The sequence below is a fragment of the Loktanella salsilacus genome, assembly GCF_900114485.1.
GTDB lineage: Bacteria > Pseudomonadota > Alphaproteobacteria > Rhodobacterales > Rhodobacteraceae > Loktanella > Loktanella salsilacus.
Genome location: NZ_FOTF01000004.1, coordinates 170,795 through 227,370, shown reverse-complemented (window position 1 = coordinate 227,370; position 56,576 = coordinate 170,795). Strand labels below are relative to the sequence as shown.

Annotated in this window: 53 protein-coding genes, 2 tRNA genes and 1 riboswitch (2 of these 56 running past the window's edge); of the genes, 36 read left to right on the top strand and 19 right to left on the bottom strand. The window is 60.3% G+C overall.

All coding sequences use genetic code 11. From position 1 onward, the window contains the following. Positions 1-132: the 5' end (the start) of a DHA2 family efflux MFS transporter permease subunit gene (locus BM131_RS05205; RefSeq protein ID WP_090186557.1), read on the bottom strand. It extends 1,401 nt beyond the left edge of the window; the window shows 132 of its 1,533 coding nt (coding positions 1-132); the start codon lies at positions 130-132; the stop codon falls past the left edge of the window. Between the two features lie 140 nt (positions 133-272). Between BM131_RS05205 and treZ the strand changes: the two genes are divergently transcribed. The 3 genes from treZ to glgX all read left to right on the top strand — a co-directional run bounded on the left by treZ (position 273) and on the right by glgX (position 6,440). Further along, complete coding sequence (gene treZ / locus BM131_RS05200; RefSeq protein WP_090186554.1) at positions 273-2,003, top strand: malto-oligosyltrehalose trehalohydrolase; 1,731 nt, start codon at positions 273-275, stop codon at positions 2,001-2,003. Further along, positions 2,000-4,228 carry a malto-oligosyltrehalose synthase gene (treY, locus tag BM131_RS05195; protein WP_090186552.1) on the top strand — a complete coding sequence of 743 codons (2,229 nt, stop codon included), beginning with the start codon at positions 2,000-2,002 and terminating at the stop codon, positions 4,226-4,228. The genes treZ and treY overlap by 4 nt, the downstream gene beginning before the upstream one ends. Before the next feature lie 148 nt (positions 4,229-4,376). Then, positions 4,377-6,440: a glycogen debranching protein GlgX gene (glgX, locus tag BM131_RS05190; RefSeq protein ID WP_090186549.1), complete on the top strand. Its 2,064-nt coding sequence runs from the start codon at positions 4,377-4,379 to the stop codon at positions 6,438-6,440. A 15-nt stretch (positions 6,441-6,455) separates the two neighbouring features. Here glgX and BM131_RS05185 read toward each other — a convergent pair whose 3' ends face one another. Together BM131_RS05185 and BM131_RS05180 are read right to left on the bottom strand one after the other, a co-directional pair. Further along, positions 6,456-7,976: an alpha-amylase family glycosyl hydrolase gene (locus BM131_RS05185; RefSeq protein WP_090186546.1), complete on the bottom strand. Its 1,521-nt coding sequence runs from the start codon at positions 7,974-7,976 to the stop codon at positions 6,456-6,458. After that, positions 7,966-8,820, bottom strand: coding sequence for an SDR family oxidoreductase (locus tag BM131_RS05180; protein ID WP_090186543.1), 855 nt, complete (start codon positions 8,818-8,820; stop codon positions 7,966-7,968). The genes BM131_RS05185 and BM131_RS05180 overlap by 11 nt, the downstream gene beginning before the upstream one ends. A 178-nt stretch (positions 8,821-8,998) precedes the next feature. Between BM131_RS05180 and BM131_RS05175 the strand changes: the two genes are divergently transcribed. The 8 genes from BM131_RS05175 (at position 8,999) to BM131_RS05140 (ending at position 16,660) form a co-directional block, all read left to right on the top strand. After that, on the top strand, positions 8,999-9,751 hold the full coding sequence (locus BM131_RS05175; RefSeq protein ID WP_245754138.1) for an SDR family NAD(P)-dependent oxidoreductase: 753 nt from the start codon (positions 8,999-9,001) through the stop codon (positions 9,749-9,751). Beyond that, on the top strand, positions 9,751-10,578 hold the full coding sequence (locus BM131_RS05170; RefSeq protein WP_090186539.1) for an alpha/beta hydrolase fold domain-containing protein: 828 nt from the start codon (positions 9,751-9,753) through the stop codon (positions 10,576-10,578). The genes BM131_RS05175 and BM131_RS05170 overlap by 1 nt, the downstream gene beginning before the upstream one ends. A gap of 94 nt (positions 10,579-10,672) precedes the next feature. Then, positions 10,673-13,528: a monovalent cation/H+ antiporter subunit A gene (locus BM131_RS05165; protein WP_090186536.1), complete on the top strand. Its 2,856-nt coding sequence runs from the start codon at positions 10,673-10,675 to the stop codon at positions 13,526-13,528. Between the two features lie 2 nt (positions 13,529-13,530). Beyond that, positions 13,531-13,908, top strand: a complete 378-nt coding sequence (locus BM131_RS05160) for a Na+/H+ antiporter subunit C (protein WP_090186533.1) — start codon at positions 13,531-13,533, stop codon at positions 13,906-13,908. Continuing rightward, entirely contained in the window at positions 13,905-15,536 is a 1,632-nt protein-coding gene (locus BM131_RS05155) for a monovalent cation/H+ antiporter subunit D (protein WP_090186530.1), read from the top strand. Before BM131_RS05160 ends, BM131_RS05155 begins: the two co-directional genes overlap by 4 nt. A 1-nt stretch (position 15,537) precedes the next feature. Then, positions 15,538-16,041: a Na+/H+ antiporter subunit E gene (locus BM131_RS05150; RefSeq protein WP_090186527.1), complete on the top strand. Its 504-nt coding sequence runs from the start codon at positions 15,538-15,540 to the stop codon at positions 16,039-16,041. After that, positions 16,038-16,307, top strand: a complete 270-nt coding sequence (locus tag BM131_RS05145; RefSeq protein ID WP_090186524.1) for a K+/H+ antiporter subunit F — start codon at positions 16,038-16,040, stop codon at positions 16,305-16,307. Before BM131_RS05150 ends, BM131_RS05145 begins: the two co-directional genes overlap by 4 nt. Further along, the gene (locus tag BM131_RS05140) at positions 16,304-16,660 is read left to right on the top strand and encodes a Na+/H+ antiporter subunit G (RefSeq protein WP_090186521.1); all 357 of its coding nucleotides are present in this window, start codon (positions 16,304-16,306) and stop codon (positions 16,658-16,660) included. Before BM131_RS05145 ends, BM131_RS05140 begins: the two co-directional genes overlap by 4 nt. Positions 16,661-16,677: 17 nt before the next feature. Here the strand turns inward: BM131_RS05140 and BM131_RS05135 are convergent, their stop codons facing one another. Next, positions 16,678-17,016, bottom strand: a complete 339-nt coding sequence (locus BM131_RS05135) for a polyhydroxyalkanoic acid system family protein (protein WP_090186519.1) — start codon at positions 17,014-17,016, stop codon at positions 16,678-16,680. A 282-nt stretch (positions 17,017-17,298) separates the two neighbouring features. Between BM131_RS05135 and BM131_RS05130 the strand changes: the two genes are divergently transcribed. From BM131_RS05130 to BM131_RS05100, 7 genes are all read left to right on the top strand, one after another. After that, positions 17,299-18,336: a LacI family DNA-binding transcriptional regulator gene (locus tag BM131_RS05130; RefSeq protein WP_245754137.1), complete on the top strand. Its 1,038-nt coding sequence runs from the start codon at positions 17,299-17,301 to the stop codon at positions 18,334-18,336. A 112-nt stretch (positions 18,337-18,448) separates the two neighbouring features. Beyond that, positions 18,449-19,762, top strand: coding sequence for an ABC transporter substrate-binding protein (locus BM131_RS05125; protein WP_090186517.1), 1,314 nt, complete (start codon positions 18,449-18,451; stop codon positions 19,760-19,762). 140 nt (positions 19,763-19,902) lie between these two features. After that, a complete protein-coding gene (locus tag BM131_RS05120; protein ID WP_090186515.1) occupies positions 19,903-20,769 on the top strand; it encodes a carbohydrate ABC transporter permease in 867 nt (288 codons plus the stop codon). Positions 20,770-20,782: 13 nt separating this feature from the next. Beyond that, positions 20,783-21,613: a carbohydrate ABC transporter permease gene (locus tag BM131_RS05115; RefSeq protein ID WP_090186512.1), complete on the top strand. Its 831-nt coding sequence runs from the start codon at positions 20,783-20,785 to the stop codon at positions 21,611-21,613. A gap of 12 nt (positions 21,614-21,625) precedes the next feature. Then, positions 21,626-22,630: an ABC transporter ATP-binding protein gene (locus BM131_RS05110; RefSeq protein ID WP_090186509.1), complete on the top strand. Its 1,005-nt coding sequence runs from the start codon at positions 21,626-21,628 to the stop codon at positions 22,628-22,630. Beyond that, the gene (locus tag BM131_RS05105) at positions 22,630-23,400 is read left to right on the top strand and encodes an L-iditol 2-dehydrogenase (RefSeq protein WP_175499187.1); all 771 of its coding nucleotides are present in this window, start codon (positions 22,630-22,632) and stop codon (positions 23,398-23,400) included. The genes BM131_RS05110 and BM131_RS05105 overlap by 1 nt, the downstream gene beginning before the upstream one ends. Positions 23,401-23,442: 42 nt before the next feature. After that, positions 23,443-24,927: a mannitol dehydrogenase family protein gene (locus BM131_RS05100; protein ID WP_090186502.1), complete on the top strand. Its 1,485-nt coding sequence runs from the start codon at positions 23,443-23,445 to the stop codon at positions 24,925-24,927. A 71-nt stretch (positions 24,928-24,998) separates the two neighbouring features. On the opposite strand, the gene uxuA is transcribed toward BM131_RS05100, so the two are convergent. The 5 genes from uxuA to uxaC are packed head-to-tail and all read right to left on the bottom strand — an operon-like array spanning position 24,999 to position 30,584. Then, entirely contained in the window at positions 24,999-26,177 is a 1,179-nt protein-coding gene (gene uxuA, locus BM131_RS05095) for a mannonate dehydratase (protein ID WP_090186499.1), read from the bottom strand. Next, the gene (locus BM131_RS05090; protein ID WP_090186497.1) at positions 26,174-27,607 is read right to left on the bottom strand and encodes a mannitol dehydrogenase family protein; all 1,434 of its coding nucleotides are present in this window, start codon (positions 27,605-27,607) and stop codon (positions 26,174-26,176) included. The genes uxuA and BM131_RS05090 overlap by 4 nt, the downstream gene beginning before the upstream one ends. Next, complete coding sequence (gene kduD / locus BM131_RS05085) at positions 27,585-28,325, bottom strand: 2-dehydro-3-deoxy-D-gluconate 5-dehydrogenase KduD (protein ID WP_090186495.1); 741 nt, start codon at positions 28,323-28,325, stop codon at positions 27,585-27,587. The genes BM131_RS05090 and kduD overlap by 23 nt, the downstream gene beginning before the upstream one ends. Beyond that, positions 28,322-29,146 (bottom strand): 5-dehydro-4-deoxy-D-glucuronate isomerase, encoded by an 825-nt coding sequence (gene kduI, locus BM131_RS05080; RefSeq protein WP_090186492.1) that lies wholly within the window; start codon positions 29,144-29,146, stop codon positions 28,322-28,324. Before kduI ends, kduD begins: the two co-directional genes overlap by 4 nt. 31 nt (positions 29,147-29,177) lie before the next feature. After that, a complete protein-coding gene (uxaC, locus tag BM131_RS05075) occupies positions 29,178-30,584 on the bottom strand; it encodes a glucuronate isomerase (protein ID WP_090186490.1) in 1,407 nt (468 codons plus the stop codon). Between the two features lie 140 nt (positions 30,585-30,724). Between uxaC and BM131_RS05070 the strand changes: the two genes are divergently transcribed. Continuing rightward, complete coding sequence (locus tag BM131_RS05070) at positions 30,725-31,402, top strand: GntR family transcriptional regulator (RefSeq protein ID WP_090186488.1); 678 nt, start codon at positions 30,725-30,727, stop codon at positions 31,400-31,402. A gap of 57 nt (positions 31,403-31,459) precedes the next feature. Here BM131_RS05070 and BM131_RS05065 read toward each other — a convergent pair. After that, positions 31,460-31,549: transfer RNA gene (locus BM131_RS05065), tRNA-Ser, on the bottom strand. 229 nt (positions 31,550-31,778) lie between these two features. On the opposite strand from BM131_RS05065, the gene BM131_RS05060 reads away from it, so the two are divergent. The 5 genes from BM131_RS05060 to recR all read left to right on the top strand — a co-directional run bounded on the left by BM131_RS05060 (position 31,779) and on the right by recR (position 37,332). Continuing rightward, positions 31,779-33,020: a putative DNA modification/repair radical SAM protein gene (locus BM131_RS05060; protein WP_372803723.1), complete on the top strand. Its 1,242-nt coding sequence runs from the start codon at positions 31,779-31,781 to the stop codon at positions 33,018-33,020. Further along, positions 33,021-34,469, top strand: a complete 1,449-nt coding sequence (locus BM131_RS05055; RefSeq protein ID WP_090186486.1) for a UdgX family uracil-DNA binding protein — start codon at positions 33,021-33,023, stop codon at positions 34,467-34,469. It begins immediately after the preceding gene. 31 nt (positions 34,470-34,500) lie between these two features. After that, positions 34,501-36,261, top strand: coding sequence for a DNA polymerase III subunit gamma/tau (locus BM131_RS05050; RefSeq protein WP_090186660.1), 1,761 nt, complete (start codon positions 34,501-34,503; stop codon positions 36,259-36,261). 66 nt (positions 36,262-36,327) lie between these two features. Next, on the top strand, positions 36,328-36,672 hold the full coding sequence (locus BM131_RS05045; protein WP_090186482.1) for a YbaB/EbfC family nucleoid-associated protein: 345 nt from the start codon (positions 36,328-36,330) through the stop codon (positions 36,670-36,672). A gap of 66 nt (positions 36,673-36,738) precedes the next feature. Continuing rightward, positions 36,739-37,332: a recombination mediator RecR gene (recR, locus tag BM131_RS05040; RefSeq protein WP_090186479.1), complete on the top strand. Its 594-nt coding sequence runs from the start codon at positions 36,739-36,741 to the stop codon at positions 37,330-37,332. Positions 37,333-37,441: 109 nt separating this feature from the next. Here the strand turns inward: recR and BM131_RS05035 are convergent. Further along, positions 37,442-37,517 (bottom strand) — tRNA-Lys (locus BM131_RS05035). Between the two features lie 98 nt (positions 37,518-37,615). Here BM131_RS05035 and dapF point away from each other — a divergent pair. The 3 genes from dapF to BM131_RS05020 all read left to right on the top strand — a co-directional run bounded on the left by dapF (position 37,616) and on the right by BM131_RS05020 (position 40,409). Further along, positions 37,616-38,425, top strand: a complete 810-nt coding sequence (gene dapF, locus BM131_RS05030) for a diaminopimelate epimerase (protein WP_245754136.1) — start codon at positions 37,616-37,618, stop codon at positions 38,423-38,425. Beyond that, entirely contained in the window at positions 38,418-39,674 is a 1,257-nt protein-coding gene (gene mtaB / locus BM131_RS05025) for a tRNA (N(6)-L-threonylcarbamoyladenosine(37)-C(2))-methylthiotransferase MtaB (RefSeq protein ID WP_090186477.1), read from the top strand. The genes dapF and mtaB overlap by 8 nt, the downstream gene beginning before the upstream one ends. Before the next feature lie 129 nt (positions 39,675-39,803). Then, on the top strand, positions 39,804-40,409 hold the full coding sequence (locus BM131_RS05020) for a glutathione S-transferase (RefSeq protein ID WP_090186474.1): 606 nt from the start codon (positions 39,804-39,806) through the stop codon (positions 40,407-40,409). 3 nt (positions 40,410-40,412) lie between these two features. Here BM131_RS05020 and BM131_RS05015 read toward each other — a convergent pair whose 3' ends face one another. Next, positions 40,413-41,060 carry an outer membrane protein gene (locus BM131_RS05015; RefSeq protein WP_090186472.1) on the bottom strand — a complete coding sequence of 216 codons (648 nt, stop codon included), beginning with the start codon at positions 41,058-41,060 and terminating at the stop codon, positions 40,413-40,415. Between the two features lie 306 nt (positions 41,061-41,366). Here BM131_RS05015 and petA point away from each other — a divergent pair, with 306 nt between their 5' ends. From petA to BM131_RS05000, 3 genes are read left to right on the top strand one after another with little or no spacing between them, the layout of a single operon-like run. Then, positions 41,367-41,948 (top strand): ubiquinol-cytochrome c reductase iron-sulfur subunit, encoded by a 582-nt coding sequence (gene petA, locus BM131_RS05010; protein ID WP_090186653.1) that lies wholly within the window; start codon positions 41,367-41,369, stop codon positions 41,946-41,948. Positions 41,949-41,960: 12 nt separating this feature from the next. Then, the gene (locus tag BM131_RS05005; protein ID WP_090186470.1) at positions 41,961-43,301 is read left to right on the top strand and encodes a cytochrome b; all 1,341 of its coding nucleotides are present in this window, start codon (positions 41,961-41,963) and stop codon (positions 43,299-43,301) included. A gap of 17 nt (positions 43,302-43,318) precedes the next feature. After that, complete coding sequence (locus BM131_RS05000; protein WP_175499183.1) at positions 43,319-44,182, top strand: cytochrome c1; 864 nt, start codon at positions 43,319-43,321, stop codon at positions 44,180-44,182. Between the two features lie 71 nt (positions 44,183-44,253). Here BM131_RS05000 and BM131_RS04995 read toward each other — a convergent pair whose 3' ends face one another. The 4 genes from BM131_RS04995 to BM131_RS04980 form a co-directional block, all read right to left on the bottom strand. Next, entirely contained in the window at positions 44,254-44,943 is a 690-nt protein-coding gene (locus BM131_RS04995; protein WP_090186465.1) for a thiamine ABC transporter ATP-binding protein, read from the bottom strand. Then, positions 44,927-46,453 carry an ABC transporter permease family protein gene (locus tag BM131_RS04990; RefSeq protein ID WP_090186463.1) on the bottom strand — a complete coding sequence of 509 codons (1,527 nt, stop codon included), beginning with the start codon at positions 46,451-46,453 and terminating at the stop codon, positions 44,927-44,929. Before BM131_RS04990 ends, BM131_RS04995 begins: the two co-directional genes overlap by 17 nt. Further along, on the bottom strand, positions 46,429-47,418 hold the full coding sequence (gene thiB, locus BM131_RS04985; RefSeq protein ID WP_090186461.1) for a thiamine ABC transporter substrate binding subunit: 990 nt from the start codon (positions 47,416-47,418) through the stop codon (positions 46,429-46,431). The genes BM131_RS04990 and thiB overlap by 25 nt, the downstream gene beginning before the upstream one ends. 35 nt (positions 47,419-47,453) lie before the next feature. Continuing rightward, a riboswitch (TPP riboswitch) is annotated at positions 47,454-47,551 on the bottom strand. A gap of 72 nt (positions 47,552-47,623) precedes the next feature. Continuing rightward, a complete protein-coding gene (locus tag BM131_RS04980; protein WP_090186459.1) occupies positions 47,624-48,961 on the bottom strand; it encodes a dicarboxylate/amino acid:cation symporter in 1,338 nt (445 codons plus the stop codon). A gap of 204 nt (positions 48,962-49,165) precedes the next feature. Between BM131_RS04980 and aroC the strand changes: the two genes are divergently transcribed. Then, positions 49,166-50,272 (top strand): chorismate synthase, encoded by a 1,107-nt coding sequence (gene aroC, locus BM131_RS04975; protein WP_090186456.1) that lies wholly within the window; start codon positions 49,166-49,168, stop codon positions 50,270-50,272. A 20-nt stretch (positions 50,273-50,292) separates the two neighbouring features. Here the strand turns inward: aroC and BM131_RS04970 are convergent, their stop codons facing one another. The 3 genes from BM131_RS04970 to BM131_RS04960 all read right to left on the bottom strand — a co-directional run bounded on the left by BM131_RS04970 (position 50,293) and on the right by BM131_RS04960 (position 52,526). Next, positions 50,293-50,640 carry a PRC-barrel domain-containing protein gene (locus tag BM131_RS04970; RefSeq protein WP_090186453.1) on the bottom strand — a complete coding sequence of 116 codons (348 nt, stop codon included), beginning with the start codon at positions 50,638-50,640 and terminating at the stop codon, positions 50,293-50,295. 99 nt (positions 50,641-50,739) lie between these two features. Beyond that, the gene (locus tag BM131_RS04965; protein ID WP_090186451.1) at positions 50,740-51,648 is read right to left on the bottom strand and encodes a DMT family transporter; all 909 of its coding nucleotides are present in this window, start codon (positions 51,646-51,648) and stop codon (positions 50,740-50,742) included. Further along, positions 51,648-52,526 (bottom strand): LysR family transcriptional regulator, encoded by an 879-nt coding sequence (locus BM131_RS04960; RefSeq protein ID WP_090186445.1) that lies wholly within the window; start codon positions 52,524-52,526, stop codon positions 51,648-51,650. The genes BM131_RS04965 and BM131_RS04960 overlap by 1 nt, the downstream gene beginning before the upstream one ends. A 127-nt stretch (positions 52,527-52,653) precedes the next feature. Here BM131_RS04960 and BM131_RS04955 point away from each other — a divergent pair, with 127 nt between their 5' ends. From BM131_RS04955 to BM131_RS04935, 5 genes are all read left to right on the top strand, one after another. Beyond that, positions 52,654-53,577, top strand: a complete 924-nt coding sequence (locus tag BM131_RS04955) for an alpha/beta hydrolase (RefSeq protein WP_090186443.1) — start codon at positions 52,654-52,656, stop codon at positions 53,575-53,577. Positions 53,578-53,750: 173 nt separating this feature from the next. Continuing rightward, positions 53,751-55,241: a signal recognition particle protein gene (gene ffh / locus BM131_RS04950; RefSeq protein WP_090186439.1), complete on the top strand. Its 1,491-nt coding sequence runs from the start codon at positions 53,751-53,753 to the stop codon at positions 55,239-55,241. 80 nt (positions 55,242-55,321) lie between these two features. Further along, the gene (locus BM131_RS04945) at positions 55,322-55,849 is read left to right on the top strand and encodes a GNAT family N-acetyltransferase (RefSeq protein WP_090186436.1); all 528 of its coding nucleotides are present in this window, start codon (positions 55,322-55,324) and stop codon (positions 55,847-55,849) included. A 24-nt stretch (positions 55,850-55,873) separates the two neighbouring features. Then, positions 55,874-56,446, top strand: a complete 573-nt coding sequence (locus BM131_RS04940; RefSeq protein ID WP_090186434.1) for a GNAT family N-acetyltransferase — start codon at positions 55,874-55,876, stop codon at positions 56,444-56,446. After that, on the top strand, positions 56,443-56,576 hold the start of the coding sequence (locus BM131_RS04935) for a chorismate mutase (RefSeq protein ID WP_090186431.1). It continues 163 nt past the right edge of the window; the window shows 134 of its 297 coding nt (coding positions 1-134); it begins with the start codon at positions 56,443-56,445; its stop codon lies off the right edge, out of view. The genes BM131_RS04940 and BM131_RS04935 overlap by 4 nt, the downstream gene beginning before the upstream one ends.

Below are 56,576 nucleotides of genomic sequence, written 5' to 3'. Positions count from 1 at the left end.
GTCCAATGCGCCTTGAATATCCGGCAAAGAGGTCGCCACAATCTGCACGTCCAGAATGGCCATGAACATGCCCAGACACATCGCCGCAAATCCGGCCCAAGTGGCAAGGCTACTGCGTATCTTTGGCGACATTGGGGATCGTCCTTTGATCAGCGCCGATCATCGGCTTCTTGCAAGCTAGGGCGCGAGGCGTGCAGTATCAAACACACGCGGAACCGCGGAGGTGCGTTCGGGGTTCTGAAAGGGGACAAAAGCGGCAAAGGTTAAGGGTTATGGACGAAGTAACGTCGCAGCATTGGGGCCTGCTGCCCAGCGGGCCGGATATGTGGACCGCAGCCCTTTGGTCGCCGCAAGCGAGGGCGGTCAGCGTCGTCGTCGATGGAACCCCTACCTCCCTGACGCGCGGCACGGACGGCACATTTCGCGGCACAGTTATGGCACCTGCCGCAGCTGCATATGTCTTTGATGTCGATGGCACCCGCATCCCCGACCCCGCCGCGCGACAGCAAAGCGGGGATGTTCATGCGCCATCGCTGCTGACCATTCCGCCGCAATCCACCAACACTTGGACCGGCCGCGACTGGCGTGACAGCGTGATCAGCGAAATCCACATCGGCACCTTTACCAAGGCAGGCACATTCGCCGCCGCCGCTAAAAAGCTGCCGGACCTCGCTGATCTGGGTATCAACACGGTAGAGGTGATGCCGATCGCCCAGTTCGCCGGCAATCGCGGCTGGGGCTATGACGGCGTTCTGCCCTACGCCGTGCATCCCGCCTATGGCACACCCGAAGATTTCGCCGCCTTCGTCGCGGCCGCGCACGGGCTTGGCATGTCGGTGATCCTTGATGTCGTCTATAACCATTTCGGGCCAGCGGGGGCTTACCTGCACAGCATCAGCCCCGACTTCTTTGACGCGAACCGCACGACCCCTTGGGGGCCAGCAATTGATTTTACGCAAAGGCCGGTGCGCGCGTTCTTTATTCAAAACGCGATCATGTGGGTGCGTGACTTTGGCGTCGACGGGCTGCGATTGGACGCTGTGCACCAGATCCAAGACCCATCCACGCCAGAGTTTCTTGCCGAACTCTCTACCCAGCTGCGCGCACTGAACCTGCCCCGCCCCCTGCACTTGATCGCAGAGGATGAGCGTAACCTGCCCCATCACCGCGACGCTGGCGTCACTGACACCCAATGGAACGATGACTACCATCACAGCCTGCACTGTCTGCTGACAGGCGAAAACGAAGGATACTACGCCCCCTTTGCCGCCGATCCGATCCGCGATCTGGCCACCGCCCTGACCGAAGGCCACGTTGACCAAGGGCAGCCTCGCCCCGGACAGGACGCAGGTGCAAAGCCGCGCGGTGCACCAAGCGGGCATCTACCGCCGCAGGCCTTTGTGAACGCCAATCAGACCCACGACCAAATCGGCAACCGCGCCCTTGGCGAACGCCTGATCGCCCTTTCGTCACCCGAAGCGATGCAAGTGGCGCACGCTATGCTACTGACGTCGCCCTTCGTGCCCATGCTATTTCAAGGCGAAGAGATCGGCGCACGCACCCCTTTTCCCTTCTTTTGCAACTTTACCGGCGATCTGGCCGATGCCGTCCGCAATGGCCGCCTGTCAGAGTTTTCCGCCTTCAGCGGGTTTGACGGTGCCCTGCCGGATCCACTGGACCCGCAAACATTTCACGGTGCCCGCCCCTATGACGCGCCGCCCCCGGATGCAGCTGATTGGCGCGATCTGACGGCGCGTCTGCTGACATGGCGGCGCGCTGTCGTGCTGCCGTTGTTGCACAGCGGACTGACCTTAGCGCGGGCCCAGATCATCGGGCCAAAGGCGCTGCGGGTCACATGGCAGTTCAACACGGGCCTGCTGAATAGCACCATCCAACTGGGCCAACCCGTCCCGACGGGCAACTGGCCAGCGGCGCAAACCCAACTAAGTCTTGGGTCACCACAGGACGATTTCGCATTTCATACATGGATTGAGCAGACATGATCCCATTCACGGCCACCTATCGTCTGCAACTGCGCGAAGGCGTCGATTTCGCGGCGGCTGAACGCTATCTGCCCCACCTGAAGTCCAACGGGATCAGCCACCTTTATCTGTCTCCAATCTTTGCAGCGCAAACCGGATCGACCCACGGCTATGATGTGATCGACCCCAATGTGATCGAACCCTCTTTGGGCGGCGATGACGGGTTCGCTAGGCTTGCCGCTGCGGCGCAGGCTGCTGGAATCGGGATCATTATCGACATCGTCCCGAACCACACCGCCTTTTCGCTGGAAAACCCATGGCTACGCGATGTGCTGCGCCACGGTAGTGATAGCCGCTTTGCCCCGCACTTTGATATCGACTGGTCCGAACGCCTGCTGCTGCCGTTTCTGACCGACAACTTCGAGGCGTTGCTTGAGGACGGCAAAGTCAGTCTGGACCAAGAGGCCGACGGTCCCGTGCTGCGCGTTGGCGATCTGGCGATTCCGCTAAACCCTGCCAGCGTGAGGGGTGGCGTCGATCTGTCAAAACTTCACGATGCGCAGGCATGGCGGCTGACGCCTTGGCAGCGCGAACGGGACAGCATCACGCACCGGCGTTTTTTCAACGTCACGGGTCTGATCGGGATGCGGGTCGAGGATGATGCCGTTTTCGGCGACATGCATCGCAAAACCTTTGATCTGATCGAAACGGGTCAAGTTCAGGGACTGCGGCTGGATCACATCGACGGGCTCGCCGATCCTTGTGCCTATCTTGAAAAGCTAAAAGCCCGCGTGCCGGACACGCCAATTTGGGTCGAAAAGATCCTGACCGGCGACGAAGACTTGCCCGATTGGGGCCTTGCCGGCACGACCGGATACGAGGCCGCGCGCCAGATTGCCCGCGTGCTGACCGATGGCGACGGTCACGCAACCTTGCTGGCAGCATGGCAGGACCAGACCGGGCGCAAGGGCCGGTTTCACGACGCATTGACGTCCGCCAAACACGAAGTCCTGCGTCAGGATCTGGCGGCAGAGCTGCAGCAAATGATCGCACTGGCGGACGCCGCCGCGCAGGCGGCCGGTGATGAACAGGGGCAAGAGGCGCTGCGCGAGGCGGTCATTGCCCTGCTCGTCGCTTTTCCGCGTTATCGCACTTATTTGGCCAGCAGCAAAAGCCGGCCAGAGGATTTGGCCCTCATGCAGCAGGTTGCGGACGAAGCCGCGCGCGATCTGCGTACCGACAACGTCGTGCGCCTATTGACCGATTGCATCGTAAACCCGCAAACGCCGCAGGCCCAGCGCCTACAGGTCCGGTTCCAACAAGTCACCGGTGCCTTGCTGGCGAAATCACACGAGGATACCGCCGGTTTCCGCTGGAACGCCTATATCGCCGCGAACGAGGTCGGGGCCGACCCCGACGCGGTCACAATCACGGACGATGCGCTGAACGACTGGCTAGCGCACCGCTTGCCTACCGCACTGACCCTCACGTCATCCCACGACACCAAGCGGTCAGAGGATTCGCGCATGCGCCTTGTCGCCTGCAGTCACCTGCCTGGCGATCTGCTGGACTTGATCGCACAGACAACGTTGCTGCCTGGTGCCGACCTCGTGCGGCCGAATACACGTTGGTATCTGGTGCAAAGCGCGCTGGCGATTTGGGATGCGTCGGACGATATTAACGAACGCCTGCACGACCACATGACCAAAGCCATGCGAGAAGCCAAACGCATGACCAACTGGACCTATCCCGACACCGACGCCGAAGCCCGCGTGCTGAACCTAATTCCGCACCTAACGGCGCAGTGGCAGACGGCACGTCCTGCCGCCTTGGACCGATTGATCATGCTGGGCGAGCGGCTATCGCTGATCCAGACGGCCCTAAAGCTGACGATGACCGGGGTGCCCGACATTTATCGTAGCTGCCTTGGCGCGCATTTCGCACTGACCGACCCGGACAACCGCCGTGCTGTCGATCTGGACCAGTTGATGAAACTGACCGATGCGCCGGGCTTTGCTGGGGACAAGGCCCGTTTGTCGCGCCAGCTTTTGCAACTGCGACAGGCGGACCCGGCATTCTTTGAAACCGCGACCTGCCGGATTTCGCGCGATCTAGCTGGGATCATCACAGTGCAACGCGCCACGGCAGGTCAACGACTGGCCCTGCATTGCGATCTGCAGGCGCCCCAGCCGGTAAAGGTCGTCTTGGATGGCATGACTGCCCTAATAAACAGCGGAACCGCCTGATTTAGGGACGCTGCATCCTGTTTCTGCACTGCAGCGGAACAGGTTTTGCAGATCGGCGTTGATCCACGATTAAGGCGCGCGCGACAATCGCCCGATGCCACCTGCCGCGACAACTGCAGACCGCGCGGCGCATATAGGATGACACAGAATGACGACCAATCCGTCGGCCAACGCGACCTTCGATACCTCTTTGGCCCGGCCCGATAAAATGGGCACCGAGGCGCGCGACGATGGCGTCAACTTCGCCCTCTTTTCCAACGCCGCCGAAAAGGTTGAGCTGTGTTTATACGACGAATCCGGCCAGAACGAGACGGCCCGCGTCGCCCTGCCCGATATGGAAGGCGGCGTTTGGCACGGCTTTGTGCCCGGCCTGAAAATCGGCCAGCGTTATGGCTACCGTGTGCATGGCCCCTACGATCCAGAAAATGGCGACAGGTTTAATCCAAACAAGCTGCTGCTTGACCCCTACGCCCGCGCGTTGATGGGCAAGCTGGTCTGGGATGATTCCTTGTTCGGCTATCAAGTCGGCGAAGACGATCTGACCTTTGACGACCGCGACTCTGCGCAGTTCATGCCAAAAGGCGTTGTCACCGGTGACGATTACCAGTGGGACCGCAACGATGCCCTGCGCACCCGGTGGGACAAAACCGTCATCTACGAGGCGCACGTCAAGGGCCTGACGATGAAGCACCCCGGCGTCGTGCAGGCTGATCGCGGCACTTTTGCCGCGCTGTCGTCCGATCCGGTGATCGAGCATCTGACAAAGCTTGGCGTGACCGCGATTGAGCTGCTGCCGATCCATGCCTTTGCGAACGACAACTATCTGATCGAAAAAGGCCTGTCGAACTATTGGGGCTACAACACCCTGTCCTTTTTTGCCCCGCACCAAGGATATCTGAAAAGCTGGGATATCCGCGAGGTGAAAGAGGCGATCGACCGCTTCCACGCCGCCGGGATCGAGGTGATCCTAGACGTCGTCTATAACCACACCTGCGAAGGCAACGAGATGGGGCCGACCCTGTCGTTTCGCGGCATCGACAACGCGACCTATTACATGACCGGCGATGATAAACGCCACGTCTATGACACCACGGGCACGGGCAATACGCTGAACGTGCAGCACCCGATGGTGCTGCGCATGGTCATGGATTCGCTGCGCTATTGGGTAGAGGTGATGCATGTCGACGGCTTCCGCTTCGACCTTGCCTCGACCCTCGCGCGGGAGGCGGACGGGTTCGACCGCAGCGGCAACTTCTTTGCGACGATCCGGCAGGACCCGGTGCTGTCTGCCGTCAAACTGATCGCAGAGCCTTGGGACATCGGCCACGGCGGCTATCAGGTCGGCGGCTTCGTTTGGCCGTTCCGCGAATGGAACGACAAGTCGCGCGACGATATTCGCGCCTTCTGGCGACGCGATGACAGCATGATCGCCCCGATGAGCGAGCGTTTGTCCGGATCGCCTGTCCAGTTCAACCACGATAACCGGCCCGCAACGTCGTCGGTCAACTTTGTCGCGGCCCATGACGGTTTCACCCTGTGGGACACGACCGCCTATAACGACAAGCACAACGACGCGAATGGCGAAGATGGTCGCGACGGGCATGACAATAACATCAGCGACAATCTTGGGACGGAGGGGCCGACCGACGATCCCGCGATTCTTGAGGCACGCAAGCGGCGGGTGAAGGCCATGCTGGCGACTGTCGCGCTAAGCCAAGGCGTCCCGATGATCCTTGCGGGGGATGAGTTCGGCCAGACGCAGCAGGGCAATAACAACGCCTATTGCCAAGACAACGATCTGACCTGGCTCGATTGGGATAACGCGGACCAGACGCTGATTGCCTCCGCCACGGCCGCCCTTGCGCTGCGCCAGAAACTTGACGAGTTCATCGACACCAGCTTTGGCAACGCAGAGCTATCGGACGGCAAAGCGATCCGCTGGCTGCACGCCGAGGGACGCGAGATGAGCGAGGACGACTGGCACGACGGCGGCCTGCGCATTTTTGCCAAACGGGTCGTGATGTCAGGCGGCGCGGACGTGTTGTTGATCCTGAACGCGGGCGATACGGCAGAGTTCGCCTTGCCAGAAGGCGACTGGGCGCAACAACTGGACACATCCGCCAACGATCCAGCGGCGCATTTGACAGTGTCGGGGACTATTGAGGCCCCATGGCAAAGCGTCCTTGTGTTGACCCAAGGCGGCCCCGCCTAACGGCGGGGCACGTCCCTAAACCTGCCAAATCGCGCCAAACCAGCCCTGCGCATCGGCAGGATCGGCGCGGAAAAGCGGCTCTGTATCAGGGCAATTGCCTGGCTGCCCAGCGCCGTGACTGAACAGACCGCGAAAGCGCTGATCTGTTTGAGTTTGGATCGTCATGTCCAGCACATCACCATCCGCCTCGCATGCGATCACTTGCGCGCCAGCCCAATCGTGGTCGCGGCGCAGGCCGATCACCTCGCGATAGAATGGCCGGACCACGTTCAATCCGCGCTGGACGGTTTTGCCATCCCACGCCATCGGCAGCCATGGCATTCCAGACGTAAACCCGTGGTGATCGGTGCGATCCGCCGTCCATGGCACAGGCACACGCGCGCCTTCACGCCCCGGGCCATCGGGCCAGTACAGCAGGTCAAGCGGATCGGTCACATCGCCTTTGGCCAGCTTGGGCTGCGGCAATGACAAATCCTCGCCTTGGTAGATGATCCAAGGGCCGGGCAAGAACGCCATTTGCAGCGCCAACACCAGATCAGAGGCGTCCCCGCGCGAGTGGCGCGGTTGATCATGGCTCGACAGCCAACCCGCGATGCGGTGTAGGCTGTCACTTCGGTTCACCATATCTGCGATGGTTGCAGGGCTACCGCGTCCTTCAGGCAAGTCGGTGGTGTAAACCGCATCCAATCGCCCCGGCTGGGTAAAGGCCATCGCCAGCTCAATCGACTGATTGCCTGACGTGTTTTCCCCAAACAGATAGGCGTCATCGCCCGCCCATTTGCGCAGGTTTTCCGCATAAGCGGCACCATCGCCGGGCAGCATGTCATAGACATGGTCCTGATAGGTGTAGGGGTTGAAATTCTCGCCTGCGACTTTGTCCTGCACCTCTGGCCGGGCGGGGGGGTTATCCTTCATCACTTCGTCCCACAGGAACGCCGTGACCACGTCAAAACGGAACCCGTCGACGCCGCGATCCCGCCATCCGCGCATCTGGGTCGCAATTGCATCTTGCACGCCGGGGCAGCGCAGGTTCAGGCAAGGCTGCTGCGGCAAAAACTGGCTGTAGTAATATTGCCGCCGCTGATGGTTCCAGTGCCATGCGGGCAGCCCGAACTGCGACAGCCAATTGTTGGGCGGGCTGCCATCAGGCTTGGGATCGCGCCACAGGTAATGGTCGGCCTTGCCCTCGTCCCCCGCAATCGCATCTTGGAACCAAGGGCTTTGGTCGCTGGTGTGGTTCAGCACTTGGTCCAGATAAACCTGCAACCCAAGGTCATGCGCTTTGGCGACCATAGTGTCAAAATCGTCCAAAGTGCCAAACATAGGGTCTATGTGACGGTGATCGACGATGTCATAGCCACCGTCGATCATGGGCGACACATAGATTGGCGACAGCCAAATCGCATCCACGCCAAGGTCTGCAATCTGATCCAACCGCCGCGTAATTCCCGGCAAATCGCCGGTCCCGCTGCCATTGGAATCCTGAAACGAACGCGGGTAAATCTGACAGATTGCCGGGGTTTTATTATGCTCCAACGATCATGCCTCCATTCGGATGCAGGGTCTGACCTGTGAAATAGCTGCCATCGCTGGATGCAAGGAACAGATACGCGGTTGCGACCTCCCAAGGCTGCCCGGCGCGGCCCATCGGCACGTCCGATCCGAAGTCTTCGACCATATCAGCGGGCATAGAGCCGGGGATGAAAGGCGTCCAAATCGGCCCGGGGGCCACGGCGTTCACCCGAATGCCTTTTTCAACCAAATTGGCCGACATCGACCGGCTGAATGCCAGCGATGCGCCGCGTGTGGTGGAATAGGAAATCAAGCTCGCATTCCCTTTGAACGCGTTGACCGAGGTCGTGTTGATGATGCAGTCACCTTTTTTCAGATGCGGCAGGGCGGCTTGCGTGCAAAAGAAATAGGACATGACGTTGCTGTCCATCGTGCGGCGCAGACGTTCCTCTGACAGCTCTGTCAGGTCTTCGTCGATCCACTGCATCGCGGCGTTATTGATCAAGATATCAAGCTGACCAAACCCTGCCACTGTCTTTTCTACAGCAGCGGTGGCGTGATCCTTGATCGCCAGATCCCCGGGGATCAGCAGCGCCTGCGATCCCTCTGCTTCGACCAGACGCTTTGTCTCTTCGGCGTCGCGATCTTCGTTGAAATAGGCAATCGCTACCTTCGCACCTTCACGGGCGAAAAGGACCGACACAGCGCGCCCGATGCCGCTGTCACCGCCGGTGATCAGCGCCACCTTACCCTTGAGTTTACCCACACCCGGATGGCGCGGCATGAAATCGGGGGCTGGGTCCATGTTGCATTCATGTGCGGGCATGGAATCCTGATGTTGGCCCGGAATCTTCGGTGCATCGGTCATGATAAATATCCTGTCATATCTGCCAGTTGGTTCCCGCACCAACCGCCTTGGCCGAACGGCGGTTCCCCGGTCATGACACAATGGTGATCATGGAACCCGGGCGCGGCACGGATCGTTGGGCAGCAACTTTACTAATTTGGAGCAAGTCATGGATCTTGGCATAAAAGGAAAACGCGCATTGGTTACCGGCGGGTCGGGCGGCATGGGCATCGAGACGATTAAGCGCTTTATCGAAGCAGGCGTCACCGTCACCGCAACCGACCTGAAGGACGAGGATCTAGAGCCTCTCCGCAAGGAGTTTGGCATCGAATGCATCGCGGGCGATCTGTCCAGCAAATCGGGCGTTGATGACTTTATCGCCAAGGCGGGCACAGATTTCGACATCTGGGTTCATGCCGCTGGCGTCACCGGCGACAAAGGCGATCCCCTGACGATGAGCGAGGAAGCGTGGGAAGACGCGCTGAACATCGACTTTATGTCGGGCGTGCGCATGGCGCGTCATTTGTGCCCGCCCATGATCGACCGCGGCTGGGGCCGCGTCGTCTTTGTCACGTCGGAAAACGTGGCCCAGCCTTATCCCGAAGAAACCGTTTATAACTCCGCGAAATCCGCCCTGCTCAGCCATGCCAAAAGCATCGCTATGGCGCATTCGGACAAAGGCCTATTGGTGAACTGCATCGCGCCCGCCTTTATTGAAACGCCAATGACCGATGGCATGATGGAAAAGCGCAAAGAGGAAAAAGGCTGCAGCTTTGACGAAGCCGTCGAAAGCTTCCTTGAGGAAGAGCGCCCCTATCTGGTGATGAAGCGCCGCGGCAAAGTCGAGGAAGTCGCCCCCGTGATCGTGTTCTTGTGCAGCGAGCTGTCGTCCTTTGTCACCGGTTCGAACTGGCGCATCGACGGCGGGGCCGTCGGGTCGATTAACGTCTGATGGACCGCGCTGCGCTGGAACAGCATATCCGGGACACCCCGGTAGAAGGGTCGCCCGCGAACATGCGGGCGGCTTTTCTGGCGCTTGCGCAGGCGGGGACCGTGCCCGACCTGCCGCCGCAGCAAGATGTCGGCGGCTGCCCCGGACGCTGGTTCGGGCAGGGCGGTAAGCCGATCGTCTGGCTGCACGGCGGCGGCTATGTCTTTGGTGGATCGGACAGCCACGCCGCGCCGGCGCAGGCTTTAGCGGGCCTGAGCGACCGCGCCGTGTTCGTGCCGGATTATCCGCTTGCCCCTGAACACCCTTGGCCCGCGCAATTGACAGCAGCTAAGGCGGTCGTGGATGCGATCGGGTCCTGCGATCTGGTGGGCGATAGTGCTGGCGGGCATTTGGCGCTGAACATCGCCTTGGAACGCGGGGGTCTAATCGGCAAGCTTGCCGTCCTTTCCCCCAACACGGACCGCAGCGGGCAAAGCACCACGCGGGTCCGCAATACGCCCCGTGATCTAATGAACGACAACGCGCAAGATCGCAGACTTAGCGACATGGCGCTTGGCCACCTGCCGAACGATGATCCAGCGGCTTCCCCTCTTTATGCAGACCTAAGCGGCCTGCCGCCCCTGTTGGTCACCGCCACAACGCGCGAGGTTCTGCTAGACGATTCCCTGCTACTTGCCCGCAATGCGGCACAGCAAGGCGCGACCGTCACTTCAATGATCCTGCCAGACCTTTTCCATATGTGGCACCTGTGGCCAGATGCCACACCGCAAGCTATTGAAATCTTGCAGTCTGTTGCCGTGCATCTGGGCGGCGCCGCCGGCAGATAAAAATCGCGGCAGAGAGGGCGAAAACTGACGAAAACCGGTGGGTTTTGCATGAAAAGGGCTGGCTGTTCGCGGCACCCTCGGCAATAACATTGCCATGTCATTGTTTATCATCGTCGCCCTGCCCTTCCTTGGTGCACTGCTACCCGGTCTGTTTATCAGGGCCGGACGTCAGGCGTGCTTTGTCGCAACCTTCACGGTAAGTGCGTTGGCCTTCATTGGCCTGATGACCCACCTGCCCGCTGTGCTAGGGGGACAGGTCGCAACCGCCCGTCTGGACTGGCTGCCGGATCTGGGTTTGAACCTGAACCTGTTCCTTGATCCGCTGGGCTTTATGTTCGCGGCGCTGATCCTTGGGATCGGCCTGCTGATCATCATTTACGCACGCTGGTATCTGTCCCGCGACGACAATATGGGCGAGTTTTTCAGCTACTTGCTGTTGTTCCAAGGCGCGATGGTCGGTATCGTTCTATCTGACAACATCCTGATGTTGCTGGTATTCTGGGAACTGACGTCGCTATCGTCCTTCCTGCTGATCGGCTTTTGGAAACATCTGCCTGCAGGGCGCCAAGGCGCACGGATGGCCCTGACCGTTACCGGCATGGGCGGGCTTGCGATGATCGGCGGCATGCTGATCCTTGGCCAGATTGTCGGCAGCTATGACCTGACCGTCATCTTGGAAAACCGCGAGTTGATCCAAGCCTCGCCGCTGTATCTGCCGGCCTTGCTGCTGATCCTGACCGGCTGTTTCACAAAATCCGCGCAGTTCCCGTTCCACTTCTGGCTGCCCCACGCGATGAGCGCGCCAACCCCGGTGTCCGCTTATCTGCACTCTGCCACGATGGTCAAAGCCGGCTTGTTCCTGATGGCCCGCATGTGGCCAGTCCTGTCGGGCACCGATGTCTGGGTCACGCTGGTCTGCTCTGTCGGTTTGATCACCATGGTGCTTGGCGCATTCATCGCCTTCTTCAAAAATGACCTCAAGGCTTTGCTCGCGTTCTCGACCGTCTCTCATCTTGGCCTGATTTGCTTCCTGCTTGGCACCGGGACCACCTTTGGCGCTATGGCGGCGGTCTTTCATATTTTGAACCACGCCAGCTTTAAGGCGGCGCTTTTCATGGTGGCGGGCATCGTTGATCACGGCGTGCATACCCGCGATATGCGCAAACTGGGCGGGCTGCGGCACGTCATGCCACTGACCTTTGTGTTGGCGACGCTGGCGGGTTTGTCGATGGCTGGTATTCCGCTGCTGAACGGCTTTATTTCCAAGGAAATGATGCTGGAAGAAGCGGTGCACACTACCTTGTTCGGTAGCCCCCTGCTGGTCGCTGTCGTGGCAACGATTGGCGCGCTGTTTTCGGCGGCTTACTCATTCCGCTTCATCTCTCACACGTTCTTGGGTGCAGAGCGGGATGACTATCCTGCCCATCCCCACGACCCAAAGGCGGGCCTGTGGTTTTCCCCTGCCCTGCTGATGATCCCCGTGATCGCCCTTGGCGTCGCCCCGTTTATGGCCGAGCCTTTTGTCCGCTTAGTGACAGAGGCTGTCGTGGGCGGCGTTGCCGAACTGCCAGAGGAGCATCTCGCGCTTTGGCATGGCTTCAAGCCCGCGCTGTTTATGTCCATGATCGCCGTCGTTGGCGGCCTGATCTGGCTGGCGTTGTTTAGCCCGCTATCGCGCATGTGGGAATCTGCCCCCCGGCCAGAGGCGAAGGATATCTTTGACACCCTGATCAAGGCGCTGGCGAACGGCGCTGGCCGCTTCAGCCGCACGCTGCATGACGGTAGCTTTACCCGTTACGCCGCGATTTTCACGCTGGCTGTCGTGGCCGTCGGCACCCACGCGTGGTCCACCGGTACCGCTGGCGGTGCGACGCGCGACATGCTGAGGGTCACGCCGATTGCAGCAATGCTGTGGGGCATGCTGATTGCTGCGACCTGTTTCTTGGTCTTCTATCACCGCAACCGTTTGGCCGTGTTGATCCTGATGGGGATCATCGGCCTGATCGTTTCGGTCAGCTTCAACTACTTCTCTGCCCCTGACCTTGCCCTGACGCAAATCTCGGTCGAGGTGGTGACGATTATCCTACTCCTGCTGGCACTGAACTTCTTGCCCAACCGCAGCCCCAAGGAATCGACCCCCATCCGCCGCACACGCGATGCGGTGATCGCCCTGATCGGCGGCGCGGCGGTGGCCGGGCTGGTTTGGACAATTCTGATGTCCGGCTTTCCGCTGGCGTCGATTTCCGAATACCACCTTGCGAATTCTTACAAGGGCGGCGGCGGCGACAACGTCGTGAACGTCATCCTCGTGGACTTCCGTGGCTATGATACGTTCGGCGAGATCATCGTCCTCGGTATTGCAGCGCTGGTGATCTACGCGCTGACAGAGGCGCTGCTGAACGGACCCGTCCGCGCCAAGCTGCTGAACCGCGACTTTGAAGAGGCCCGCGCTGGCGACGCACACCCGCTCATGATGGTCGTGCTGACCCGCGTCATGATGCCCGTCGTGCTGATGGTTGGCGTCTATATCTTCCTGCGCGGTCATAATGAACCCGGCGGCGGGTTCGTTGCGGGTCTGGTCGTCGCGATCGCTGTGGTCATGCAGTACATGGCCTCTGGCTTTGCTTGGGCCGAAAAGCGACAACGCTACCCCTACCACGGCATTATCGGCGCAGGCGTGCTTTGCGCGGGTCTGACCGGCATCGGATCGTGGTTCGCAGGAGAGCCGTTCCTGACATCCGCCTTCGGTTATTTCCGCATCCCGCCGATGCAAGAATTCGAACTGGCCACAGCCATGGGCTTTGACCTTGGCGTGTTCCTATCCGTCGTCGGTGCCGTCATGCTGCTGCTGGAAAGCTTCTTCCGCCTTGGCCGCCGCGCCGGGACAGAAGACAGCGAATACGCCATCGATATCGACCCGTCCCGCACCTCTACGGCCGAGGAGGGCTGATTATGGAACTGCTTATCGCCTCTGCCATCGGCGTGCTAACCGCCGCCGGAATTTACATGGTGCTACGCCAGCGCACGTTTTCCGTCATCATCGGCACATCACTGCTAAGCTATGCCGTGAACGTGTTTCTGTTCGCATCTGGCCGCCTGACCGTGAACGCGCCGCCTGTGCTGCGTGACGGCGTGGACGTCTACGCCGACCCGCTGCCGCAAGCGCTGGTGCTGACTGCCATCGTGATTTCATTCGGCATGACTGCCGTGGTCGTCATCATGGCGCTTGGGTCGTACCTCAGCGCGGGTGATGATCTGGTCGATGTGCCTGATCCGCACGCGGATATCCCCCAAGCACCGCAGACTCTGCGCGGGGAGGCAGTGGAATGACCCATTGGATTATCGCCCCCGTCGTTCTGCCCGCCATGCTGGCCGCCATTTTGGTGCTGGTCGCGCGCTTTCATATCTCTTTGCAGCGCACCTTGTCGGTCGCAGGCACTGTCGTTTTGCTGGGTATCGCAGCCGGGCTGTTCTGGCAGGCCTCTGACGGGACGATCAGCGTTTATCAGCTGGGCCATTGGCAGGCACCATTCGGCATCGTGCTGGTCGCGGACCGCCTGTCTACGCTGATGGTGCTGGTCACTGCTGTCCTTGCACCGCTGGTCCTGCTTTATGCCATCGGCAGCGGCTGGGACACGCGGGGGCGGCATTTTCACCCGCTCTATCAGTTTCAGCTGATGGGGATCATGGGGGCCTTCCTGACCGGGGACGTGTTCAACCTGTTTGTCTTCTTCGAGGTGCTGCTGATCGCATCCTACGGCCTGATGGTCCACGCAGGCGGCGCGGAGAGGCTGCGCGCAGGCACGCAATATGTGCTGTATAACCTGCTGGGGTCGACCCTGTTTCTGTTCGCGCTTGGCACGATCTACGCCCAGACTGGCACACTGAACATGGCCGATCTGGCAGAGCGTGTGGCGACGCTCGATTTAGCCGACAATGCGGGCATTCGCGTAGCCGCCGTGCTGCTGCTGCTGGTCTTTGCGGTCAAGGCAGCCATTTTGCCGCTGCACTTCTGGCTGCCCGCCAGCTATGCAGAGGCCCCTGCCCCCGTTGCCGCCCTGTTCGCCATTATGACCAAGGTCGGTGCTTATGGGATCATCCGTATCTATACGCTGGTTTTTCCGCCGGATCTGGCGCTGACGCAGGGGCTGTTCGACACGTGGTTGATGCCCGCCGCGTTGCTAACGCTTGCGCTGGGGATGATCGGTGTGCTCGGCGCGCGCCGGATCGATAAGCTGGTCGCTTTTTCGGTCATAGGCTCAATGGGTATGCTACTGAGCGCTGTCGCCGTCTTTACGCCGGACGGGATTGTCGCCGCGCTGTACTATGCCATCCACTCGACCTTTGCGACGGCGGCGCTGTTTTTGCTGGTTGACGTGCTGCGTGATCGTCGCGGCAAAGCCGGCGCTTGGCTGAACGATGCGGTGCCCGTCGCGGGCGGCCCGTTGGTTGCTGGCATGTTCTTTGTCGCCGCGATTGGCATGACGGGCCTGCCACCGCTGTCCGGCTTTGTGGGCAAGCTTTTGATCCTCGACGCGGCGCGGGACTCTGCGCTGGTGTGGTGGGTCTGGGGCACGGTGCTGATTGGATCGCTGATTGCCGTTGTCGGGTTTAGCCGCGCAGGCAGCCAGATTTTCTGGCGTTCCCACCAGGTCGCCTTGGTGCAGGCTGATACGGCCGAATGCGAGGACGAAGAGGCAAACATCGCCGATCTATCCCCGCCGCAGCCCGCCTTGCCGATGGTCGCCATTGGTAGTCTGATTGCGCTGCTTGTCGCCCTGACGATCTTTGCCGGGCCCGTGACGCGCAATCTGTCCGCCACTGCGGCGCAGCTCTTTGCGCCAGAGCCCTATATCTCGGCCGTACTGTCGATGCCGGGAAAGGTGATCAAATCCGATTCCTACGGCGACGATCACGCCGATGATGCAACCAAACAAACTGACGAAGGGGGGCATTGATATGCCGCTACGCCTGACCCGTCGCCTCGCTCCGCATCCTCTGCTGACCGTGATACTTGTTGCTGTGTGGTGTCTGCTCAACAACAGCGCCACCCTTGGCACGGTCGTGTTTGGAACGATATTGGGCGTCTTAATTCCTATCGTGACGGCAGCCTATTGGCCCGACCGCCCCCCGGTCGCGCGCCCCTTTCGTCTGGTCATTTATTGCCTGATCGTGATCTATGACATCATCAAATCCAACGCGCAGGTCGCATGGCAGATCCTGTTCAAGCCTGACAGCTCTTTGCAGCCAGCGTGGATCGTGATTCCGCTCGACCTGAAAAAACCAGAAGCGATCACGCTACTGGCCGGATCAATTACACTGACGCCCGGCACCTTGTCCGCGGATCTAAGCGCCGATGGCACGGCTTTGCTTGTCCACGCGCTGCATGCACCAGACCCGGACGGTGTGCGCGACGACATCAAGTCCCGTTACGAGCGGCGCCTGAAGGAGATTTTTCCATGATCGCAACTGCGCTTTATATCGCTGTCGGGACCGTGGGCCTTGCGCAAGTCTTGGCCATGGTGCGCCTTTTGCGCGGCCCGCATGTCGGGGATCGCATCCTTGCGCTTGATACGATGGTCATTAACGCGATTGCGCTGATCATCCTTGCGGGGATGAGCCTTGGCACACAAATGTATTTTGAAAGCGCGATGATCATCGCCATGCTTGGCTTTGTGTCGACCGTGGCGCTGTGCCGCTTTGTGCTTCGGGGGGATATTACCGAATGACTTTGCCACTTTACGCAGAAATCGCGGTGTCCGTCCTGCTTTTGATTGGCGCATCTTTCACGCTGGCAGGCTCTTTGGGGCTTCTCAAACTGTCCGATGCGATGTCCCGGCTGCATGCGCCGACGCTTTCGGCCACGTTGGGCGTCGGATCGCTGTTGCTGGCCTCAATGGTCTACAGCTTTGCGACCGGCATGCCGTCCCTGCACGAGATGCTTGTCATGGCATTTCTGTTTGTGACAGCGCCGATCACGGCCAACTTTATCGCCAAGGTGCACTTGCATCGCTGCCGCGATGTCGAAGACCTGCCGCAACCGCCCGCAGACAAGATCTGGGCGACCCGCTCCGACACCTAAAACCTGTACGATCAGCCCTAAGCGGGCTGCTCTGCGGCCTGCTTTTGCGGGTCTGCGCCCAGCATGCGTGTGATCGCACCTTCCACCATCTGGGAAATCTGCCCCTTCATCATGGCAAGCACCAACGGAATTTCGACCGTGCCGCCGACGGCGTCTGCCGTCAGGATGGAATCAACTGTGATTGTCTGCCCCATGACACCGATGCGCAGCAGCATGCCGTCCTCACCAATCTGAGTCGCCTCGACCTTGCCGCCACCAGGGATCGCCTTTTCAAGCTTTGGCACGCCAGCAAGCAGTCGCTGTGCGGCGACATCGATTGGTAGGCTATGGGTGACGCTAAAAGGGACGCGGGGCATTGCACAGGACTCCAAGGTTTGACTGCCGCCCACCTAGCGAGGGCGAAGTGTAATTTCATCAATTCCGCCGCGTCACAGCATGCAGTGGTCACTGCGTGATTGCCAAATCGACGCTAGCAGGCTGCGATATCCGGCATTTCAACCAAAACTGCACGATCGCGTAAGAGTACACCACCGCGCGATTGCATAATTATTTACGCGTGTAAATTACCGAGCTGCACCTTGCCTGATTTTTTGACGTAGTGTCTAACCTTCCCACGCACCTTGAGGGAGCCGCTTAAAATGGCGAAGCCGAAAATTCACACCATGGAAGAGCTGGCCGAAGCTATTGGCGTCTCTCGCCCAACGCTGTCACGCTACTTTCAGGACCCGACTAAGGTTAGCAAATCCTCTGTCGCGCGCATCGTCGATGGGCTGGAAAGGGTTGAATACACACCGAATTTCTTTGCCACGCGCATGAACCGCAAAACGACCGGTTTGATCGGCGTGATCATCCCCTACCTAAACGACCTATTTTTTACACTCTTACTAGAGGCGATCGAGACGGCAGCGTTGCGCGCTGGGTATACGGTCATCACGCAATGCTCTCATGCTGATCCTGCGATTGAAAAGCGGGCGGCAGAGACGTTTCTATCCATGAATGTCGACGGTGCAATCGTTGCGCCGCTCGGCGACAACAGCGATATGGACGTCTACGCCCGCCTGAACGCGCGCCTGCCTTTCGTCCTCATGGACTCCCGCCCCAAAGCCCTACGGGACGTGGATTTTATCGGCTCTGATCACCGGCAAAGCACTGGTGCCATTACAGAATATCTTTGCCGCGTCGGCCCGCCGCCGGTGTTTTTGGCAATGCCGCGCGTCAACTTTAACGCGCTAGAGCGCGAGGCCGCCTATATCGAAAAGATGCATGAATTGGGCCACGAGCCGCAAATCGTTGGCGCGCGCCTTTACCACGAACACGACCATTTCGAGGCGCATGGCCTAGCGGTTCTGGACGACATGTTTGCACGCGGCCAGTTGATCGAGTCGTCAATCCTGTGCGCCAATGACCGCGTCGCCATCGGTGCCTTACGTGCCGCGTCCCAGCACGGATTAGAGCCAGGAGCCCAACGCAAAGGCGGATTGCGAATCGCTGGACACGACGATTACCCGCTTTGCCCCTTCACCACACCGTCCCTGACCACTGTCGCGCAGAATGTTACAGCCATCGGACAGACTGCCGTGGACCGCCTGTTGGAAAAGTTACGCGCCGAAAATATCTCAGAGAATCAGGTCATTCGCCTTATGGATGGCATCCTTAAAATCCGTGAATCCGCCTAAGTCGGATACACATTGCTGCGTTGCAGCGTTTAATTTTGAAATTTTATATTGACGCAAGGTCGCATCGCTCGTTAAGTTTAACGCATGTAAAAATCCGTGGGAGGAACTTTTCATGACTTTGAAGCGCAACCTGATGTCCACCGCAGTCGGCTTCGGCCTAGCCGCTGGCTTGGCATCTGCCGCAATGGCAGAAGAAATCACCATCGCGACCGTGAACAACGGCGACATGGTGCGGATGCAAAAACTGTCCCCTCAGTGGGAAGAAGCGACTGGCAACACGATCAACTGGGTTGTTCTGGAAGAAAACGTTCTGCGCCAGAACGTCACGACCGACATCTCGACCGGCGGTGGCCAGTACGACGTGATGACGATCGGCACGTATGAAGCACCGATCTGGGGCAACAACGACTGGCTCGTGTCCCTGAACGAAGGCATGGCAGAAGACTGGAACGCCGATGACCTGCTGCCCGCAATCCGCGGCGGCCTGACAGTTGACGGCACATTGTACGCCGCACCGTTCTATGGCGAATCCTCGATGGTCATGTATCGCACTGACCTGATGGAAGCTGCCGGTCTGGAAATGCCCGACGCACCAACATGGACCCAAATCCGTGAAGCTGCTGCCGCCATGACCGACCGCGACGCCGACATCAACGGCATCTGCGCACGCGGCAAGGCTGGCTGGGGCGAGAACATGGCCTTCTTGACCGCCATGTCCAACTCCTTTGGTGCACGCTGGTTCGACATGGACTGGAAAGCACAGTTCGACAGCCCCGAGTGGAAAGAGACGATCGACTTTTACCTTGGCATGATGAACGAATCCGGCCCCGCCGGTGCAGCAAACAACGGTTTCAACGAAAACCTGACGCTGTTCCAACAGGGCAAGTGCGGCATGTGGATCGACGCCACCGTGGCAGCATCCTTTGTGACCGGCGCTGACAGCACCGTCGCTGACAAGGTTGGCTTCGCGCTGGCACCCGACAACGGTCTGGGCAAGCGCGGCAACTGGCTGTGGGCATGGTCGCTGGCGATCCCCGCTTCTTCTGAAAAGCAGGACATTGCTAAGGACTTCATCAGCTGGGCAACCGGTCAGTCCTACACCGCGCTCGTCGCCGGTGAAGAAGGTTGGGCCAACGTTCCCCCAGGCACACGCACCTCGCTGTACGAAAATGCTGACTATCTGGCCGCTGCGCCCTTCGCGCAGATGACACTGGACAGCATCAACTCTGCCGATCCTTCGAACCCCTCTGTGCAAGAAGTGCCTTACACTGGCGTACAGTTCGTCGCGATCCCAGAATTCTCGGGCATCGCAACCCAGACTGGGCAGCAGTTCTCTGACGCGCTTGCTGGCAACCAGACCGCTGACGAAGCGCTGGCCAACGCACAGTCGATCGTAACCGAAGAAATGGAAGCTGCAGGCTACTAAGCCCAGCTTTACCTAGATCGGGGGCGGGTTCGCTCGCCCCCGATTTCTTTTGAAAATTCAACTTATCATTGTAGGCTTTTCCGCAGGGCGCTTTTGCGCGGTCTGCGCAAGACCCTGCTCACTGTCGGGAGGAGCCAGTCATGGCGACAGAACACTCAAAATCATCGGCGCGGCTTATGATCGCACCTGCAGTCTTTGTGCTGCTGGTGTGGATGCTGGTCCCGCTTTGTATGACCCTATACTTTTCGTTTGCGGACTACCGTCCGATGCGCGGCACGTTTGATGCTTGGATCGGCTTTGGCAACTACGCATCGTTCCTGACCTCGTCGTCGTTCTTGTCGTCGGTCATGGTGACGCTGCAAATGGTGGCCGGCATCCTACTGATCACCATCGGCGGCGGCGTTGCGCTGGCATTGTTGCTAGACCAGCCGATGTTTGGCCAAGGGATCGTGCGCATCCTTGTGATCGCCCCCTTCTTTGTCATGCCGACCGTGTCTGCGCTGGTGTGGAAGAACATGTTCTTCAACGTCGACAACGGCTTGTTCAGCTACCTGTGGAAATTCTTTGGCGCACAGCCTTACGACTTTCTGTCGCAATCACCCCTGCTATCGATCGTCGTGATCGTGGCGTGGCAGTGGCTGCCCTTTGCCACCTTGATCCTACTGACGGCCGTTCAGTCGCTATCCAGCGAACAGCTGGAAGCCGCAGAGATGGATGGCGCACCGGGGTATAGCCGCTTTTGGTACATCATCCTGCCGCACCTGAGCCGGGCGATCACCGTGGTCATTCTGATCCAAACGATCTTTCTGCTGTCGATTTTTGCGGAAATCTTTGTGACCACCAACGGCGCCTTTGGCACCCGCACACTGACCTACCTCGTGTATCAGCGTGTGCTCGAAAGCCAGAACATCGGTCTCGGCTCTGCCGGGGGAATCGTCGCCGTCATCCTTGCCAACGTTGTTGCCATCTTCCTGATGCGCATCGTCGGCAAGAACCTCGATACTTGAAGGGAACCGGACCATGGCACGCGCTATTTCAAATCGCAAAAAGATCATGTGGACCGCCCTGTCTTGGGGCATCGGCTTGCTAATCTTCTTTCCAATCCTCTGGACGTTTCTGACCAGCTTCAAGTCAGAGGCCACGGCAATTTCCGACCCGCCCGTCTGGTTCTTCTTTGACTGGACGACGCAAAACTACTCTGACGTATTAGAGCGGTCGAACTACCCGCTGGCCCTAATGAACTCGATCATTATCGCCGTCGGATCGACCTTGCTGGGTATCATCATCGCGGTGCCTGCGGCTTGGGCTATGGCCTTTGTGCCGGGCAAGAAAACCAAGGACGTCCTGCTCTGGATGCTCTCGACCAAGATGCTGCCAGCCGTGGGTGTGCTTTACCCGCTGGTGCTGATCGCCAAGTACTTTGGTGTGATGGACAGCCGCATCCTGCTGATCGTGGTGCTGATGCTGATCAACCTGCCGATCATCGTCTGGATGCTTTACACCTACTTCCGCGAAATTCCGGGCGAAATCCTTGAAGCTGCGCGTATGGACGGTGCCGGCCTGAAGAACGAGATCATCTATGTGCTAACGCCAATGGCCGTGCCGGGGATCGCATCGACCATCCTGCTGAACATCATCCTTGCCTGGAACGAGGCATTCTGGACGATCATTCTAACAACGGTGAACGCAGCCCCGCTGACCAAGTTCATCTCTAGCTTCTCGGCACCAGAGGGTCTGTTCTACGCAAAACTCTCTGCCGCTTCGATCATGGCCATCGCGCCGATCCTCATCATGGGCTGGTTCAGCCAGAAACAACTTGTCCGGGGCCTGACCTTCGGCGCTGTGAAATAAGGGAGAAGACCCATGGGACGCATTACACTTGATAAAGTGCAAAAGAAGTTCGGCGAAGTTGAAGTCATTCCGCCGCTGGACCTGACCATCGAAGACGGCGAATTTGTTGTCTTCGTCGGCCCCTCGGGCTGCGGTAAATCCACGCTGCTGCGTTTGATTGCCGGGCTAGAGGACGTGTCGGGCGGCGAAATCCGCATCGACGGCAAGCCTGCCACCGACCTGCCCCCCGCCAAGCGCGGTCTGGCGATGGTGTTCCAAAGCTACGCTTTGTATCCCCATATGTCGGTGCGCAAGAACATCGCATTCCCGATGAAAATGGCGGGCATGGATCAGGCCGAACAGGATCGCCGCATTGCGAAAGCAGCCGAGGCGCTGAACCTGACCGACTACCTTGATCGTCGCCCCGGCCAGCTGTCTGGCGGTCAACGCCAGCGTGTTGCCATCGGCCGTGCCATCGTACGTGAACCTGCTGCATTCCTGTTCGACGAACCGCTGTCGAACCTTGATGCGGCCCTGCGCGTCGGCATGCGGATGGAGATTTCAGAGCTGCACAGCACCCTGAAAACCACGATGGTTTATGTGACGCACGACCAAGTTGAAGCCATGACCATGGCCGACAAAATTGTCGTGCTGCGCGCTGGTAATATCGAACAGGTCGGCAGCCCGCTGGAACTGTACAAAGCGCCGCGCAACACCTTCGTTGCAGGCTTTATCGGCAGCCCCAAGATGAACCTGCTGACCGGCGCTATCGCTGACAAGCATAACGCCACGACCATCGGCATCCGCCCCGAACACCTTGACGTGGTCGAATCCGGCGGCACCTTTACTGGCCGTGTTGGCGTGGCAGAGCACCTTGGTTCGGACACCTTTTTCCACGTCCACATCCCCGAGATGTCAGAGCCGATGACCGTCCGCGCTGGCGGCGAAGTCGGCTTAAGGCATGGCGATACAATCCATCTGGAACCGCGCGCAGAGCATATCCACCGCTTTGACGCGCAGGGCTTGCGGATCGCATGATGCGCTTAGCTGGGAAATCAGCATTGATCACCGGATCAGCCCGCGGCATTGGCCGCGGGTTCGCAGAAGCCTATCTGGCCGAAGGCGCGACCGTCGCGATCGCCGACATTAACATGGAAGCGGCGCAGGCGACGGCTGCAGAGCTTGGCGACGGGGCCTATGCCGTCCAACTGGACGTCAGCGATCAGGCCAGCATCGACGGCGCCATTGCAGCGGTCGTGGCAAAATCGGGCAAGCTCGATATCCTGATCAACAACGCGGCCTTGTTTGATGCAGCGCAGACTGTCGACATCACCCGCGCGTCTTTTGACAAGCTTTATGCCGTGAACGTCGCAGGCACCCTGTTCACGATGCAAGCGGCCGCAAAGCAAATGATCGCGCAGGGTCACGGCGGCAAGATTATCAACATGGCGTCCCAAGCTGGCCGCCGCGGCGAATCTTTGGTGCTTGTCTATTGCTCGACCAAGGCTGCCGTCATTTCGATGACCCAGTCCGCCGGATTGAACTTGATCGAACACGGCATCAACGTGAATGCCATCGCCCCCGGCGTCGTGGACGGCGATCATTGGGAACACGTCGATTCCATGTTTGCCAAGCTAGAAGGCAAGCCATTGGGCCAGAAAAAGGCCGAAGTCGCCGCATCTGTCCCCGCTGGCCGCTTCGCTGTGCCTGCTGATTTGACCGGCATGGCTGTGTTCCTCGCCTCATCTGACGCGGATTATATCGTGTCGCAGACCTACAATGTCGACGGCGGCCAGTGGATGAGCTGACCGCCACCGCATCGCCCCAAGACCCCCTTTGAAAGCGCTATCATGGCCACCTCTTTGTCCCTTTTCACCTTGTCCGACCTGCCAGCAGATGTGCGCGTGCCGTCCTATGCGCGCAGTGATCTGACCCCCGGTATCGTACACATCGGCCTTGGCAATTTTCACCGCGCCCATCAGGCGTGGTATCTGCACCGGCTTATGGATCAGGGTCTTGCGCATGACTGGGCCATCATCGGCGCTGGCGTGCGCCCGGCAGATGCGGCCGCGCGGGACAAGATGCTGGCGCAGGACTGTCTGACCACGCTGATCGAACTTGATCCGGCCGGTAAATCGGCTGAAGTCACCGGGTCCATGATCGACTTCGTCCCGGTGCAAGAGGGCAACGCACCCCTGATCGCCGCGATGACCCAGCCCGCCATTCGCATCGTGGCCCTGACCGTGACCGAAGGCGGGTATTACCAGACCGGAACCGGCGACTTTGACGCGGCTCATGCTGACATGGTGCATGACGCAGCAAACCCCGACATGCCGCGCAGCGCCTTTGGCGCCATGATCGCCGCCTTGCGCGCGCGGCGTGATGCGGATGCTGGCCCCTTTACCTGCCAATCCTGCGATAACTTGCAGGGCAACGGCGACATCTTGCGCCAGACCATCGTTGGCCTTGCACGTTTGTCGGACGCGGCACTGGCCGACTGGATTGACGCGCACTGCACCTTCCCCAACGCTATGGTTGATTGCATCGTCCCGGCGACAGGTCCGTCCGAGCTCGCCCTCGCTCGCGATCTTGGCGTCGCCGACAACGTGCCCGTCACCCACGAAAACTTTCGCCAATGGGTGATCGAGGATGCCTTCTGCGCAGGTCGTCCGGCGTGGGAAAAGGTTGGCGCGACACTGACCAATGACGTGCACGCCTATGAGGCGATGAAGCTACGCTGCTTGAACGCAGGCCACCAGATCATCGCCAACGCAGGCGAAATTCTGGGCGTGGAAACCATCAACGGCTGCATGGAAAACGCGGCGATCAACGCCTTCTTTCACAAGGTAGAACTGACGGAAATCGTGCCGCACGTGCACGCTGTCCCCGGCATGACGCCGGAGGCCTATGTTGACCTGATTGCTCGCCGCTTTGCCAATCCGCAAATCCGCGACACGACCCGCCGCGTCGCCTTTGACGGATCATCGCGCCACCCCGGATTTATCCTGCCTGTCATCCGTGATGCGCTGGCCGCTGGCACCTCGGTCTGTGGCTTGGCCCTGGTCGAGGCGCTGTGGGCCCGCATGTGCGAAGGCACCCGCGAAGACGGCAGTGAAATCGCGCCAAATGATCCGTCATGGGATACACTTCAGGCTGCAGCGAAAGCCGCAAAAACACGCCCGGAAAGCTGGCTGGATCAGACCCGCATTTATGGCGACCTTGCCCGCGACGCCGTCTTTGTGACCGCCTTCAGCCGTTGGTTGTCGCTGATCAACGAAGTCGGCACCACCGCGACACTGACGGCCTATGTCGCGAATGATCCACAAATCGACTAGGCGCAAACCGCGCCCGTCGGTCAATGTCTCCCCGAATGGCGGGCCCTATGATGGGGCCCGCTGTTTGGGTTTTAGGCAGCCCCGTGTTCCAGTGCGCGGATCGCGCCTCGCAATTCAGCCAGCCCGCGCAGCCGCCCGATTAATGGATAGCCGGGGATCAGCTTGCGCGTTTGATCTGACAGGATGTGGTGGCCATGATCGGGGCGAAACGGGATCGCATGATCAGCGCGGCCCGCGGCGCGGCGGCGCTTTTCCTCGTCCAGCAACACTTTGATCAAGGCGATCATGTCTGTATCGCCGTCCAGATGCGCGGCTTCTTCGAACGATCCGTCGGGGTCTTTGGCCACGTTGCGCAGATGGGCAAAGTGGATGCGATCAGCAAATCGCGCAGCAATGGCAGGCACATCATTCACCGGATTGGCCCCAAGCGAGCCAGAGCACAGCGTCAGCCCATTGGCGGGCGCATCAACGGCATCCATGATCCAAGCGATGTCGTCTTCATCCGACACAATGCGCGGCAGGCCTAGAATATCGCGCGGCGGATCATCGGGATGCACACAAAAGCGCATCCCAAGGTCGGCTGCAGCAGGGATGATTTCGTCCAAGAACCTTTTGTAATTCGCCCGCAACGCCGCGCGGTCGATCCCGGCGTAGGCCTGCAAAGCATTGCGCAGGCCCGGGATGTCATAGCGATCAAAAGCGCCGGGCATTCCGGCCATAATCGACGCCAGAAGTGCACCGCGCTCTGCCTCGCTCGCTTGTTGGAACCATACGGCGGCCTTTGCCAGAACCTGAGGCGGGTAATCGCCCTCGGCGTCAGTGCGGCCCAGCATATGCACCTCGAAGGCCGCCATGCGGACGGCTTCGAACCGCAAACAGGTGCCGCCACCTTTGACAGGGGCGTGCAGATCGGTGCGGGTCCAGTCCAGCAAAGGCATGAAGTTATAGCAGATCGTGGTGACACCCTGCGCCGCCAGATTGGCCATCGACTGGCGGTAATTGGCAAACAGCGCTGGCAGATCACCCGTGCCGCGCTTGATGTTTTCGTGGATCGGCAGGCTTTCGACGACGACCCAGTCAAACCCGGCCTGCGTGACCTGCGCCTTGCGGGTGGCAATCGCCTGCGCCCCCCATACCTCGCCATATGGAATATCGTGCAAGGATGTCACGATGCCAGAGGCGCCGGTCTGCGCGACCTCATCCAAGGTGATCGCGTCCAGATCACCGTACCAACGCCAGCTTTCGATCATTGAGTCACCTCTTGCACAGCGCTGCTTGCGCCTTTTGCCCATAGCGTTGCCGCAGCCAGAGAGACTGGGGCAGCCAACTGCGCAGCCAGATCGGCGGGAAAAATTTGGTCCAGCGACAGCAGCGCCGCGACTGTGCCGGTTGCGCTGTCCGTCGCGGTATCGCGCATCAGATCCGCCAGAGGATCACGCACATCGATGGGCTGACCCGCCTCATCCTTGCCCGCGACATAACGCATCCACCCCGCCACAGCGAGGCAAAGAGCCGGACTGTCCCGGCCTGCATCCAAGTTCGCCCGCAGCGTACCCAGCAGCCGCTGCGGCAGCTTTTGACTGCCATCCATCGCGATCTGCCATGTCCGGTGCCTGATCGCAGGATTGGCGTAGCGATCGAACAGCGCGTCGGCGTAGTCTGTCAGGTCAACACCCGGCGGGGCGGCAACGGCGGGCATGATCTCCTCCCAGCAGTGCCGGACGTAGGCGGCAAAGGCAGGGTCGGCGACGGTGTCTGAAATCGTTTCGTGCCCCGCCAGATAGCCAAGGTAGGCAAGTGCGGAATGGGTGCCGTTCAACATCCGCAGCTTCATATCCTCGAAGGCTGCGACGTCATCGACCAGTTGCGCGCCAGCGGCGGCCAGATCGGGGCGGTCCCCGTTCACGAAGTCATCCTGTACCGCCCACTGGCGAAAGGGTTCGTGCATGACGGGGGCCGCATCGTGGAGGCCAGTCAACGTCTCAACCGTCTTGATATCCTCGTCCGTTGTGGCGGGCGTGATCCGGTCCACCATCGTTGCCGGAAAGCGTCCGTTTTCAGCAATCCAATCCGCCAAGGCCGGATCAATGCGCCGTGCCATGTCCAGCACCACACCGCGCACCAGCGCGCCGTTATGCGGCAGGTTATCGCAGGTCAGTACGGTAAAGGGCGCGATGCCCGCCGCGTGGCGCTGCTGCAATGCACGCACCAGATATCCGGGGGCAGAGCGCGGTAGATTGTGGGTCAGATCATACAGAATGTCGGGATGCCCCATGTTCAGCGCACCCGTAGCCGGATTGTGGCAATAGCCCTTCTCGGTCACGGTCAAGGACACGATCCGGACGCCCGGATCGCACATCGCGTCCAGCACGGCTTGCGGATCCTCTGGCGCGACCAGTACGTCATTTAAAACGTCAATCACACGCGTCTGCGGCCCGTCCGGCGTTAGCGTGACAGAGGTATAGGCCCAGTCCTGCGGCTTTAGCGCGTCGCGCGTGTCAGGGCTGCGCAGGCTGACGCCGACAATGCCCCAATCGCCGCCCGCCGCCTGCATCGCGTCAGCGACATAGACGCAGCCGAAAGCGCGAAAGAATGCGCCAAGACCAAGGTGAACAATACCGGTTGCGGGGCGCGATGTACGCGGGAGCATCAAGCGATTAGCGGGCAAGCCAGCCTCCATCGACGTTCAAAATTGCACCATGGACGTAGTTTGCGGCGGGTGTGCACAGATAAACCGCCGCGCCTGCGATGTCAGACGCTGCGCCCCAGCGGCCAGCGGGAATACGATCTAGGATCGCGGCGTTGCGGGACTCGTCCGCGCGCAAGGCTTCGGTATTATTCGTCTCAATATACCCCGGCGCGACGGCATTCACATTGATCCCCTTCGCGGCCCATTCATTGGCCAGCAGCTTGGTCAGCCCCGCGACGCCGTGTTTTGACGCGGTATAGCTGGGCACGCGGATGCCACCCTGAAACGACAAAAGTGACGCGATGTTGACGACGCGGCCTTGCCCGTCGCGGGCGAGCACCGCCTTGGCAAAGGCCTGCGTGGTGAAAAACAAAGCCTTCAGGTTCACGTCCATGACGTCGTCCCAGTCGCTTTCGGTAAAATCCACAGCGTCGTTGCGGCGGATGATGCCTGCGTTGTTGACCAAAATATCGATAGCCTGATCGCCGAACAGCCCCTGCCCCGCCATCGGGTCGGCAAAATCCACCAGCACGCTGGACGCAGTGCCACCCTCGGCCGTGATCATCGCCACGGTTTCATCGCAAGCGCGCCTGCCAGCGCAGATCACCTCTGCCCCCGCCTGCGCCAGACCAACGGCGATTGCCTGTCCGATGCCGGTGTTGGCCCCCGTGACCAGCGCGCGCTTGCCCGTCAGTGAAAACATGCTCACCGCAGCGCCTCCATCGGGACCATGTCCATGTCGGTAAAATCGACGTTGTCGCCGGCCATTGCCCAGCAGAAGGTATAAGAGCCGGTGCCGGCCCCCGCGTGCACCGACCATGGCGGGCTGATCACAGCTTCTTCGTTCGCCATAACGATGTGGCGGGTTTGCGTGGGTTCGCCCATGATGTGAAACACACGGCGGTCGGCGGGCATGTCGAAGTAAAGATACGCCTCCATCCGTCGGTCATGGGTATGGGCTGGCATCGTGTTCCAAACCGAACCTTCGGCAAATTGGGTGTAGCCCATCAACAGTTGGCAGGACTCAGCCACCTCTGGGTGCAGGAATTGCAAAATAACCCGCTCATTCGCGGCCTCTGCCGATCCCATCTCGACCCGGCGCGCGTCGGACAGCTTGATCAGCCGCGTCGGGCAAGTCCGGTGCGCCGGAGCGGACAGGATGTAGAAACGTCCAGCACCCGCGAATGCGACCGGGCCCGCGCCCATGCCGATATAGACGACCTCGCCTTTTTCCAGTGTGTAGACCTTTCCGCCCGTAATAACGGTGCCTGTGCCGCCGACGTTCAGGACCGCCATCTCGCGCCGTTCAAGAAAGGTGGCGGTGCCAGTCTCTGCAACCTTGTCCAATGTCAGGGTGCCAGCACCCGGCACAGCAGAGCCAAGGATCAGGCGATCATAGTGGCTGTAGATCAGTTTGATTTCGCCGTCGGCGAACAGGCCATCGACGTGGAAATGGTCGCGCAGCTGATCGGTATCCAGCGTTTTAGCAGTGGCAGGATCAATGGCATAACGGGTCTGGGTATTCAGCATGTCGGGTCTTTCAGGTCAGGAATGAAGGGGGTCACAGCCGGTAGGCGCGTTTAGCGAGGCCGTAGGCAAGATCATGCGCCAGCTCTGGCGCCTCGTCCGCGTCAAGGCGGCCGGTCGCAATCAGATTGGCCAGAAAGGCACAATCCACGCGGCGGGCAACGTCGTGGCGCGCCGGGATCGAGCAAAAGGCGCGGGTGTCGTCGTTAAAGCCGACGGTATTGTAAAAACCCGCAGTTTCCGTCGTCATCTGGCGAAACCGCATCATGCCTTCGGGGCTGTCATGGAACCACCATGGCGGCCCAAGGCGCAGACACGGATAGACGCCCGCCAAAGGCGCAAGTTCGCGGGCATATGCGGATTCGTCCAGCGTAAACAGGATAACGGTCAGGTCTGCCCGGTGCCCGACGGCATCCAGCAACGGCTTTAACGCGCGGACATAGTCGGTGCGCGTGGGGATATCGTAACCTTTGTCCCGGCCAAATCCGGCAAGGACATGATCCGAATGATTGCGAAACGATCCCGGGTGGATTTGCAGCACAAGGCCATCGTCCAGCGACATCCGCGCCATTTCCGTCAGCATATGGCCGCGAAAAGCGTCCGCTTCCTGTGCGGTGCAGGTGCCCTGCAGCGCTTTGTCGAACAGGGTGGCTGCGACGTCCTGCGGCAGGTCCTCTGTGCGGGCGGTCGGATGGCCGTGATCGGTCGAGGTCGCGCCGAAGCTTTTGAAATATTCGCGGCGATTGCGGTGTGCGGCCAGATAGCCTGTCCAAGTGCCCGTATCCTCGCCCGCCATCTGCCCCATCAGGGCAACGTTATCAGCGAAGCCCGCGAATTCTGGATCGATGACAGCGTCAGGGCGGTAGGCGGTGATAACGCGCCCACTCCAACCGCTGTCGCGGATCATGCGGTGCCATTTCAGGTCATCGATGGCGGATTCAGTGGTCGAAATCGCCTCGATATTGAACCGTTCAAACAAGGCACGCGGGCGAAAGGCATCAGTCTGCAAGGCGGCGTCGATCTGCTCATAGATCGCGCCGGCGTTGCTTGCCGACAAGCGCTCTTGCACATCAAAGACCGAGGCAAAGGCGTGATCGAGCCACAGCCGCGACGGCGTGCCACGCAGCAAGTGATAGTGGCTCGCAAAAAGCTGCCAGACGTCGCGCGGGTCAACGTCCGAAACAGTGCCATCGGCCCGCGGAACACCCAGCGCGTCAAGGGACACGCCCTGCGAATGCAGCATACGGAACACGTAGTGATCAGGCGTGACGAACAGAGCCGACGGATTGGCAAAACTAGCGTTTTCAGCAAACCAGCGCGGATCGGTGTGACCATGCGGGCTGATAATCGGTAAATCGCGAACGCCATCATAAAGCGCGCGCGCCTGCGCCCGGACGGACGGCTCTATCGGAAAAAGTCGGTTGTCGTCCAGAATTGCCATTACGTTTCCCTACACTGAACCGATACCGGCCAACTAATATCCTAGTAGGCCAGTTTTGGGGTGTCAATTGATATCCCAGTTGCCTCGCCCCATGTTCTGCGTGCTACAAGGAACCGAGTTCAGGAGCTGCGTGTAACCCGATGACCCCAACCCTGCCCAAAAGTGTCGCTGACCGCGTGTTTGATACGTTACAGCAGCAGATCCTATCTTTGGAGTTACCGCCCAATACGCGTATCTCTGAAGCAGAGGTCGCAGCCCGCCTAGGCGCGTCCCGGCAACCCGTCAGAGAAGCCTTTCGCCGCCTTGCTAACCTCGGCTTTTTGAACATTCGTCCGCAAAGCGGCACGACTGTCACCTTAATTTCCGAGGAAGCTGTCCTAAAATCGCGCTTCATTCGGATCGCGCTGGAAACACAAACATGCCGCGCCGCCTGCCGTGATATAGCGGACGACGGTCTGGCCATATTGGCCAGCCTGATCAGCCAGCAACGCCAGGCCATCACCGACGGCGACCGGCAAAAATTTCACATTCTGGACGACCAGTTTCACCGCCAGATCTGCGTATCAGCCGACGTTGGTTTTGCATGGGACATTATCAGCGATCACAAGGCGCATATGGACCGCGTGCGGATGTTGTCGCTTGATACATCATCGCAAAATCGCGCATTGGATGAACATATCGCTATCCTTGCCGCCATCACCGCCCGCGACCCCAATGGCGCAGCACATGCCATGACTGCACATTTGACGCGGATCGAAACCCTGATCGCGCAGCTCAAGCAACAAAGCCATAACTGGTTTACCGACGACTCAAATTGATCACCTGCAGACCGCCGGAACGGTCAGCGCATCAATTCGTCTGATTTCAGAAGGGTCTGGCGGAGACGAAGGGATTCGAACCCTCGATACCGTTTCCGGTATGCGCCCTTAGCAGGGGCGTGCCTTCGACCACTCGGCCACGTCTCCGAGGCCGCTTTTATGTGTGGCACGCCAATGAAACAAGCGAAAAATAGGCGCGCGCGCATATCCCGGTTAAATAGCTTGTTTCCCTTATGATCTACTGAGCTGCGACAGCAATTATCAACGCTTCGCCCTTCCTAACGTCACCGCCAGAAATGACTCAGTTTAGCGGAATGTGAACTTGTTGCGGCCGAGGCGCTTGTTCAACTTGAAACTTCGCAAACAAGAACATACCATGAACAACATGGCACAAACACTTCAAGAAAAACTTGCAATTCTGTCCGATGCGGCCCGCTACGACGCCTCTTGTGCGTCCAGCGGTACGACCCGGCGTGACAGCCGCGATGGTAAGGGCCTTGGCAGCACCGAAGGGTCCGGCATCTGCCACGCTTATGCCCCAGACGGGCGCTGCATCAGTCTGCTTAAGATCCTGATGACGAACTTTTGCATCTATGACTGCGCCTACTGCGTCAATCGGGTGTCGTCCAACGTGCCCCGTGCGCGGTTTAACGTGGACGAGGTCGTCAGCCTGACACTGGAGTTCTACCGTCGCAATTATATCGAGGGGCTGTTTTTGTCCTCTGGCGTGATCCGCAATCCGGACGACACGATGTCGGACATGGTGCGCATCGCGAAACGCCTGCGTACGGTCGAAAATTTTCGCGGTTATATCCACCTTAAGACGATCCCGGATGCATCGCCCGAAATCATCGCAGAGGCCGGTCTGTACGCAGACCGCCTGTCGATCAACGTCGAGCTGCCGACAGACAGGTCCGTTCAGGCCTTTGCCCCGGAAAAGAACCCCGCCACGATTCGCGCAGCGATGGGCAATGTGCGCGGCCTGCGTACCGCATCCAAGGATCGCAGCCATACGGGCAAGCGCCCCCCGATATTTGCCCCCGCCGGGCAGTCGACGCAGATGATCGTCGGCGCAGACGGGGCCACTGATGCGACGATCTTGACGCGCTCGACTTCGCTTTACGGTGATTACAAATTGCGGCGAGTCTACTATTCCGCCTTCTCTCCGATCCCTGACAGCACGGCAAAGCTGCCGCTGATCAAACCGCCAATGATGCGCGAACATAGACTCTATCAAGCGGATTGGCTGATGCGGTTCTATGGATTTGGCGTGGATGAAATCACTTCTGTCGCCCATCAAGGGAACTTGGACCTGGAGATTGATCCAAAGCTTGCTTGGGCCTTGCAGAATCGTCACCTGTTTCCGCTGGACGTGAACAAAGCCAGCCGTGACATGCTGCTGCGCGTGCCGGGGTTCGGCACCAAGACAGTGAACCGCATTCTGACCACACGCCGCCATCGCACTCTGCGCTATGACGACCTGCTGCGCCTTGGGGCATCGCTGAAAAAGGCGCAGGCCTTTGTTACCGCGTTGGACTGGACCCCCGGCAGCTTGACCGACAGCGTAAACCTGCGGGCGCGCTTTGCGCCGCCGCCTGAACAATTGACACTGTTCTGAATGTTTACCGTTCCCCTAACCCGCATTGGCACATGGGAGGCGTGGCGCGATGCGGCACGCGCATTGCTGGCGGCCCGCGTTCCGCCCGAACAGATCGTCTGGGATTGGGACGGCACCGCGAGCGAGCTTTTCGCCACTGACATCCCGCCACCGACCACCCGGCAGGCGATTAAAGTGCCCGCCGATTTCGTGGAAATGGCGCAATGGGTGGTTTGGCACAAAGACCCCCAACGCTTTGCCCGGCTTTACGCCTTGCTATGGCGGTTGCGGCTAGAAAAAGGGATTATGGCGGATCGCGCCGATGCGGACCTTGCGCGCCTGCGCCAGATGGAAAAGGCCGTCCATCGCTGCAAACACAAGATGCGCGCCTTTGTGCGGTTCCGCGATCTGCGCACCGGCGGCGCGCGGCGCAGCTTTGCTGCGTGGTTCGAGCCGACCCATCATTCAGTAGAGCCCTGCGCGCCGTTCTTTGCCCGCCGCTTTGCCGACATGGACTGGATGATCGTGACCCCCGACGTGACCGCAAAGTTCACCAACGGCGACCTGACATTCCACGAGGGGCGCGAAAAACCTGACCTGCCCGAAGACGCGGCAGAGGCGCTTTGGGGAACCTATTTCCAGAACATCTTTAACCCCGCACGGCTAAAGATATCGGCGATGACGTCAGAGATGCCTAAGAAATATTGGAAAAACCTGCCAGAGGCGCAATTCATCCCCGGCCTGATCGCCAACGCAGAGGCGCGCGTGCGCGAAATGGCAGCTGCCGCGCCGACGCTGGAACCCGCCCGTGTCGCCCGCATTCGCGAACAGCTGCAAGCCGTGCCGCAGCCCGCATCGTGGAACCTGTTGAACGCGGGGCTCTCCGCCTGCACCCGCTGCCCGCTGCACGGGCCGGCGACGCAGGTCGTGCCCGGCCATGGCCCCCACGACGCGCCGTTGATGATCGTTGGCGAACAGCCCGGTGACCAAGAGGATCTGGCAGGCACGCCGTTTGTCGGGCCTGCGGGGCAGCTCTTTGACCAGCTTGCTGCGCGGGCGGGACTTGATCGCGGGCAAGCCTATGTGACGAACGCCGTGAAGCACTTTAAATTCAAAGAAGGTGCCAAACGTCGCATGCATGTGAACCCAAACACGTCAGAGGTCAGCCACTGCAAATTCTGGCTCGACAGCGAACGCACCCTGCTGAAACCGCGCCTGACGCTGGCGCTTGGGGCGACAGCAATGGGTGCGCTGACAGGTAACGCAAAAGGCGTCACCGCGCGGCGCGGAACGATTGAACAAACGCCGCACGGCCCTGTTTTGATTACCTTGCACCCCAGCGCATTGCTGCGGATGCCACCAGCAGATCGCCCCGCGGCAGAAGATGCCTTTGTCGCCGATCTGATGCTTGCCGCCGAAACCTTGGCGCAATCCACACCGTCGGTGGACGCGGCGGCGCGCAGCGCATAGATTGCCCGCGACCCGCAAGCAGAAAGCGCCCATGTCCGACAAACCCGCCTATCAGGTCCTCGCCCGCAAATACCGGCCAGAGACATTTGCTGACCTTGTTGGTCAGGACGCGATGGTCCGCACGCTGAAAAATGCCTTTGCCGCCGACCGGATTGCGCAGGCCTTTATCATGACGGGTATTCGCGGCACCGGCAAAACCACGACGGCCCGGATCATCGCCAAGGGCATGAACTGCATCGGGCCGGACGGCAACGGCGGCCCCACGACGGACCCTTGCGGCAAATGCGAACATTGCGTCGCCATCATGGAAGGGCGCCACGTCGACGTCATGGAAATGGACGCTGCTTCAAATACTGGCGTGCAGAACATCCGCGACGCGATCATTGAAACCGTCAGCTATCGTGCCGTATCCGCGCGGTTCAAGATCTTCATCATCGACGAAGTTCACATGCTGTCCAAAAGCGCCTTTAACGCGCTCCTGAAAACGCTGGAAGAACCACCAGCGCATGTAAAGTTCATCTTTGCCACGACCGAGATTCGCCAAGTCCCCGTCACTGTCCTGTCGCGCTGCCAGCGTTTCGATCTACGCCGGATCGAACCTGAAGTGATGATTGGCCTGCTGCAAAAGATCGCCAAGTCAGAAACAGCCGAGATCAGCGAAGACGCCCTCGCATTGATCACCCGCGCTGCCGAAGGCTCTGCCCGCGACGCGACTTCGCTTCTGGATCAGGCGATCAGCCACGGCGCTGGCGAAACCACCGCTGATCAAGTGCGTTCCATGCTGGGCCTTGCCGATCGCGGCCGGGTGCTGGACCTGTTCGACATGATCCTGCGCGGCGACGCGGCTGAGGCCCTGAACGAGCTGTCGACGCAATATGCCGACGGCGCCGACCCCATGGCGATCCTGCGCGATCTGGCCGAAGTCACCCACTGGGTCAGCGTCATCAAGATCACGCCCGACGCTGCGGACGATCCCACGATCGGCCCGGACGAACGCACGCGCGGCCTTGCCATGGCGCAGGCCGTCCCGATGCGCGTGCTGTCGCGGCAATGGCAGATGCTGCTCAAATCGCTCGAAGAAGTCGCCGCATCCCCCAACGCGATGATGGCCGCCGAAATGGCCGTGATTCGCCTGACCCACGTCGCCGACCTGCCCACCCCGGACGAACTCGTGCGCAAGCTCAAGGACGCAACCCCGCCTCCCCCCTCCGGCGGTGGCGGTGGCGGTGGCAGCGGTGCGCGCATGGCCCCCGCAGGCGGCGCGGCGCAAGCGATCTCTCAGACCCATACGCCGACGCACAGCGGCCCATCCGGTCCCTCTGCTTCTGCCGCGCCACAACTGGCGACAGAGGCCTTGCAGCACTACGCTAGGTTCGAGGATGTGGTGAACCTGATCCGCGCCCACCGCGACGTGAAATTACTGGTCGAGGTCGAAACCGGCCTGCGCCTTGTCAGCTATCAACCCGGTCGGATCGAAGTGCATCCGACAGGCGATGCTGCTGGCGATTTGACCCAGCGTCTTGGCGCGCGATTGCAAGCTTGGACAGGCAACCGCTGGGCTGTGATTATCAGTAATGATGAAGGCGAGGCCACAATTGCCGAGGTCCGCGACGCGGCCGCCACAGCACTACAACTACAGGCCACCGCCCACCCGCTGGTGCAGGCCGTGCTGCTGACCTTTCCCAAGGCCCGCATCACCGACATCCGTACCGAAGCCGACCGCGCCCAAGAGGCGCAAACCGACGCCTTGGCAGAGGTCGAAGACGAATGGGATCCATTCGAGGATGGCTAAGCCCCTTGTTCCGCCTCGCAGGGCACATACCTGAGTAAAAATATTCACGACGACGGAGACAGCACAATGTTCAAAGGTTTGGGCGGACTTGGCGACATGGCCAAGATGATGAAATCTGCGCAGGACATGCAGGCCAAGATGGCGCAGATGCAGGACGATCTGGAATCGATCACCGTGACTGGTGAAGCCGGCGCAGGTTTGGTCAAGGCCACAGCAACCGCCAAAGGCGAGCTGACCGGCCTCGATATCGATCCCAGCATCTTTAACGGTGCCGACAAAGAAGTTGTCGAAGACCTGATTCTGGCCGCCATCAAGGACGCGCAGTCCAAAGCATCAGAGCGTGCACAGGATGAGATGGGCAAAATCGCCGAAAGCCTTGGTCTGCCCCCCGGCATGAAGATGCCCTTTTGAGGAACGGACCCCTGTTCATCTGGCTAAATAAACTCCCGCCGGAGGCGCCTTTGGCGATCCTTTGCGATGGTTGATGGCACGGATGACCTGACAGACCTTATCGCACTGATGGCAAAGCTGCCGGGCCTCGGCCCGCGCTCTGCCCGCCGTGCCGTGCTACATTTGATCAAAAAACGCGGCCAACTATTGGTGCCGCTTGCTGACGCTATGCAGCGCGTCGGCGCGAATGTGCGTGAATGCCTGAACTGCGGCAACATCGCCGCAGGTGACATCTGCAATATCTGCAACGACGACCGACGCGCGAATGGCGAAATTTGCGTTGTCGAAGATGTGGCAGACCTCTGGGCGATGGAACGCAGCCAGCAATTCAAAGGACGCTATCACGTTCTGGGCGGTACTCTTTCTGCACTGGATGCGGTTGGCCCCGAAGATTTGCGAATCCCCCGGCTCTTGGACCGCGTCACTTCTGAAAATGTGACCGAAGTGATTCTAGCGCTCGGCGCAACAATCGACGGCCACACCACTGCCCACTACATTGCCGACCAACTGACAGGCGTGACAGTGACCTCGCTCGCGCAGGGCGTCCCTGTGGGTGGAGAGTTGGATTATCTGGACGACGGCACCATTACAGCCGCTTTGCGCGCCAGACGGGCCTTATAAAGCTGGGTAACAGCTAAACTATTCACAATGCTTACAAAGAATAGCGCAACCGCGCCCGGTGGCATGTCACCGCACACTCTGTATCATCATATCTGAAGGTAAGAGTGTGTGGTGAGCCGGTCGGGATCCGAACCCGAGACCTACTGATTAAAAGTCAGTTGCTCTACCAACTGAGCTACCGGCCCATGCCACGAGGGGGGAATTAGGCTGTGGGCCAGATGGGGTCAACCCCGAAATGTCACCTCCTCTGGATAAAGTTTCGCGCGGCGCGTATAGGCCCGTCATGCAGAACAAAACTTCCCCCATTCCGTTCATGAAAATGCACGGCCTCGGCAACGACTTTGTTGTCATCGACGCACGGACCGGTCCGCGCGTGACCAGCACCCTTGCGGTCGCGATGGCTGACCGCCACCGCGGCGTCGGGTTTGACCAACTGGCCGAGATAACCAATAGCCGGGCAGGCGATCTGCATCTGACGTTCTGGAACAGCGACGGTTCCAAATCTGCCGCCTGCGGCAACGCGACCCGCTGCATTGCGGCTTGGGAAATGGCGAACCGCGGCACCGACACGCTGACCATGACAACTGACCGCGGCACATTGCAGGCGCGCGATGCCGGGAACGGCCTGACGTCCGTCAACATGGGGGCCCCGCTGCTGGACTGGGCCGATGTGCCCCTCGCCTCTGCAATGGACACGCTATCGCTCCCCATCGACGGCGCGCCCACGGCCACCGGCATGGGCAACCCGCACTGCACCTTTTTCGTGGACGACGTCGCCGCCGTTGATCTGGCCGCACGCGGCAGCGCGATGGAACATCACCCACTTTTCCCCGAACGCACTAACGTACAGTTCGTGCAAGTCATTGGCACTGATCACCTGCGCATGCGCGTTTGGGAACGCGGCGCCGGCGTCACCCTTGCCTCGGGCTCCTCTTCTTGCGCAACCGCTGTCGCTGCGGCCCGCCGGGGCCTGACAGGGCGCGCTGTGCGCATTGATCTGGATGGCGGCACGCTGCACATCGATTGGCGCGATGATGGCGTCTGGATGACCGGCCCCACCGCCCATGTGTTCGACGGTGTCTGGCATGTCTAACGCACCGATCTTTTCCAACCACGGGTGTCGCCTGAACGCCTATGAAACCGCCGCCATGACCGAGCTGGCCGAGGCTGCAGGCGTGCAGAACGCCATCGTTGTCAACACCTGCGCCGTCACAGCAGAGGCCGTGCGCAAGGCTCGCCAGGACATCCGCAAGCTGCGCCGCGCGCACCCGGACGCCCGCCTGATCGTCACCGGCTGCGCCGCCCAGACCGAACCGGCCACCTTTTCCGCGATGGAAGAGGTCGACATGGTCATCGGCAACACCGAAAAGATGAATCCCGAAACCTGGGCTGCGATGGCACCCGACTTCACCGGCACAACAGAGCCTGTGCAGGTCGACGACATCATGTCGGTCACCGAAACCGCAGGCCACCTGATCGACGGCTTTGGCACCCGCTCTCGTGCCTATGTTCAGGTCCAGAACGGTTGCGATCATCGTTGCACGTTTTGCATCATCCCCTTCGGCCGCGGCAATTCTCGCTCTGTCCCTGCTGGCGTGGTGGTGGACCAAATCAAACGACTCGTGAATCGCGGCTTTGCCGAGATCGTGCTGACTGGCGTTGACCTTACATCGTGGGGTGCCGACCTGCCCGCGACACCGCGCCTTGGCGATCTGGTCCTACGCATCTTGAAGCTGATCCCAGACCTGCCCCGCCTACGAATCTCCTCGATCGATTCGATCGAAGTCGACCCCGCCCTGATGCAGGCCATCGCGACAGAGCCGCGCCTGATGCCGCATCTGCACCTGTCCCTGCAGCACGGTGACAACCTGATCCTGAAACGGATGAAGCGCCGCCATTCCCGCGACGATGCCATCGCTTTCGCCGAAGAGGCGCGCAAACTGCGTCCTGACATGACCTTCGGTGCCGACATTATCGCAGGCTTTCCCACAGAAACTGAGGAAAGCTTCGCGAACTCGCTCGCGCTCGTAAAGGACTGCCACCTGACGTGGCTGCACGTCTTCCCCTACTCGCCGCGCCCCGGCACCCCTGCCGCGCGTATGCCCCAAGTCCGTGGCCCTGCGATCAAGGACCGCGCCGCCCGCCTGCGCGCAGCCGGTGACGCCGCCGTTCAGGCCCACCTGACCGCGCAGATCGGCCAGACCCATCATATCTTGATGGAATCGCCCCGCATGGGCCGCACCGCCCAATTCGCCGAAGTTCATTTCGACACAGACCAACCCGAAAGCCATATCGTCACGGCGACGATTAAAGCTGCAGAAGGGGCTCTGCTGCGCGCCTGACAGGCTTCACCTGGCCAAAAATACTCCGGGGGGCTGCTCAACGGGGCAGCGGGGGCAGCGCCCCCTCCGCCGCTTGCCAGATCGCATGGCCTATGATTGGCTCGCTCCAACCTCAAAGGAGCGCTCGCCATGAAACTGTTGATGTCCCCCGCCTCGCCTTTCGCCCGCAAATGCCGTGTCTTACTGCGCGAGGCGCAGCTGATGGACACCGTGGCCGAGGTGAATGTCACCACATCCCCGTTTGACACCGCCCAAGACGTTGCCGCCGCCAATCCGCTTGGTAAAATCCCCGCGCTTTTGCGCGAACATGCCCCCGCGATTTATGACAGCCGCGTCATTACCCGCTTTCTGGATGATCATGCCGGCACGGCTTTCTACCCAAGCGCCCGCCTGTGGGAGGTTCTAACGCTCGAGGCGACCGCTGATGGGATTATGGAAGCCGCCCTTGCCATCACCTACGAGGCGCGGATGCGTCCCGAAGATCGCCAGATGCCAGAGTGGATGGACGCCCAGTGGGCGAAGGTCAGCCGCGCGGTCGCATCCATCGATGATCGCTGGATGTCACACCTGAATGGTCCGCTTGATATGGGGCAAATTGGGGTCGCCTGCGCGCTGTCCTATCTGGACCTGCGCCATGATGCGCGCGGTTGGCGCAGCGGGAACGACGATCTAGCCGCGTGGCATAAAACATTCATGCAACGCGATTCGATGCAGGCGACTGTCGTTCCCGCCTAGGTCTTAAAAGCTAAAGCTAACACCGACATTCAGCGCATTCGTGATGATGTCGGTGCTTAGCGTGCCGCCGCCGTCCAGATCGGCTTCGTTCTGGGAATAGGTGAATTTGTATTCACCAAACACCGACATACGGTCGTTGATGTCATAGCTTGCACCGGCCAGCACCGTCGCTGCCGGACCCGTGATCTGATATTCAGCGGTCGAGGTTGCGCCGTTCGACACTTCGACATGCGGAATAGCCAGACCGACACCGGCACCAACGTAGGGCGTAAAGCCACGCATCGGCTGGAACCGGCGATAGGCGTTGGCTGTCAGCGTGTTCAGACCATCCGTGAATTCCAGCACCTCATAAGGGGTGCCTTCGCGTGATTCGTCGTCGGAATAAACTTTGGTATGCGTGAAATCGAGGCCGTAACCAAAGGTTTCAGACGCCCAATACGTCGCGCGGATACCATAGTAAGGCGGGGCGTCGAAGGATTTACCCTCCCACTTGACCCGCGTATTGGATGGGTAACCATCAGCACCAGATGTGAAAACATCAGAATGCGGCGCACTTTGAATGCCGCCATAAAAACTCAGCTCGACTTCCGCGCTAGCGGCCGCCGGCAATAGGATGGCAAGGGCTCCGGTCAGGACAGCAGTACGCAGCATAGGGCGTTCTTTCGGTTATACAGTCATAATATCTTTGTAACTTAGGGCTCCGCCCTTTGCCGCTCAAGGCCTCGTTTGCGTAATATTAAACAGAATCGCGTGACCGGCACGCGCAGACCGGGGCGCATTACGTGCCAAAAATGCGTCTTTCATGCCGCATTTGCCTGCCCTGCGCCGGAATGTCCGCTGGACTGGCGCGGGCATGGCGGCTAAACAACGCCTGATAGAGGGTGGCATGATTAGCCGCCCTTGCTGTTATTCGCAGGCCCGCCACGCGGCGCGCCCAACTTAACCGGAGACATCCCTTTGTCACATGCAGACGAACATCAGGGCACACGCCGCGATTTCCTTTACTATGCGACCGCCGGTGCTGCCGTCGTGATCGGCGGCGCTGCCGTATGGCCGCTGGTCAACCAGATGAACCCCTCGGCCGACGTGCAGGCGCTTGCCTCGATCCGCGTCGACGTGAGCGGCATCGCCGAAGGCACCCAATTGACCGTGCTGTGGCAGGGCAAGCCCGTGTTCATCCGCTACCGCACCCCGGCAGAAATTGAGGCGTCGCAAGCCGTCGCAGTGACAGACCTGCCCGATCAGGGCGCTGAAAACGCAAACCTGCCCGCAGGCAGCGAAGCCACCGACGCAAACCGCGCTTTGCCGACCCCTGAAGGGTCCGAAGTGGCACCCGGCGCATGGCTCGTGCAGATGGGCGTATGTACGCACCTTGGCTGCGTGCCGCTGGGCGAACAGGGCGACTTTGGCGGCTGGTTCTGCCCGTGCCATGGTTCGCACTACGACACCGCTGGCCGCATCCGCAAAGGACCTGCGCCACGCAACCTGCCCGTTCCCGTCGCGTCTTTCGTTGACGCCACCACCATTCAACTCGGTTAAGGAGAGACACCCATGGCTGGTATTCCCCACGACCACTACGAACCGAAGTCCGGCGGTGAAAAGTGGCTCAACAATCGGCTGCCGATCGTCGGCCTGATCCACGACGCGCTGTTCATCCCAACGCCGAAGAACCTGAACTGGATGTGGATCTGGGGCATTGTCCTGGCCTTCACACTGATCCTGCAGATTGCGACCGGTGTTGTGCTGGTTATGCACTACACCCCGCACGTTGATCTGGCCTTTGCATCAGTCGAACACATCATGCGCGACGTGAATGGCGGTCACATGATCCGCTATTTCCACTCCAACGGTGCATCGCTGTTCTTCGTTGCTGTTTATCTGCACATCTTCCGCGGCCTCTACTACGGCTCCTACAAGGCACCTCGTGAAGTCACGTGGATCATCGGCATGCTGATGTATCTGCTGATGATGGGCACCGCCTTTATGGGCTACGTTTTGCCTTGGGGCCAAATGTCGTTCCACGGTACTGCCGTCATCACCGGTCTGTTTGGCGCGATCCCGTTCATCGGCGAATCGATCCAGACATGGCTTCTTGGTGCAGGTGCCGTCGGTCAGCCCGCGCTGAACCGCTTCTTCTCTTTGCACTATCTGATGCCCTTCATCCTGCTGGGCCTGACGATCGTTCACATCTGGGCATTCCACACGACAGGCAACAACAACCCAACGGGTGTTGAGGTTCGCCGCACGTCGAAAGAAGATGCAGCCAAAGACACGCTGCCCTTCTGGCCCTACTTCGTGATCAAGGACCTGTTCGCACTCGCGATCATCCTGGCCGTCTTCATGGCAATCGTTGGCTTCATGCCGAACTACTTGGGCCACCCGGACAACTACATCCCGGCAAACCCGCTGGCGACACCGTCGCACATCGTCCCCGAATGGTACTTCCTGCCATTCTACGCGATCCTGCGGGCCTTTACCGCTGACGTTTGGGTTGTGCAGTTGGTCAACTGGGTCACCTTCGGCATCGTCGACGCCAAATTCTTTGGTGTGCTGGCCATGTTCGGTGCAATCGCTGTCATGGCGCTGGCACCTTGGCTGGACACCTCGTCGGTGCGTTCGGGCCGCTTCCGCCCAACGTTCAAGTGGTACTTTGCCCTGCTGGTCGTCGACTTTGTCGTGCTGGCTTGGGTTGGCGCACAGCCTGCGGAATTCCCCTACGACTGGATTTCGCTGATCGCTGCGACCTACTGGTTCGCCTACTTCTTGGTGATCCTGCCGCTGCTTGGCGTGATGGAAAAGCCGCTGACGCCGCCAGCCACGATCGAAGACGACTTTAATGCGCACTACGCGCCGACCGGTGGGACCAAAACCATCGTGAACCCGGCCGAGTGAGAAAGGACCAAGTGACCATGCTTCGCAAACTCACACTGACGGCCATGGCAGCACTGGCGATTTCCGCCGGTGCCGCCACCGCCGAAACCGAAGTCGAAATTCATGATTTCGACTTCCCCTTCGAAGGTCCATTCGGCAGCTACGACACCATGCAGCTGCAGCGCGGTCTGAAAATCTACACAGAGGTCTGTGCCGCTTGTCACGGGTTGGAGCGTGTTGCGTTCCGCACCCTGCACGACGAAACCGGCCCTGCCCTGCCAGAAGACCAGATGCGGGCCTATGCGGCCAACTTCGAAGTCTTCGACAAGGCGCTGGCCGACGGTGAAGGCGATTACCGCGCAGCGACACCTGCGGACTACTATCCCGCATCGTCGCTGTCGAATGCGCCTGACCTGTCCTTGATGGCCAAGTCGCGTGCTGGCTTCCACGGCCCCTACGGCACGGGTATCAGCCAGTTCGTCAACGGCATGGGCGGCGCGGAATACATCGCGTCCCTGATGGACGGCTACGAGGAAGAGCCCGCATGTGCGGCTGAAATGGAAACCCCGATGGAAGGCGCCTACAACGTGGCCTTTGCAAACGGCGGCTTCCCTGATGCCTGCAAGGACGAGCATGGCCACCACACCGTGCCCGGCAGCTGGATCGCCATGCCGCAGCCGCTTTATGGCGACGATGTCGAATTCGACGACGGCCACGAAGCGACACTTGAGTCCGAATCGCAGGACGTCGCTGCCTTCCTGATGTGGGCGGCAGAGCCTAAGATGACGGCGCGCAAGCAGGCTGGCTTGACCGGCGTGATCTTCTTGTCGCTGCTGTCGGTGCTGCTGTACCTGACGAACAAGCGCATCTGGGCACCGCATAAGAACAAGCTGAAAGACTAAGGCATCCGCCAAAGTCCGACGCCATCAGGCCCGCCCCTTTCATCAGGGGCGGGCCTTTTTTATGCGTGGCACTACCCGAGGTAGGATTGCGCAGCAGGCGATGGGTCATAAAAAAACGCCGCCGCCTTCAGCGGGGGATGCGCGACACCTTCGGCCACAAAAAGCACCTGATCCGCAAAGCTGCGCGCATCATTTGGATCATGGGTCACCATGATGACAGTGCGCCCCTGCTGCGCCATCCGGTCACGCACCAGCGTCAGCATCTCTGCCCGCAGCGCCGGACCAAGCGCGGCAAACGCTTCATCCAGCAACACGACAGGCCGATCCGACAACAGGCACCGGGCTAGCGCGGCCCGTCCGATTTGGCCGCCGGACAATGCAGCAGGCTTGCGCCCGCCAAGGCCCGGCAAACCGACGTCGGTTAAAACGGCATCTACCTGCGCGCTTTGCTTCACACTCAACTTGAGGCGGGGTGCCAGTGCCAGCCCAACGTTTTGGGCAATCGTCAGATGCGGGAACAGATTGTGGTCCTGAAACAACATGGTCACGGGCCGCTGCCCAGGCTCTTTGCCTGACAGATCGTCGCCGTCCCAGATAACGCGACCAGTCACGGTAGGACCGAACCCCGCGATCGCTGCCAAAAGCGTAGACTTCCCCCCGCCCGATGGGCCGATGACCGCTGTCAGGCCGGGCGGCACCTGCAGGTTTGCCCGCAATTGAAACGTGCCCTTGGACACGGTCACATCATCCAGCGTCAGCATCACCCTGCCCCCTTGAATCGCAGATCCAGAATGCGCCAAGCGCCATGAACAACAACAGGACCGCAGCCCCCGCCGCAGCATCCATCCGGTAAGCCCCCATCAGCCGATACATCGCAAGCGGTAGCGTTTCCTGCGCGGGCGTGGCGAATAGCGCGACGACGCCGAGGTCTCCGATCGACAGCGCCATCGTCAAGCCTGCGGCAAAGCTGAGCGGTTTGCGCAGGCGCGGCAGGATCACCAGCCGCAAGGTCGCCCATGATCCCAGCGCAAGGTTCGCGGCCAACGGGCCATAGTCGCTGCGGATGTCGGCGACGGCTGGCGACAGCAGACGCAACGCAAAGGGCATCGCCATGACGGCGTTGACGCCAACCGTCACCGGCAACGCAACCGTCACAGGGTTTACGAAAGGGAAAACCAGCAGGAACAGCCCCGTTCCCATCACCAATGCACTGGCCGCCAAGGGCAAGGATCCAACCAGCGCAACCAACACGCCGCCACGCAGGGACAGTGCAAGTGCACCGGCGAGCGTCAGCGTGGTCGCGGCCAACGCCACCAGAACTGACCGCCCCGCCGCCCGGTAAATATCAGGCCCAAGGTCCGGCAATGACGGCACGCCGCGCCACAGGATCATCGCGAGCGGCAAAACCAGAAACAGTGTCACCAGCAGCAGCCAGACCCAGTCCCACCGGCTTTGGTCCCAGCGGGCCACGGTCCGGTCGAGCCCGCTGCCGAACCCGTTCAGCGGTGTGATACGCCATGCGACAAGCGCGGCCATCGCACATAACGCAAACTGCACACAGGCCAGCAAGGCGGCCCGGCCCAGATCGAAATCAAAGCGGATCGCCTGCCAAATCGCCAATTCAACCGTCGTCGCACGCGGTCCGCCGCCAAGGGTGAGGGCCACAGCAAAGCTGGTCAGGCAGATCAGAAAAATAACAAGCAGCGCGCCGGGCGCATGGCGCGCCAGCATCGGCAGCTCTAGCACGCGCCAGATTGGCGCATTCAGCTGGGCGGCCAGACGGAACCGTTCTGCCGGAATAGACAGCCAGCCCTGTAGGATCAGCCGAACCGCGAGCGGCAGGTTGAAGAAAACATGCGCCAGAACGACTCCGCCAGCGCCGTAGATTGAGATTGGAGCAACGCCCAGCGCCAAGAGCCCCGCGTTCAGCAGACCACCACGGCCAAAGACCGCGAGCAACCCGAGGACCGCGACGATGACCGGCAGAATAAAGGGCGCACCCAATAGCATCACAAGCGCACCACGTCCGCGAAACTGCCGCCGTGCCAGCGCACGGGCGACGGGGATCGCCAAAATGACCGAGGCGATCGCCGAGGCAGCAGCCTGCAAGACGGTAAACCGGATCGCGGACCAATCCCCGGCGGACAACCCGCGCCCCACCTCGGCCCGCAGGGCGACGGCAAGCAGCGTACCAAGGGTCAGCGCCAGCACCAGCGCGGCAGTCAGCCACGCTGGCAGGCTGCGAATTATTGCGACAGCGCTGCGCGCCATGTCTCGACCAGATCATCACGCAGGTCGGCGGCGTCTTGCGATGATAGCAAAAGGCCCTTGGACGGCACGGTCAGCGTGTCAAACCCACCCGGCAAGCTGACGTCGGTTGCGGGGTACATCCAGTTTGTCTCGGGGATGACGTCCTGAAATCCGGGGCTTGTGATAAAGGCCATGAACTGATCCGCCAGCGCGGGCTGATCGGTCCCGGCAAGTTTGGCTGCGACCTCGACCTGTAGATAGTTGCCCGCATCAAAGCCCCAGGATGTCTTGCTGTCGTCCTCTTCGGCGATCAGGTGATAGGCGGGCGAGGTGGTGTAGGACAGGACCGCGTCCGCCTCACCTTCTAGGAACAGGTTATAGGCCTCGGTCCAGCCCGGGGTCACGGTGACGATATTGTCCGCCAGATCTGCCCAGATTTGCGGGGCAGCGTAGCCTTCGCTTGCATAGACCCACATCAGCAGCCCCAAACCGGGGGTGGATGATCGCGGGTCTTGGATGACGATTTTCAGGTCGCTGTCAGCCAGCGCGCGAAAGGATGCGACGGCCGGCGTGTCTTTGTTTGCAACAAACGCCAGATAGCCCCAATCAAAGGGCAGAAAGGTGTCGTCGTCCCACGCAACGGGCAGCGTCAGGTCGGCCGTCACGCCGTGGGGTGCAAACAGACCCGTATCGCGGGCAGCGGCCGTCAGGTTCGTATCGAGGCCTAGCACGATATCGGCATCCGTGCGCGTGCCTTCCAGTTGCAGCCGCGCCAGCAGGGCTGCGCCGTCACCCGCGCCAGTGAACACCAGATCGCAGGCGCATTCCGCCTCGAACGCAGCCTCAATCGCCGGGCCGGGGCCCCATTCGGATGTAAAGCTGTCGTAGGTCAGCACGTTCAAGGTCGGCGTCTGGGCGATAGCCGTGCTTGCACACAGGATCGCGCCGACGCTTGAAAGACCCAGACTCGAAAAAAGGTTCTTCATGTCATCCTCCAAAACGACGGGCGGAATGGGGGACAGCGTGATTGCCGGACCTTCCCTCCGCCGGTCTTAACCGGTTCAGGTTCAACGGGTCCGCTTGCGCATCTCAGCCAGATTGGCCCCCCGAGGTTGGATGACGTTAACAATCAGCCTGCGAAATGAAAAGGGCCGCAAAATGCTGCGGCCCCGTTCAACGATGTCGCGTCGTTTAGGCGATGGCGTGGTCGGGCAAATGCGCCTCGCCTTCGCCAGTTGTGCCTGCGTCAGGGTTGTCAAAGATCGCCATGTCGATCTTGCCTTCGCCCTTGGCGACGATGGTTGTGACGATGGCATCGCCGGTGATGTTCACCGCCGTGCGGATCATGTCCATCAGGCGGTCCACGCCAAGGATGATTGCGATACCCTCAATCGGCAGGCCAACTTGCGTCAGCACCATGGTCAACATGACCAGACCAACGCCCGGAACACCAGCCGTACCAATCGACGCCAGCACGGCCATGCCGATCACGGTCAAATACCCCATCAGGCCAAGGTCGATGCCGTAAACGTTCGCAAGGAACACCGTTGCCACGCCTTGCATGATCGCGGTGCCGTCCATGTTGATGGTCGCACCGAAGGGGATGCAGAAGGACGCAACGCTTTCGTCCACGCCAACCCGTTCCGTCGTGCACTGATAGGTGACGGGGATCGTCGCGTTTGACGACGCGGTCGAGAAGGCAAAGATCTGCGCCGGGCGCATCTTTTTCATAAAGGTGATCGGGCTTAGGCCGGACAACAGCTTCAGCATGCCAGGCAGTGTGATGAACAGGTGGATCATCAGCGCTGCAACAAGCGTCAGCACATAGGCAATAACCGGCATGAACAGGCCGAGCCCCTGTTCAGCAAAGGTCTTAGCGATCAAGGCAAACACCCCGTATGGCGCTGCGCGCATGACAAGATCGACGATCTTCATCATCACTTCGTTCATGTAATCGCACGCTTCGATAAAGGGCTTGGACCGATCACCCAGCATCAGCACCGCTATGCCAAGGACCACCGTGTAGAAAATCACCTGCAGCATTTCGCCCGACGCAAAGGCGGCGATCGGGTTGGTCGGCACGATGGCGGCAAAGACGTTCCAGACGCTTGGTGCCTCGGCTGCGGAAATACCGCTTGCGTCGATGCCGGTCATGTCAAAGCCTGTGCCCGGCCCGATGATCGTGGCCAGCACGAGCGCGACAGTAATCGCAAGCGCTGTCGTTGCGATATAAAGCGCAAAGGATTTGGTCCCCACACGGCCAAGAACGCGCACATCGCCGATCCCGGCGACGCCCCCGATCAGGGAAAAGAACACCAGCGGCACGACCAGCATTTTCAGCGCGTTGACGAACATCTTGCCAATCATGCCAAAGAAGCCAGCGACGACGTGATCATTGATGAAGGCGATGTTCAGCGTGTTGAAAACAACACCCACAACAATACCCAGCCCCATCGCCAGCATAATCTTCATCGTCAATGACATCTTACCGTCGTGAACCGGGGGGGAAGTGTGACTTGCGTCCGTCATGAGGCAGCTCCTTCATCATGATACGTCAAACTTGGTAGGTCTTAGGCTGTCACAGAAACGTCAGCTTGGCGACGAAAACATTTTAAAGTTGTATGCCGGCTGCGATTACAACGGCTTACAACTGGTATTTTACAAAGGTAACGCCCGAATTGAACCCGCGCCGCCTATGGTTTAAGCCCTGTGCAACAACACAAAGGGCCGCGCATGTCAGTCAACTCTTTCGGTCACCTGTTCCGGTTTACCACATGGGGCGAAAGCCACGGACCCGCCTTGGGCGCAACGATCGACGGCTGCCCGCCGGGTGTGCCGCTGGACCCTGCGATGATCCAGCAATGGCTGGATAAACGGCGCCCCGGTCAGAACAAGAACACGACCCAGCGCAATGAACCTGACGCGGTCGAGATCCTGTCCGGCGTCTATGAGGGGCGCACAACGGGCACGCCGATCCAGCTGATGATCCGCAACACGGACCAGCGGTCCAAGGATTACGGCGACATTCTGAACACCTTCCGTCCCGGCCATGCTGACATCACCTACCACCAGAAATACGGCCTGCGCGATCCGCGCGGCGGCGGGCGATCCTCTGCCCGTGAAACCGCGGCGCGCGTGGCCGCTGGCGGCGTGGCCCGAGAGGCGATTACTGCGATTGCGCCCGGCGTGCAGATCACCGGCTACATGGTGCAAATGGGCGAGAAAAAGATCGACCGTGCGCGGTTCGATTGGGACCAGATCAGCCAGAACGACTTTTGGTGCCCTGACGCGCAGGCCGCTGGCGAATGGGAAGAGTACCTGACCTGGCTGCGCAAGGACGACCACAACTCTGTCGGCGCGATCATCGAAGTCGTCGCCCGCGGTGTGCCGGCAGGTATCGGCGCGCCGGTATATGCCAAGCTTGATACCGATCTGGCCGCCGCGATGATGAGCATCAATGCCGTCAAAGGTGTTGAGATTGGCGAAGGTATGGCCGCCGCTGCCCTGACTGGGCGCGACAACGCGGACGAGATTTTTATGGGGAACGACGGACAACCCGTCTATTCGTCAAACCACGCGGGCGGCATCCTTGGCGGCATCAGCACCGGGCAGGACGTCGTCGTGCGCTTTGCGGTCAAGCCGACGTCTTCGATCCTGTCGCCGCGCAAGTCCATCACGATGGATGGCCAACCGATTGAGGTGATCACCAAAGGTCGCCACGATCCCTGCGTCGGCATCCGCGCCGTTCCGGTGGGCGAGGCGATGATGGCCTGCGTGATCTTGGATCACATCCTGCTAGACCGCGGCCAAACTGGCGGGGTGCGAGGTCAGATCGGCTGATCCGCCCCCGCGCAAATCCGTCATAGCCAGTAAGGTGCCAGCCCGTAATAATCGTGCAGCCGCGTTTCATAAGCGCGGTCACGCGACCAATCGCTGACACGCTCTGGCGCGCCGGTCAGCTGGTCTTTGGTCAGGTCAGTGACATAGCCGGCAAGCGACGTATCGTAGCGCAGTGATTTCCACGGCAGCGGGTGCTGTTCCTCGCCCATGCCAAGAAAGCCGCCGAAGTTCATGACGGCATAGGCGACATTGCCGGACAGTTTGTCGATCATGAGGTGGTCAATATGGCCAATCTGCTCTCGGTCAGACCCAAAAACATGGGTGCCATTCACGCGGCCAGAGTCGATCAGGTTGTGTTCGGTTTCCATGGCGTATCCTCCTAGATTACCTAGGGTTGAAACGCACTGCGCCGCATTGGGTTGCATTGCGGCCAAGGCCTGATGGATCATCTGGCAGATTTTGGCCGATTAGGCCGGAATGGCGGCAGCCTTTGGCGCATCATCGTCACGCAGCAGCAGGATCAGTGCAAAAATGGTCAAGGCGATCCCGATCAGGATCAGCGTGGGCGGCGGCGGTGAACCAAGTGCAAGCTGCCAGCAGATGACCCATGTGGGGGTCAGATAGGTGTAGGCCATGACCTTGGCGCTAGGCAGCCGCGTCGCCGCGAACTGCAACAACACAAAGCTAGAGGCAGAAGCGAAGATTGAAATATAGAGCAGTGTAATCCAGACGATGCGTGGCAGTTGCGACCAATCCGTCGCAATGATTTCGCGCGCGCCGTAGATGCTGGTCAGGATCGCACCGCCAAGCAAGGTCATACAGGCAAAGGCCAACGTATTTTCGCCGCGCTTTAGCTTGGCGATCAAGGGTGTGTAAAGCGCATGGGCCACGCATCCCCAGAAAAAGATGAACTCTCCGCGGCCAACATCAAAGGCAAGCGCCGCTTGCAAATCTGCACGAAAGATCACCCAAAGCGCGCCAACCCCGCCAATGGCCAAAGCGACCATCATCCGGCCAGTCAGTCGCTGGCGCAGCAATAGCCAGCCAAAGCCCGCCGCGATGATCGGGGTCAGCGTGAATACCGCCGAGGTACTGATTGGCGGTGCCGTTTTCAGCCCCTCGAACATCGACACGAAATAGGTCGAGATAATTCCTGACAGCAGCACAAAGCGCCAGGGCGCGCGAAAGACGCGGTTGTCCCACTTACCCAAAGCAACGGCCAGTGCGGCCAATACGGCCGACGCGATCCAGAACCGCGCCGCAGTCATCACCAGCGGGTCGATATCATTGGCCGCCCGCGAGCCAAGCGCAAACGACCCGGCCACCAGCGCCGAAAACGCCAACATGGCAAGGTGCCCGCCTGTCGCTGGCCGCATCAGATTTCAAATTCGGCGGCACGCGCCTTAAGGTGGCTAAGGAAGGTCTGCACTTTGACGCTGCGATGCAGGTCGACGTGGGTCACCAGCCACAGTTGCACCGTCCACTCTGCTGGCGACGGCATCACCCGCTTTAGGGTCGGGTAAAGCGGCAGTTCTAGTTCTGAAATAAAGCCGATGCCGGCCCCGGCCACGATCGCGTCGGTCATAACGCGCATATCAGTGGCGCGCAGCACCATCCGGGACGGTCCGACTTTTTCATGCAACCAGCGGAAAAACGGCGCGCGATGCGGCTCTTCGACATGTGACACGAAATAGTGGTTCTTTAGATCATCCTCGCCCTTTGGCATGCCAAAGCGGGCGATGTAGTCGTCAGAGGCCACCAAAGCCATGCTTTGCGACACCAGCAACTGCACGACGTTATCAGGCTCTGACGGCTGGCTACCCGCGCGGATCGCGACATGCGCCTCGCCATATTCAAGGCGGAACACCCGGTCATCGGTCAGGAACTGCAATCTGATTTCAGGGTAGTCGTGCTGGAAATCTGTCAAGATTGGGATCAGCACAGGACTCAGCGACGCCAGCGATGTGATGACCAGTTCCCCGCGCACGCCGTCGCCAAGACCTTTGATCCGCCCTGCAAGCTGGGTGAACTGTTCGTCCGTCGCTTGGGCAACGCGCAGCAAATCCACGCCTGCCTCTGTTGGGGTGTATCCCCGTGCATGGCGTTGGAACAGCTTCACGCCCAAACGCCCCTCTAACGCGTCGATATGACGGATCACGGTGGCATGGTGTACGCCAAGCGCATCTGCAGCGCCGCTCACCGTGCCAGCGCGCGCAACCTGAAATGCAGTGCGGATTTCGTCCCAGCTATCCATGTTGTCCTGTGCAGTAATGAACCTTGCGCGCAATCGTTCCGCAATTCTGTTTGAAATTGCAATGACTAATCGGTGCAACTGGTCGCATGGGCCTTGACTGCACGCCCTATGCCGCAAACATGGGCATATGCATTCCTTGCCCCAGCGCCTTGCAACTTTGAACGCACGTTTCGTGCAAAAGCCGCTGTTAGCGGCCGTGCGCAGCCCTGCGATCTTGCGGCGGCTGTTTACGCTCAACGCGATCATTCATATGCGCACGCCAGCGGGGCTGACAACGGTGCCGATCCAGCTTGGCACGCGCAACTGCACCCTGTGCGACGCCGGGCAAGCGCAGAACCACGGCACCTTACTTTATATTCACGGCGGCGCTTTCGTCATGGGTAACCTGCGCGGCTACCGCCACTTGGTTGCGGCCATCGGCAAGTCCGCGGGTATGCGCGCTGTGTTCCTAAATTACCGCATGGCACCAGAGCATCCCTTTCCCGCCGCGCTAGACGATGCAGAGGCCACGTGGCGCGCCCTGTCGGATGATCCAGATTGCGGGCCTTTGACGCTGGCAGGCGACAGCGCTGGCGGAAATATCGCCCTGGCGCTGCTGCAACGGATCATCGCGAAAGGGCTGACACTGCCTGCTGCCGTGGCCGTCATGTCGCCGATTACCGATCTGCGCATGAATAACCCAAGCCTTACGGCAAACCGCCGCAGTGATCCACTTGTCTCGACCCGCTGGGGCGCGCGCGGTGTCGCGGCCTATTTGGCAGGCGCGGACCCGGCGCAACCTGATGCATCGCCGATCTTGGGCAACTTCACCGGCGCGCCGCCCGTGCTGATCCATGCCGACACCACAGAGGTCCTGTTTGACGACGCCCGCCTGATGGCAGACCATCTGCGCGCGCAGGGCGTCGACGTGACCCTTCACACGCAAACCGGCTTGCCCCACGTCTGGCACATGGGCGTTGGCCGCACACCAGAGGCGGACGCGAGCGTTGCTGAAATCGGCCAGTTCCTTGCCAGCCACACCCTGCCCGGCACCAAACGCCAGTATACTTGACTCGCAGCCCTGCACATTCTAAACGCCTTGTAACACCCGGAAGCAAAGCCTTCCGGTCCTTTGCTTGTCAAAGGATCGCCCCTCGTCAGCGCGTTGCGCCCACGGGGGCGTTACTGCATTGACCCATCCGCCCTATATTGGGGTCTGGATGTAACGAAACGGGGCCCGCGCCGATGTTCGAGAACCTATCAGACCGCCTGTCAGGCGTTTTTGACAAGCTCACCAAACAAGGTGCGCTGTCCGACGACGACGTCAAAACCGCCCTGCGCGAGGTCCGCGTGGCCTTGCTAGAGGCTGACGTCTCTCTGTCAGTCGCCCGCGATTTCGTCGCCGCTGTGCAGGAAAAGGCGACCGGCCAGGCCGTCACCAAGTCGATCACCCCCGGCCAGCAAGTCGTCAAGATCGTCCATGACGAACTGGAACGTGTGCTGACTGGCGACACTGACCCCGGCGCGCTGAAAATTGACAACCCGCCTGCCCCGATCCTGATGGTCGGTCTGCAAGGCTCTGGTAAAACCACCACGACCGCCAAGCTGGCCAAGCGCTTGAAAGAGCGTGAAGGCAAGCGCGTGCTGATGGCGTCCCTTGACACCAACCGCCCGGCCGCGATGGAACAGCTGGCCATCCTTGGCGTGCAGATCGGCGTCGACACGCTGCCGATCGTCAAGGGCGAAACCCCTGTCCAGATCGCGAAACGCGCTAAGACTGCGGCCTCCCTTGGTGGCTACGATGTCTACATGCTCGATACAGCGGGCCGGTTGCACATCGACGCTGAACTGATCGCACAGGCCGCTGCCGTGCGCGACATCGCCAACCCGCGCGAAACCCTGCTGGTCGTCGACGGTCTGACGGGTCAGGACGCCGTCAACGTTGCACAAGAATTCGACGACAAAATCGGCGTTACCGGTGTCGTACTGACCCGGATGGACGGCGACGGTCGCGGCGGCGCGGCTTTGTCCATGCGCGCCATCACCGGCAAGCCGATCCGTTTTGTCGGCCTTGGCGAAAAGATGGACGCGATCGAGACTTTCGAGCCGTCGCGCATCGCGGGCCGCATCCTTGGCATGGGCGACATCGTTGCGCTGGTCGAGAAAGCACAACAAACCATCGAGGCTGAACAAGCCGAAAAGATGATGAAACGGTTCCAAAAGGGCCGCTTCAACATGAACGACCTCAAGATGCAGCTGGACCAGATGCTCAAAATGGGCGGTATGGAAGGCATGATGGGCATGCTGCCCGGCATGGGCAAAATGTCCAAGCAGATGGACGCCGCCGGCATGGATGACGGCATCCTGCGCCGCCAGATCGCGCTCATCAACTCTATGACGAAACAAGAACGTGCCAACCCCGACCTGATGGCCGCAAGCCGTAAAAAGCGGATCGCCAAGGGTGCGGGTCTGGAAGTGTCGGAACTGAACAAGCTGGTCAAACAGCACCGCCAGATGGCCGACATGATGAAGAAAATGGGCAAAGGCGGCATGCTGAAGCAGGCCATGAAGCAGATGATGGGCAAAGGTGGCGGCATGCCCGACATGAACGACCCCGCTGCCATGCAAGAAGCCGCAAAAGCCCTGCAAGGCAAGATGCCCGCTGGCGGCCTGCCCGGCCTAGGCGGCGGCATGAAGCTGCCCGCCGGTCTGTCTGGATTTGGGAAAAAGAAATAAGCGATGACGATGCGTTTTCATCTGGCCCACAAACTCCCGCCGGAGGCACCCGTTGCCCGCCGCGCGCACGAGGCTGCGCCATGCTGAAGACTGCGCCAAACCTGCAAACTGAACGCCTGATCCTGCGCCAGCCTGTTGCTGGCGACTGGGCGGCGTTCCGTGACTTCATGCAATCAGACCGCGCCGCGTTTTTCGACCATCAGGGCAATATCGGCAGCACCTGGCGCAGCTTTGCGGCCGAGCTGGGGCATTGGGATATCTTTGGCTACGGCATGTGGGCCGTGACCCGGCGCGGCGACAATACCGCCATCGGCCTTGTCGGCCCTTGGACCCCGCCCGACTGGCCAGAGACTGAAATTGGCTGGATGATCTTCGATCCCGCGACCGAAGGCACCGGCATTGCAGCCGAAGCCGCCCGCGCCGCCATCGCCCACGCCTTTGATGTTCTAGGATGGACGACTGCCGTCAGCTATATCCACCCGGACAACATCCGGTCCATCGGACTGGCTGAAAAACTTGGCGCTGTGCGCGATCCTGCAGCCCCGATGCCAACCAGCTATCCCGACAGCGCCGCTTGGCGCCACCCCGCCCCGCAACCCGGCATTTAGCGCCACAGCATCCAAGGACTTGCCATGACCATTCACCCCTGGGAACAGCCCCCCGCCGGACAAGCCGCCGTCGCCGTCGAGCGGATCGCGCAGTCGCTGCCGCGCATTGCGTCGGACCGCTGCATCTTGCGCGGCCCCTACATGGAAGACTTCAACGTCTTTGCTGATCTGGTGACGTCCGACCGTGGCCGCTATGTCTCTGGCCCGCTGACGCGCGAAGGCGCTTGGGATGATTTCATTCAGCTGACCGCAAGCTGGATTCTGCGCGGCTGCGGATTGTGGACAGTCGAACATCAGGACGACAAGCGCGTCTTGGGCTTTGTGCTGCTCGGCCATGAAACCGGCGATCCAGAGCCAGAGCTTGGTTTTTTGTTCACCGAAGAGGCCGAAGGCCAAGGCTATGCCTTTGAAGCGTCGGAAAAGGCCCGCAACAACGCGTGGAACGCCCTAAGCTTTGACACGCTGGTCAGCTACATCGACCCCGAAAATGACCGCGCCATCGCGCTGGCCAAGCGTCTTGGCGCTGAAAAAGTACCGGGCGAAATGCACGACGGCTGCGAAGTCTGGCGCTATGCACGGCCGGAGTACGAGCTGTGACAGACGACACGAACCGCGCCGCCGAAGTCCTGAAGGATCACCGCGCCAGCATCGACCGGCTGGACGCGATCCTTGTCTATACGCTCGGCGAGCGGTTCAAACATACACAGGCCGTAGGCCGGCTGAAGGC

What these genes read in the sequence shown, in the direction of transcription:
- treZ (WP_090186554.1), top strand. Translation starts at nt 273, where the DNA reads ATGGACGAAGTAACGTCGCAGCATTGGGGCCTGCTGCCCAGCGGGCCG.
- treY (WP_090186552.1), top strand. Translation starts at nt 2,000, where the DNA reads ATGATCCCATTCACGGCCACCTATCGTCTGCAACTGCGCGAAGGCGTC.
- glgX (WP_090186549.1), top strand. Translation starts at nt 4,377, where the DNA reads ATGACGACCAATCCGTCGGCCAACGCGACCTTCGATACCTCTTTGGCC.
- BM131_RS05180 (WP_090186543.1), bottom strand. Translation starts at nt 8,820, where the DNA reads ATGACCGATGCACCGAAGATTCCGGGCCAACATCAGGATTCCATGCCC.
- BM131_RS05170 (WP_090186539.1), top strand. Translation starts at nt 9,751, where the DNA reads ATGGACCGCGCTGCGCTGGAACAGCATATCCGGGACACCCCGGTAGAA.
- BM131_RS05165 (WP_090186536.1), top strand. Translation starts at nt 10,673, where the DNA reads ATGTCATTGTTTATCATCGTCGCCCTGCCCTTCCTTGGTGCACTGCTA.
- BM131_RS05160 (WP_090186533.1), top strand. Translation starts at nt 13,531, where the DNA reads ATGGAACTGCTTATCGCCTCTGCCATCGGCGTGCTAACCGCCGCCGGA.
- BM131_RS05155 (WP_090186530.1), top strand. Translation starts at nt 13,905, where the DNA reads ATGACCCATTGGATTATCGCCCCCGTCGTTCTGCCCGCCATGCTGGCC.
- BM131_RS05150 (WP_090186527.1), top strand. Translation starts at nt 15,538, where the DNA reads ATGCCGCTACGCCTGACCCGTCGCCTCGCTCCGCATCCTCTGCTGACC.
- BM131_RS05145 (WP_090186524.1), top strand. Translation starts at nt 16,038, where the DNA reads ATGATCGCAACTGCGCTTTATATCGCTGTCGGGACCGTGGGCCTTGCG.
- BM131_RS05140 (WP_090186521.1), top strand. Translation starts at nt 16,304, where the DNA reads ATGACTTTGCCACTTTACGCAGAAATCGCGGTGTCCGTCCTGCTTTTG.
- BM131_RS05135 (WP_090186519.1), bottom strand. Translation starts at nt 17,016, where the DNA reads ATGCCCCGCGTCCCTTTTAGCGTCACCCATAGCCTACCAATCGATGTC.
- BM131_RS05130 (WP_245754137.1), top strand. Translation starts at nt 17,299, where the DNA reads ATGGCGAAGCCGAAAATTCACACCATGGAAGAGCTGGCCGAAGCTATT.
- BM131_RS05125 (WP_090186517.1), top strand. Translation starts at nt 18,449, where the DNA reads ATGACTTTGAAGCGCAACCTGATGTCCACCGCAGTCGGCTTCGGCCTA.
- BM131_RS05120 (WP_090186515.1), top strand. Translation starts at nt 19,903, where the DNA reads ATGGCGACAGAACACTCAAAATCATCGGCGCGGCTTATGATCGCACCT.
- BM131_RS05115 (WP_090186512.1), top strand. Translation starts at nt 20,783, where the DNA reads ATGGCACGCGCTATTTCAAATCGCAAAAAGATCATGTGGACCGCCCTG.
- BM131_RS05110 (WP_090186509.1), top strand. Translation starts at nt 21,626, where the DNA reads ATGGGACGCATTACACTTGATAAAGTGCAAAAGAAGTTCGGCGAAGTT.
- BM131_RS05105 (WP_175499187.1), top strand. Translation starts at nt 22,630, where the DNA reads ATGCGCTTAGCTGGGAAATCAGCATTGATCACCGGATCAGCCCGCGGC.
- BM131_RS05100 (WP_090186502.1), top strand. Translation starts at nt 23,443, where the DNA reads ATGGCCACCTCTTTGTCCCTTTTCACCTTGTCCGACCTGCCAGCAGAT.
- uxuA (WP_090186499.1), bottom strand. Translation starts at nt 26,177, where the DNA reads ATGATCGAAAGCTGGCGTTGGTACGGTGATCTGGACGCGATCACCTTG.
- BM131_RS05090 (WP_090186497.1), bottom strand. Translation starts at nt 27,607, where the DNA reads ATGGAGGCTGGCTTGCCCGCTAATCGCTTGATGCTCCCGCGTACATCG.
- kduI (WP_090186492.1), bottom strand. Translation starts at nt 29,146, where the DNA reads ATGCTGAATACCCAGACCCGTTATGCCATTGATCCTGCCACTGCTAAA.
- uxaC (WP_090186490.1), bottom strand. Translation starts at nt 30,584, where the DNA reads ATGGCAATTCTGGACGACAACCGACTTTTTCCGATAGAGCCGTCCGTC.
- BM131_RS05070 (WP_090186488.1), top strand. Translation starts at nt 30,725, where the DNA reads ATGACCCCAACCCTGCCCAAAAGTGTCGCTGACCGCGTGTTTGATACG.
- BM131_RS05060 (WP_372803723.1), top strand. Translation starts at nt 31,779, where the DNA reads ATGAACAACATGGCACAAACACTTCAAGAAAAACTTGCAATTCTGTCC.
- BM131_RS05055 (WP_090186486.1), top strand. Translation starts at nt 33,021, where the DNA reads ATGTTTACCGTTCCCCTAACCCGCATTGGCACATGGGAGGCGTGGCGC.
- BM131_RS05050 (WP_090186660.1), top strand. Translation starts at nt 34,501, where the DNA reads ATGTCCGACAAACCCGCCTATCAGGTCCTCGCCCGCAAATACCGGCCA.
- BM131_RS05045 (WP_090186482.1), top strand. Translation starts at nt 36,328, where the DNA reads ATGTTCAAAGGTTTGGGCGGACTTGGCGACATGGCCAAGATGATGAAA.
- recR (WP_090186479.1), top strand. Translation starts at nt 36,739, where the DNA reads ATGGTTGATGGCACGGATGACCTGACAGACCTTATCGCACTGATGGCA.
- dapF (WP_245754136.1), top strand. Translation starts at nt 37,616, where the DNA reads ATGCAGAACAAAACTTCCCCCATTCCGTTCATGAAAATGCACGGCCTC.
- mtaB (WP_090186477.1), top strand. Translation starts at nt 38,418, where the DNA reads ATGTCTAACGCACCGATCTTTTCCAACCACGGGTGTCGCCTGAACGCC.
- BM131_RS05020 (WP_090186474.1), top strand. Translation starts at nt 39,804, where the DNA reads ATGAAACTGTTGATGTCCCCCGCCTCGCCTTTCGCCCGCAAATGCCGT.
- BM131_RS05015 (WP_090186472.1), bottom strand. Translation starts at nt 41,060, where the DNA reads ATGCTGCGTACTGCTGTCCTGACCGGAGCCCTTGCCATCCTATTGCCG.
- BM131_RS05005 (WP_090186470.1), top strand. Translation starts at nt 41,961, where the DNA reads ATGGCTGGTATTCCCCACGACCACTACGAACCGAAGTCCGGCGGTGAA.
- BM131_RS05000 (WP_175499183.1), top strand. Translation starts at nt 43,319, where the DNA reads ATGCTTCGCAAACTCACACTGACGGCCATGGCAGCACTGGCGATTTCC.
- BM131_RS04995 (WP_090186465.1), bottom strand. Translation starts at nt 44,943, where the DNA reads ATGCTGACGCTGGATGATGTGACCGTGTCCAAGGGCACGTTTCAATTG.
- BM131_RS04990 (WP_090186463.1), bottom strand. Translation starts at nt 46,453, where the DNA reads ATGGCGCGCAGCGCTGTCGCAATAATTCGCAGCCTGCCAGCGTGGCTG.
- thiB (WP_090186461.1), bottom strand. Translation starts at nt 47,418, where the DNA reads ATGAAGAACCTTTTTTCGAGTCTGGGTCTTTCAAGCGTCGGCGCGATC.
- BM131_RS04980 (WP_090186459.1), bottom strand. Translation starts at nt 48,961, where the DNA reads ATGACGGACGCAAGTCACACTTCCCCCCCGGTTCACGACGGTAAGATG.
- aroC (WP_090186456.1), top strand. Translation starts at nt 49,166, where the DNA reads ATGTCAGTCAACTCTTTCGGTCACCTGTTCCGGTTTACCACATGGGGC.
- BM131_RS04970 (WP_090186453.1), bottom strand. Translation starts at nt 50,640, where the DNA reads ATGGAAACCGAACACAACCTGATCGACTCTGGCCGCGTGAATGGCACC.
- BM131_RS04965 (WP_090186451.1), bottom strand. Translation starts at nt 51,648, where the DNA reads ATGCGGCCAGCGACAGGCGGGCACCTTGCCATGTTGGCGTTTTCGGCG.
- BM131_RS04960 (WP_090186445.1), bottom strand. Translation starts at nt 52,526, where the DNA reads ATGGATAGCTGGGACGAAATCCGCACTGCATTTCAGGTTGCGCGCGCT.
- BM131_RS04955 (WP_090186443.1), top strand. Translation starts at nt 52,654, where the DNA reads ATGCATTCCTTGCCCCAGCGCCTTGCAACTTTGAACGCACGTTTCGTG.
- ffh (WP_090186439.1), top strand. Translation starts at nt 53,751, where the DNA reads ATGTTCGAGAACCTATCAGACCGCCTGTCAGGCGTTTTTGACAAGCTC.
- BM131_RS04945 (WP_090186436.1), top strand. Translation starts at nt 55,322, where the DNA reads ATGCTGAAGACTGCGCCAAACCTGCAAACTGAACGCCTGATCCTGCGC.
- BM131_RS04940 (WP_090186434.1), top strand. Translation starts at nt 55,874, where the DNA reads ATGACCATTCACCCCTGGGAACAGCCCCCCGCCGGACAAGCCGCCGTC.